A 57,671-nucleotide genomic window follows, 5' to 3' on the forward strand; every position below is an offset into this window, starting at 1 on the left:
TGTGGTGAAGGAGGAGGAACATTCCTTCTTAAAGACTTTGGACCAAGGACTATTATTGTTGGATAATATTGTTGCCGAAAACAAGGATAAAAAAATAGACGGTAGAAAAGCCTTTGAGCTATACGATACGTTCGGATTCCCCATTGATTTAACAGCCCTTATTTTAAGTGAAAGAGGGTATGAGCTGGATGAAAAAGGGTTCGAAACCGCCATGAAGGAGCAAAAAGATCGTTCCAGATCGGCCTCCGAAGTGTCCAAAGAAGATTGGATTGTTCTTGCCGATGATCCACAGCAGGAATTTGTGGGTTATGATAATTTGGAAACCTCGGTAAAAATTGTAAAATATAGAAAGGTAACTTCCAAAAAAGAAGGAGAGCAATATCAGATCGTATTCAACCTTACCCCGTTTTATCCCGAAGGAGGAGGACAGGTTGGGGACAAGGGATATTTGGAAGCTCCCAATGGCGATGTGGTATATATCCTGGATACCAAAAAGGAAAATAACGAGATTGTCCATTTTGCAAAAAATTTACCCAAGGATACTGCAGATAAGTTTAAGGCAGTGGTAGATGCAAAGCAACGCAAGAGAACAGAATGTAACCATACGGCTACGCATTTATTGCACCAGGCCCTACGTGAAATTCTGGGGAAACATGTGGAACAAAAAGGTTCTGCAGTGCATTCCAAATACCTGCGTTTCGATTTCTCCCATTTTGCCAAACTTAGTACGGATGAATTGGTAGCCATAGAAAGTTTTGTAAATGCGCGTATAAGCAATGGTCTTCCTTTGGAGGAACAGCGAAATGTACCCATGGAAAAGGCCTTGGAGCAAGGGGCAATGGCCCTGTTCGGGGAAAAGTATGGCGATGCGGTCAGAACCATTCGCTTTGGACAATCCATAGAACTATGCGGGGGTACCCATGTACGGAATACGGCCGATATCTGGCATTTTAGAATTAAGTCGGAAGGGGCCGTGGCCGCGGGAATACGCAGAATAGAAGCCATAACCTCCGATGCTGTCAAGGACTTTTATGCCGAAAGTAATAATACCCTGTTGGAATTAAAGGAACTTTTAAATAATCCCCAGGAACCAGTTAAAGCGTTAACGGCTTTGCAAGAGGAGAACTTGAGGTTGAAAAAAGAGCTGGAAAACCTCTTGAAGGACAAAGCCAAAAACTTGAAGGGCGAGTTGCTCAATGAACTTACTGAAGTAAACGGAATTCAATTCTTGGCGAAGAAGGTGGATTTGGATGCGGCAGGAATAAAGGACATCTCCTTTGAGATGGGACAGAATAGAAAGGACCTATTTTTACTTTTCGCTTCGGAGAACGAAGGGAAAGCACTTTTGTCCTGTTATATCTCCAAAGAACTGGTAGAAGAGAGGAAATTGAATGCCGGAACCATAGTGCGGGAGCTTGGAAAATACATTCAAGGTGGCGGGGGCGGACAGCCGTTTTTTGCTACTGCCGGAGGTAAAAATCCAGCCGGGATTGGCGAGGTGCTCGAGAAAGCTAAAGCTTATATAGTATAGGACGATAGTAATAATCCGAATAGTGGTATAACTTAAGGAGGCTCTAGAGTTGCCTTAGGAAGTCAATGCTTAAAATTGAATCATGAAACTTCAAACACAGGTACCTCTAAAAAAAGCTGAAAATCAGATTGATTATAGAAGTCAGCTAATGGTGTTGGGGTCTTGTTTTGCCAACAATATAGGAGACAAACTGGCTTACTATAAATTTCAAACCCTACAAAATCCGTTTGGAATTTTATTTCATCCTTTGGCCATGGAAAATTTAATTTCTAGGGCTATTCAACAGAAGGAATACACAGGCGAAGAGGTGTTTTTTTTGAACGAGCGCTGGCAGTGTTATGATGCACATTCCGATTTGTCCTCTGTTACAAAGGAAGAATTGCTTGGTAGCCTAAACTCAGGCTTATTGCAAACGAAACTATATATAACCAAGGCTACGCATATCTTTATTACTTTAGGGACAGCTTGGACCTATCAATTGAAGGAGAGTGGAAAGGAAGTGGCCAATTGCCATAAGGTTCCTCAGATAGCCTTTCAGAAACAACTACTCTCAATAGAAAAAATCAGTCAAAGTCTTGAGGTAATTATACATCAAATTCGAGCTGTAAATGCAAAGGCCAAGATTGTCTTTACGGTTTCCCCAGTGCGTCACTTAAAGGATGGTTTTGTGGAAAATCAACAAAGTAAGGCACATTTGATCAGTGCGGTTCACCATATAATAAAAGCAGGGAATGCCTCGTATTTTCCGAGTTATGAACTAATGATGGACGAACTTCGGGATTATCGCTTTTACGCGAATGATCTGGTGCATCCCAATGATCTGGGGATTAACTATATCTGGAAAAAATTTAAAGCGGTATGGATTTCCGAAACTTCCTATAGGACTATGGATGAAGTGGCCGCTATTCAAAAAGGATTGGATCACCGCCCTTTTAATTTAGAATCGGAAAAGCATCAAAAATTTCTACGACATCTTAAAGAAAGGATAATTTTGCTTCAAAAGGAGTATCCATTTATGAAATTTTGACTAAAATAAGGCAATTGCCCTATGGTTTTGTATTCTGTTTTATTGGAGTTTTGAGGCAAATAATTTAAACCTTAAACTTCATGAAATCAAAATTTAACTTTTTACACCTTACGATTTTTCTTTTTGTTATAACCGCTGTGCAAGCACAACAATTGGGTGAATTTAAACCAAAAGATGATGGTTTTAAATCCAATAAAATTGGTGATGGACCAAAGAAAATCTATATCTCGAGCTTTACTATAAATTTTGAAATTTATAAGGAGGCGGTCGATGAAAAAAAAGCCGGTGGATTTGGGCGAAGTATTAAAAACGCTTCCAAAGCAAAAGCGGCCGTTGGATTGGCGTCTTTGGACAAAGAGGCCATTCAGGCAAAAGCGGATCAATTATATACCGAGTTTATAGCGGATTTTAAAAATAAGGGATATGAGCTAATAACAAGCGAAGAAGCCGGTAAAACCGACACCTATAAGGGCTGGGAAAAGGCTGTTGGTCCAATGCTTTTTGAAACCGATATGACAGGGATTATTGCGGTTGTACCTACAGATTACTCTTATTACTATAAAGATAGAAATGCATTTTCTTCCAAATTGGGAGGATTTGATAAAACAGCTCAAAATTTGTCCAGTGAATTGGATGATGCCTTAATAGCCGATGTTTCATTGGTTTATGTTTTTTCTTCCTTGGGGACAGATTGGAATATTGGCAATCAGGCCAAAGTAAAGCTTTTTGTGAATTATAGATTAGCCGATACCTATACCGTAACGGATGAAAAAACTTCAGCAGGATTAACAAGCATGTTCGACAAATCCAAACAAGCGGTCGGACTTTCCAGTTATGTGAATTTTACACGTGGAAAATTGAAAATTGGTGGGAGTCCAGAATCTCAATACTTAGGAAGTATGAAATCTGATTTGGAAATTGATGGCGTTATGCAGAAAGAAAAGATTGCCGCCTATTCCACTCAAACCCAGGCAACGGCTACATTACTGAATCCGATAGTTTCTATTCGAGGGGATAATTATAGCGAAACCACCAAATGGCTCCAGCCTGATGGAGGCAAATATGCAGAAGGAATATATTTGGCAGGTAAAAAACTACTTGATTACCATGCCAGCGAAATACTTGGCAAGTAATCATAATTATTGATTGGGGGCTATCTCAGGAAAAGGACCCAATTGTAGCCCTATTTAATGCTTAAGATAATTTGTCTGTCTTGGCCTTCATACCTTAATTAATAGTTTGAAAAGTTTGCACCCGTCCTGACATTTTTTCTTCATTCAAAATAGTCAGGATGGGTTCTGTATTTAAAGCCGAAAGTATGCCTATTTCAATTTTTATTGTTCTTGCTACCTTGGCCATCGCTTTTGGTGTAATGTTATATTTTAAAAATAAAAACAATGCACTGGACAATGCCCATAGAGATCTTGTAGGATATTATCTGGAATGTATAGAGCACCATCGTGTTGCTTGTGCTGCTAGGGAAAATGGACTAAATAGCTATAGTTTTATATCGTATAATTTAAAAGAATCATTGCTAGATCAAAGTATAGTATAAATTAGAAATTTTCACGATAATTGTACTAATGAAAAGGCAAGGTCTAATTTTTTTGTTAGCAGTTCTAACGATATTAAAATGTTATGCTCAGCAAAAAAAGCTGGACAGCCTTTTAGGGGTTTCAAAAACTCAAAATGGAGAACTCCTAGTTGGCACTTTAAACGAGATTTCCTGGCAATATAGAAACATACAATTGGATAGTGCTTTGGTTTATGCAAAGGCGGCGCTATCGGAAGCAAAAAAAACGAAACAAGAAAAACTTTATGCATCTGTGTATAATTCTATGGCCAGTGCTTATCAGGCCAAAGCAGATTACGATAGTGCCATTTATTTCCACTCCAAAAGTCTTTCTGTCAATTATTTAAAGGCAGATAGTATTGGCTTGGCCGATACCTATAATAATTTAGGGATTATAGAGGATGAGCGGGGAAATTTTGAAACTTCACTTGGGCATTATTTTAAGGCGTTGAGAATTTATGGAAATAATGCTACTGATCCGGACCTACTGCCCATGGTATTGAGCAATATTGGCATCGTTTATAAAAAGCAGGGAGAATATGCTATGGTGTTGGACTATTACCAACAAGCACTTGAATTATATAAGAAAAGTAAGAATACATTTGGGATTACGGTTGCTACCGGGAATATAGGCTCGGTAATGCTACGTTTAAAAAAATTTGACAACGCTATAAGTTATGCACTTGATGCTGCCGAAGGATATAAAAAATTAGGGTACCATAGATATGTGCCTTATATGTTGAACAATGTTGCCGTAGCGGAAGATAGTTTGGGCCAACATGGGAAAGCCGAAAAAACCTATTTGGAGGCTATGGATATGTTTGCTTCAGATAATAATGAATATGAACTAACCAATACTAGGATAGGTTTTGCCAAAAACCAATTGGGTTTTAAAAGATATGATGTTGCAATAGTTCAATTGGATAAGGCTTTGGAAGTAGCCCGGCAGAAGGATTTTAAAGAATTTGAGGTCAATGCGCTACAATTACTATCGGAAGCCTATTATAATAAAGGGGATAGTGATCTGGCCTATACCACTGGTCAAGCGTTTATTAATAAAAAAGATAGTTTGTTTCAGATTGCCAAAACCAAGGCAATGTTTGAGTTGGAGGCAAAATATCAGGCAGAAAAGAAAGAGAAGGAATTGTCTGAACAACAATTGCAATTGACACAAAACAAAATGGAGATCGACAAAAAGAACAATCTAATTTATGGTCTACTTTCCTTGGCTTTTTTATTGGGATTGATCGGTTATCTTTTTTACGGGCAACAGCGATTGAAGAACAGGCAATTATTAAAGGAAAACGAATTAAAAACAGCTTTGGTTCATATAGAGACCCAAAATAGATTACAGGATCAAAGGTTAAGAATATCAAGGGACTTGCATGATAATATTGGCAGTCAATTAACCTTTATTATCTCATCAATAGATACCTTAAAGTATGGTTTAACCGCTGGAGAGGATAAAATAAAAAATAAATTAAGTGAAATTGGGATGTTCACCAAAACCACGATTAATGAATTGCGCGATACGATCTGGGCAATGAACAAAGAGAACATCACTTTTGATGACTTACAATATCGGTTGAACATCTTTATGGCAACCGTAACCAGAGCATCAGAACATATAAAATTAAATTTTACGGTAGATTCGGATATAGACCCAACCTATTCCTTTACTGCCGAAGAAGGGGTAAATCTATATCGAATAATTCAAGAGGCTGTTAATAACGCCCTAAAATACGCTTTTGCAAATAGTGAAGAATTAGAACATACTATGGAGGTCAGCATTCATAAAACAATGGATTATTTTCATGTAGAAGTAACCGATAATGGCGTAGGTTTTGAACTTTCCGAAGTTACGTTGGGCAATGGCCTGTCCAATATGCAAAAAAGAGCTAAGGATCTAAATAGTGAATTAAAACTGACTTCAATGTTGGGCCAAGGAACTTCAATTGTTTTTAATATCCCTGTTAGAGATTAGAAAATGAAAATTAAAATAGCCATTGTAGATGATAGTTCTTTTCTCTTAAAAGCAGTAGAGGATAAGCTTGCTTTTTTTGAGGCTATAGTGGTGAAATGGAAAGCGGGCAACGGATTGCAATGCTTGGAAAAACTGGAAGAAAATCCCCATTTGGATCTGATCTTGATGGATATAGAAATGCCTATTTTAGGTGGTATTGAGGCTACCGAAAGAATAAAGACAAGATACCCCCAGATTAAAATTGTTATGCTGACGGTTTTTGATAATGATGAGAATATTTTTAATGCTATAAAAGTAGGGGCTGATGGGTATTTGCTAAAAGATGTTGACCCAGATACCTTGTACAAAGGAATTTTGGACACATTAAATGGAGGAGCGGCCATGACTCCTTCAGTGGCACTAAGAACCCTTAAATTACTTAGAAACCCAATAGCTTTGAATAATATTACGGCCCAGGAAGAAGTCTTCCTGACAAACCGTGAGGTGGAAGTTTTGGAGCAATTGGGCAAAGGCCTTAGTTATACTAAAATTGCCGAAAATCTTTTTTTATCACCCAGTACCGTTCGAAAGCACATAGAAAACATATATGTAAAACTTCAAGTGCATAGTAAATTGGAAGCGGTAGAAAAGGCAAAACGCAATAATCTTATTTAAAAATTAGCATTATAATTCTTGATTATATCATATATTTAATGATATGAAAAGGTTTTTTGTTGGTGTTATATTTACGTTGGCTATTGTTTTAATTTTTCGTTCCTGTTCGGAGGAAAAAGAAAAGAAATCCATTTTAAAGGAGAATTCAATGCTTATTCAGGAACAGATCAATAACGTTTCCAAATTGATCGTTACCGAAGGGCACTTTGCCGAAGTGTACAATTATAAGGATTCCCAACAATTATTTGGTCCGTTGATTACTGCCGATAAAAAAGCATTGGTGGTGGTGAATGCTGAGGTGACCGTAGCCTATGACCTAAGTCTAATAAAATTTGACATCGACGAGGCTACCAAGACACTGCGCATTATTAGTATCCCAGAACCGGAAATTAAGATAAACCCCGATTTTGAATATTACGATGTTACTTCGGATTATTTAAACCAGTTCAATGCAGAGGATTACAACAAAATTAAACGGAATGTTAATGCGTCCCTACTGAAAAAAATTGAGGCCTCAACTTTAAAGTCCAATGCGCAGAACCGACTTCTAAGTGAGCTGTCCAAATTTTTGGTACTTACCAATTCCATGGGTTGGACACTGACCTATGGGGATAGGAACATCCAAAATTTTGAAGAATTAAAGTTGCTGGATTAAAAATTACCTATAAGAACGACTTTCCTATTATTTTACAAAGGTATTTGCCCACTTAATATAGTTTTCCCAATCGTAGTCGGTAACATCATGCTTGCCGGTACGGATGTGGTAGGAAACGGTGTTATGTATAGGTTCATTTACCTTGGGCATTTCCATGGTTTCTATTCCTTTTTTGCCGTATAGGTTGTAAACTTGTGTTGCATAATGTGCGGAAAGGAACTCTCCCCTGGGATCGGCCCATTGGTCTTCCTCCGCACTGGCTACATAGAGTGGCCTTGGTGCAATCAACGCCAACAACTGGTGTTGGTCTACGGGCAATGCTTCTTCATGGTCACCGTACTGGTTGAAATTGTCACAAAACCAGTGTGGAAACCTTTCGTTTATCACCGATATGGTCTCTCCAAATTTACGTTTGGACAGAGCGGCGCCCCCGCAGCCCGAGTTGTTGGAAATTACCCCGGCAAATCTTTTGTCCGTAGCTCCGGCCCAAAGGGATGTTTTTCCCAGTCGCGAATGGCCGAAGGCAATTACCTTGGAAGCGTCTATGTCAGGATCTTTTTCAAAATAATCCAAAGCCCTTACCATGCCCCAACTCCAAGCCGCAATACTGCCCCATTCAGCAGGTTTAGGCTGATTCTGGCCTTGTTGATACAAGAGGCTATGAATGCCATCCGAGAAATCATTTTTATCCGGGTCTACTTCACCATAATATATGGTAGCTAGGCCATAACCGGCATCCAATATTTTTTCAACTGCCCAGCGATTCGTTCTTTTTCCCCTGGACTCCTCGGTCAAAGTGTTGTTTTTGATCCCGAATGATTCATTGTTATTGGCCCAGGCCGATGAAATTATTACAGCTTTATCCTCTGTGATGGTGTGGTTGCCATAAAAATTATAGCCCAAAAAAACGGGTGCCTTTACTTTGTTTTTCGGGAGATAGAGCAAAATGGTATAACTCAAAGTTTTGCCATTGTTCTTAAAAGTAAGTTCTACTTGCTTGCGCTTGGCTTTTCCGTTAAGGACATTGTTGTCCTGTTCTAAAATGGTATAGGAGTCTATCTTAAGGCTTTTTGGAATCTTACCGTATATATCGTTCTCAAAAAAACGAAGTAGTTCCGGCCGTCTTACTTTTTCCCAGTTTTTTGCCGAATTAATTTTATAACCGCTAAAAGTCAGTAATGGATCGGGCACCTCAAAGGAAGGAACCTTGCTTTCTTCATAATTGGTTTGGGATAATATAGGGGACATGGATAAAATAAAAAAGGAACACACAAAACAAGTTAAAAGCTTCATTTCAGATCTATTAAAGGTAGCAGCATAAATATAGGGAATCCAAATGAAACTAATGAGCAGGATTATGATACCAAACTTTTGTCCACTAATTCCAGGCCGTCATCTATTAGGTGGCCAAGTTGTGGTTTTTGGTGTTTAAGGGCCTCCAAGTACGATTTCAGCTCTTTGGCAAAACTTACATCGTCATTATTTTTTGCTAATTCGTACAATTCAACCGCAAGCAACCAATCTTCTGGATGGTTGGCTTTTATTTCCTGGAAAACCTTGTTTCTAGAGATAGTTACGTTTTTGCCTTCCCTGAATTCCCTAATTTGCTTGTATAACTGCTCTAATTGCTTCCTTTTTTCAGTTTTGGCCGATTTAATGGTGGTGTCGGTGACTTTGTGCGTAACCAGATCAAAACTATTTAAATCTGCCGGGCCATTGAACACAGAAACAATATTTTCTCCCACGGCCATATGGTATAAGCCGTGGTCCGGATGAAATAGGATTTCATCATTATGGGTAACCGTGCAATTTGCCATGGTAATCAGTATAATTTCTCCCTTAAGGTTTCTGGTGCCCGTAATAATTTCCCCTGAAACTTTTATGTCTCCGATGAATTCAAGGTCCACCACTTTACCTTCATAGATATTGTAGGCCTTTAAATCGCGGGGACTCATATCCTCTATCGCAAGATTTATGCCTTTCAATTTCCCTATGGGCGAACCAAATCCGTTTGTATGTTGCTTAATGCCGTGCCCAATCAATTCCTTTTCGCGGTAGGCAAGGGCTGTATTTCCTTTGGTCTGTAAATAGACCGGTTTTCCGTCATGGGCAATGGCACTTTCAAAATGCCCAGATACTTGCAGGCCCGTACTTAGCTCCACTGTACCCATTTCCTTGGAGTTGATAAGTTTTTCCAAGCCACTTAGGCCACCTTGTCTCAAGGACATGGTGTTGGCAAATTCCTCCAGAACTTGGTTTAGATAAGCAAAATCCGGAGTAACAAAAAGTTGGGGCTGAGGTTGGGTTATGTCGAAGGAAGTATGTGCTGCTTCTATGGAATATGGAATTTTCTTAACCTTATCGGTCATACACCAAGCACTTTCCCCAATAGAGGAAAGTAAACCTGCACCATATATTTTTGGTCTATCCACGGTACCGATCAGTCCGTATTCTACAGTCCACCAATGAAGATTTCGAATCAGGGCCATTTCACTTGGCTCGCCCATATTCAATTGTAGGTCTTCAATTTTCTTTTGGGCCTTATCAATTTCTTCTTGAGGGGTGCCTTCGGCCTCCTTTATAATGGACAGATGTCTAACGGCTTCGTATAATTCGTAATCCTTGGCACTGGAAATGGCCTTGGATCCTATCTCTCCAAACCTACGCAGGTATTCCGCATATTCGGGATTGGCTATAATAGGGGCGTGTCCGGCGCCTTCATGTATAATATCGGGCGCGGGGGTATATTCAATATGCTCCAATTGCCGAATATCCGAGGCTATGACCAAGACATTGTAAGCCTGGAATTCCATAAAGGCAGAAGGGGGAATAAAGCCATCCACGGCCACGGCCGCCCACCCTATTTCTTTCAAAATACGGTTCATACCGTACATATTGGGAATATAATCTATGGAAATCCCCGTTTTGTTTAGGCCCTCCAAATAACTTTTATGGGCCACTTTACTTAAATAATCTACATTTTTTCGCATTACATAGCGCCATACCGCCTGATCTATAGGGGAGTAATCCTCATAATTCTGCGGTTTTATATACTGCTTCAAATGCTCGGGAAGCTTATCCAAAATGAAATTGCTTTCAAAAGACATAGATGGTGTTTTATTCTATTAAAGATACAAAATGCCCCCTTGTTCTCAAAGGATGACCTTTCGTAATTATATAACTAAATAAAGTGAAAGGACAATTAAGGGGATGGTTTAATGGCAGTTGGCATTTTTAAGGCAACCTATTTATTGGGATGGGAACAAAAAAAATTCCCTTCCTTAATGGGAAGGGAATTTGGGAGAATTTAATCTAAAAAATTACCTAAACATGCTCCTGGTAATCGGTATTTTTTATGGTCAAAAGTTTAATTCATAGCTGATCCGGGAGGATAAGCTTCCAATATTTCAGAAACGAACTCTTTTATCCTTTTCTCTTTCTTTTCCATATTTCTAATGTTGTTCAAGGTGCCAACGCCCCTTCCTTGCCAAACCAGTTCCTTGTTCTTGGCATCTATGATGTCTATATATAAAGAGCCTTCGGTTCTTGTGCTAACATTGTTTCCTCCGTAATATGGAGATCCCCAGTAAAATGGAGACCAGCCCCAGCCATAAAAGCCTGCGCCCCAATAGTTGCTGTACACATCTACCTGTTGTCTTTCCTTGGTAAATATGCTTAATAACATATCGGGATTTTCGGATTTTACGTAACCTCTAGAGCTCATTTCAGCATCAATGGCCTTTAGTATTCTCTTCTTGTCCAAATCTGAAATCTGGGCCTTGTCTATCCCAGTTTTATAAAAGGCATAGGTTTTGAACGAATTAAAATTTGCTTCTTTATCATAATCGGATAATACACGTACCGATGTGCAGGAACTGGCGAAGAGCAGAACCAAGATCGGAACGATTAAAAATTTAATTTTTTTCATAGCTATTATATTTGAATTAGTACTTGTGATACAATGTAATCAAGCTCAAAAATCATGCCGAATACCTTAGTTTTGGCGCTGTGTGTTCGTTTTTTGGTTATAACCGTACGGACAATGTCTGCAGCCACTTTCGCAACAATATCCCCTTTTTAGATGATATTGTTTTGTAAAAACTTTGTAGCCTTCCTCTGAAAGGTAAAAATCCCCTTCCTCCAATGGTATAAATTTCTTCATTGATGTAAATTTATGGGATTTATGCCAAATAATTTATGCTGGTCAGTTAAGTGGGGGGTAATTTAACAGAGTTTAGCATACTTTTTGTATTTGAACCTATTTTGTTCGTAGTAAGTCGATTATGAAAAGATTTTATGAAGCTCCCTGTTATCTTTGATAGGCGTGATATTTATCCGATAGAATGATTTTAGTTTTTAAACATGTATTTTACAAAAACTATGTGGGACTCTCCTTTTGGCCCTTCATTATTTTGAAGAACTCTTCTTTAAAAAAGGATGCCACGCTACTTAACCACGAAAAAATACATCTAAGGCAACAACGGGAACTATTGATAGTACCCTTTTATTTTTTGTATTTGTTGGAAGGTATTATTAGGTACCTTATGTATTTTGATGCTTACAAGGCCTACCAAAATATCAGCTTTGAAAGGGAGGCCTACGATAATGAAACTAATTTATATTATCTACAAGAGAGAAGGACTTTTAGTTTTATTAAATATCTTTGGGGCCAAAAGCCTTAGGCGTGCAGGGAATAAATCAGGAAGTAGACCTTTCTATTTTAAGTAAAAAACAGGTTGCCCTGGTGGTAAAAAGGGAAGACCTGATACACCCGTTTATTTCTGGCAATAAATACCGAAAACTTAAGTATAATATTTTGGAGGCCAAGCAAAGGGGCTTGGATACCATTTTAACTTTTGGTGGGGCCTATTCCAACCATATTGCCGCCACCGCCTACGCTGGAAAATTATACGGAATAAGGACCATAGGGGTAATCAGGGGCGAAGAGCTAGGCCAAAATTGGATGCACAACCCCACCTTGGCCAAGGCCCATGAGCATGGGATGAGTTTTAAATTTGTTTCTAGAACTGCTTATAAGGAAAAGGCGGATATATCATTTTTAGATATGTTGGACAAGGATTTTGGTCCATATTATTTGATTCCCGAGGGAGGTGCAAATTTGTTGGCCGTGAAAGGTTGCGAGGAAATATTGACCCCGGATGATAAGGGTTTTAACGTCATTTGTTGCAGTGTGGGAACAGGTGGTACCTTGGCCGGAATTGTCAATTCTTCCCTTCATTATCAGAGAATTATAGGCTTTCCCTCGCTAAAAGGTGATTTTTTAAAAAAAGATATTCGTAATTTTACAGCCAAAGAAAACTGGGAAATCAACACAGATTATCATTTTGGGGGTTATGCCAAAGTTTCTGAAATGCTTATAGAGTTTATTAACTATTTTAAGGAAAAGACCAATATTCCTACAGATCCCATTTATACGGGCAAGCTTTTGTATGGAATTTTGGATTTGGTAAAAAATGATTATTTTAAACCTGGAACCAAAATTTTGGCAATACACAGTGGTGGTCTACAGGGGATAGCAGGAATGAATTTAGTATTAAAAAAGAAGAATCTACCATTAATAAAAGTATGATAAAAAGAATAGCGATAATAACAATATTGGGTTTGTTCTTGGTGAGTTGCGGTGTTAAAAAGAGAACTACCTATGCTAAAAAGCCAGACCCAAGGACTACTACAACTGCTACCAAGTCGGCCTCCAAACCGCTGAGCGAATCCAAAAGTGAGGGCGCCTATGCCTTGCCGGAGGACAATGGCAAATTTGTAAAATTCACGGTTAATTCTACCGAGGAATATATAGAGACCTTTGCCGAAATAGCGCAATTCGAAATGAAGGCTTATGGCATACCCGCCAGCATTACCTTGGCACAGGGTATCCTGGAAAGTGGTGCGGGCAGAGGTGTTCTTGGCGCCAAGACCAATAATCATTTTGGAATAAAATGTCATACGGGTTGGGAAGGAGATTATGATTTTCATGATGACGATGCAAAAGGGGAATGCTTTAGAAAGTATAACCATCCCATGTACTCCTTTAGGGACCACAGTGAATTCTTATCTTCACGGGCCAGATATGCGTTTTTGTTCGACCTGGATCATGATGACTATAAGGGGTGGGCCTATGGTTTAAAAGAGGCAGGTTATGCAACGGACCGTAAATATCCCCATAAGTTGATTGCACTTATAGAGCGCTATGAACTGGATAAGTATGACAGGACGGTTGTAAAGTCTGGGGGCATTGTAAAAAAGCAACCTAAACAGTACGAACATAAAATTCATGTGGTGCAGAAGGGAGATACTTTATATTCTATTTCCAAACGCTACTTTGTCTCCATCCCAGAATTGATGAAGTTGAACAATATGAACAATAGCAATTTGGCCGAGGGCCAAAAATTGACTGTAAAATCTGAAAAAATTAGATAATCTATGATTTATAGAAGAAGCAGTGCTTTATTTGCTGAAGCACAGCGTTATATTCCTGGAGGGGTAAATTCCCCTGTTAGGGCATTTAAGGCCGTTGGGGGTAACCCTGTTTTTGTAAAGGAAGCCAAAGGGGCATATTTATACGATGAGGACGGTAACCGATTAATAGATTACATTGCATCCTGGGGGCCGCTGATCCTAGGTCATGCCTATGCTCCCGTAATAGACGCGGTAATTGAGAAGGCAAAAAAGGGAACGTCGTTCGGAATGCCAACGGAAATAGAAACCCAATTGGCAAAGCTTGCGGTTTCCATGGTTCCCAATATTGATAAGATACGTTTTGTAAACAGTGGTACGGAAGCCTGTATGAGTGCCGTGCGTTTGGCCAGGGGATTTACCGGAAAGGATAAAATAATAAAATTCGCAGGGTGCTATCACGGTCATTCGGATTCCTTTTTAATTCAAGCGGGAAGTGGTGCGGTTACCTTTGGGAGTCCCAATAGCCCCGGGGTTACCCAAGGTACTGCAAAGGATACCCTTTTGGCGGCTTATAATAATCTGGAAAGTGTAAAAGCCTTGGCTACGGCCAATAAAGGAGAAATTGCTGCCATTATTATTGAGCCCGTAGCCGGTAATATGGGGTGCATTATTCCAGAAGAAAACTTTATAAAGGGATTGCGCAATCTTTGTGACCAAGAGGATATTTTGCTGATTTTTGATGAGGTTATGACCGGATTCAGATTGGCAAAAGGGGGTGCCCAGGAAGTATTGGGTGTAGATGCCGATATCGTGACTTTTGGAAAGGTTATTGGAGGAGGATTACCTGTTGGTGCTTTTGCAGCTAGAGAGGAGATCATGGGACATTTAGCCCCTGATGGACCTGTGTACCAGGCGGGAACGTTGAGCGGGAACCCTTTGGCAATGAGTGCCGGACTGGCAATGTTGACCGAATTGAACAATAATCCGGAAGTCTTTAGGAGTTTGGCCGATAAGACCAAATACCTAGGGAAAGGACTGGCGCAGGTATTGACCGATAACAATATTCCTTTTCAGATGAATAGGTTCGGATCCATGATCTCTATTCATTTTACAGAAGAACCAGTGGTGGATTTTGAATCTTCGGCCAAAGGGAACAATGCAACATTCAAGAAATATTTCCACGGCATGTTGGATCAGGGTATCTACCTGCCTCCCAGCGCATTTGAAAGTTACTTCTTAAACGATGCCCTTAGTTATGAAGATTTGGATGAGACTATCGCTGCGCTCTCCAATATTGCCAAAGATCTACATTGATCCGTAAAATACAGAAGGCTAAATAGACACTACTTTGCCTATTTAGCCTTCCTTATTCTAGAGGGGAAAAAGATTTATTTCTTTCCGGACCTTTTCTCGTTGTCCTTCATTCCTCTGCCTTTTCTATGACCTTCCCTGTTTTCTTTCATCTTTTCCCATTTCATATATTGCTCCTTGTTCAATATTTTCTTCATCTTTTCTTTTTGGGCAATCTGATGATCCAGCATGGCTGTTTTCATGGCATAACGCTCTTCTGAAGTTAATTTTTTGGCCTCACCGCTTTCTTTTCTCGCCTTCATTTCATTCATTTTCTCTGAACGCTTCACAGCATTTTGCAGGTTTAGACTTTGAATTTCCTTTTGTTGGGCATCAGTAAGGTCCAAGGCCAGGGTCATCTGCTTCGTTTGCAGGGTGGCAATTTGTTCAGGACTCATATCTTTCATATCGCCTCTGTGGCCTCTTTCCCTTTCTGGTTTTTGTGCTATGGCAGTTATTCCGGCCATTAATACAACTAATACAACTAATTTTTTCATGTTATTTATTATTTACTGTTTGTATATAGGACAATATGGTAACAGATTGGTTTAATAGGAAAGCTAGTTTTGGGGCAATTTTAACAGAATGGCCTATATGGATAAGGGCGAGTATAGTTACTGTAGCGGCATAAATTATTAATCCCAAAGGAATGGTAATAGGTGTATTAACTAACAAAAAATAAGGGCATAAACCTAGGTTTATGCCCTTATTCAAAACAAATTATTGGATTGTTGTTATTGTATGTTTATGAATTGATTTTCTGAGTTATCTGCCAAAGCTTCAATAGTAACTTTTGATTTTTCCGTTGAGATCAGGTCTTTATTTGCTGTAGTGTTGTCGGATAGATTATTGTAAACCAAAGCGGACACCAAAAAACAAATAAAATATAAAAGACTTTTTATTTTGTAGGACATAGATTTGGGGTTTTTTATTATACCTCTAAGATATATAATCTATTGTCTCCAAATTGGCCAATGTTGTGAAACACATTTAAAGTTGTTGTAAAAAGACCAAAAAATGTGGTCGTAAATTTGAAAGGAAGGTAGAAGTAGACTTATTCCTGTATTTTCTCCAATTTTGCCAACTTATTGTCAATATCTAAATTATCGGATTGTAGTTGTATGATTTCGGCCGAATCACGATTATTTTTATTGTTATATTCGGGCTCCAGTGCATAGTATAAAACAGCCGAGGCTACAAAACAAACAAAATACAATAAACTTTTTATTTTATAAGACATAGATTGGGGGGTATTAATAAAGGTCTGAAAGTAGGAAAAATATTAAATGTCAGAAAATAAATATTGTTAAATTTTACATTTAATCGTCAAAAGGTATCCGTTCAACGGAAAAATATGGGATTTAGACCTAAAAAATGGGCTATCGGTTACGACAGCCCTATCCCTTTAAACATAATGTTACTTTTATAAAATCAGAGGTAGTCCTTAAATTATGATGAATCTAACTGTTGGGGTTTAAAATGAGTTCTATTTGTTCCACTGCATCCTGCAAATGATACTTGCTCATGGGATCCACTGTTCTATTGATCGCATTTTTTAGGTCTTTTCTAAGAATATTCAATTCCGCTCTGGCAATCGACCTTATATCTGACTGTCCAGTGTTAATTGGGGTGGATTTTTGATATCCTCCGGAATTTCCTTTTTTGGCATCATCTTCAGTGGTCAACAGGTAGCCCAATCTTTCAATATGCGCTTTTTGAAGATTTCTTCTATAGGTGTCAATTTTTCTCCCATTTCGTGTTTCGGACCATAACCCTTTTCTTAGATCGGTCATCATTTCCAAAAGGGAATAGGCGTCCTTGCCATTAGCAGTTTCGTTCTCGATCAATCTGGCCAATTTGCCCAAACTCAAAATATTATCCAGCGTTCTAACTTGTAGGCTTCTAATACGCTCTACGGAACCTGAATATTCTATTTTATTAAATATATTTGGAACAATCAGCCATTCCGGGGTTTGGAATAATTGTTCCTGCACAAATAGCAAGCAATTTTTTTGATGCTCCCTATCTACAGGAGTGTATACTGCCCCTTCCTGATCATAGGTCTTATATTGCTCATAGACGCCACCAATATTATTGCTGACATGGCCCATGTATCTATTAAATTGTGAAATTACCTGACCGTACATGGTGTTTAGATCGTCGTATTCCTTGCCTTTTTCAGCCGTCCATTCAATCAGTTTTGGAGTTATTCTTTTCAAATTTTCAATACCATAGGCACTAGCCTTTATGGCATCGTCACCCAAATCTTCGGTCTGCGAACTTGGGTCAACTACATCACCTACTTGTTGGTGGCCAAATCGGTATAATGGATCCCCTGAATGTTTTAGGATCCAGCTATCCAAGGTTTCCTTTTCCTCCTTGTCGGATTTGTCCAATATGGGACGGTATCCCCAAGCAATGGCATATTTGTCATACACCCCAATCTCCGGCATAAGGGCTACACCCTCGTCCCCTGGTTGGGCTATATAGTTGAATCTGGCATAGTCCATTATGGAGGGCGCCGTGCCATATTTTTTGGTAAAGGAAGCAGAGCGGAGCGAATCAACAGGATAGGCTATACTACTACCCATATTGTGGGGCAACCCTAGGGTATGGCCCACTTCGTGCGAAGACACAAACCGAATTAGGCGGCCCATAACCTCTTCTTTAAAGGCAACACTCCTAGCATCAGGGTTAATGGCGGCCGTTTGTACAAAAAACCAATTTCTTAACAAGGTCATTACATTGTGGTACCAGTTGATATCGGATTCCAATATTTCACCAGTTCTCGGGTCGCTTACATGTGGTCCGTTGGCATTGGGAATAGGAGAGGCCAGATAGCGAACTACGGAATAACGTACATCCTCTGGTGACCATTCTGGATCTTCCTCAGGAGTTGGGGGATCTTTGGCCAAAATGGCATTTTTAAAGCCAGCAGCTTCAAAAGCGACCTGCCAATCCTCAATTCCCTGTTTTATAAAGGGTACCCAACTTTTTGGGGTGGCCCTGTCAACATAATATACAATGGGCTTTTTTGGCTCTACAAGTTCACCATTTTTAAATTTTTCAATATCTTCATCCTTCACTTCCAGTCGCCAACGGTCAAGAAAACGCACCGTCTTACTTTCCTGTGCATCCAAGCCATAATCTACCTGGCCACGGGCAAACCAACCCACACGCTTGTCAAAATATCTGCGTTTCATGGGTTCTTCCGGCAGTAATATCATGGAGTTGTTTATTTCAATCGAAATAGAACCTAGGCTTCCATTGGAAGGAGGATTACTGGCCACATAGGTCTTTACATGTCTAGCCTCTATATTTAGGGGATAACTTTTTAAGGTACTGATATAACTTCTGGATTCATCCAATCGCGAAACCTTATATTCCTTCCTATAATGATCTGGCATGCCCAGGGCATTTACATCCTTTTCAAAAAGATCGTTCACTTGGATTACAGTAGCGGGATTCAAGCTATCTTTTTTAAATGCCTTTATATCGAATGAATACAGCACGGGTTCAAAATTGGAATTTACCACGGCTTCACTTACCGGTAGTGAATCGGCAGCAACAATATCATAGCTTACAACCCTAAGCAAGACTTTTTTTGGCAACTTTTCCCATCTAAGGACCTTGGTATTTATTTTTCCTCCTCCGAAGCCTATACCTGTAGCCGTTTTGGAAATTCTACTGACCATTAGCATTTCCTTGTTAAACAGGGAATCCGGTATTTCGTAGTAATGATTGTCATCTACTATATGTACATCAAAAAGACCTTTATCCGTTTTTGCATCTTTGGTGATTACCTTTTCATAGGATTCTATTTCTCCTTTTTTTGATTTTTCCTTGGTGTCGGAGGATTCGGCTTTTTTGTCCTTCTTTTTAAAGATTTGTGCTTCTGTTGTCTGGAAGCACCCTATAAGCAAAAATGTAAATAACGCTTTCGCGAGTAAATTTTTAATCATATTTCGGGCAATTTTTATAAATTCTTGTAATCTTTCAAAGAACTAAAAATAATTTAAATTCTGGAAGTGGATTTGGATTATTGCCCAATTACAAAATAATTAACGGAATTATAGGTCTTTCTGAATCTTAGGTCCCCTTATTCTTGCATTCTATCAGTAAAAAGAAAAAAAATTACAATTAGAGTGTAACATTTTTACCTATTACAAGTCTATTTGAATAGAGAATTTCTTTTAATAGTTTATTTGAATTTAGCATGTGTAAAGTCTTTGTGGGAACAAAGGCTTTACTTTTGTTAGGACTTTTCCGGTACTCATCGTCTAAATTGATCCTATAAACTAGAAGAGTAGGGGAATCACGAATTGGAACAATAGGATCAACAATACCACTGAGATAAGGTTAAGGACTATTCCCACCCTTGCCATTTGGTATACCTTAATATAACCACTGGCAAAAACTATGGCATTGGGGGGCGTGGCCATGGGCAACATAAAGGCGCAGCTACTGGCAATGGTAACCGGAATCAATAAATAGAGTAAAGGAACTCCAAGACCTATCGCTATACCTGCAACTACCGGAGCAAGCACTGCAACCAAGGCTACATTGCTCATTAATTCTGTCATAAAGAGCATTAATAGAATTAACAAGGATGCCGTAAATAGTATACTTATTTCGCTAGTGGAAATGGCGCTTGCCACCATATCAACAATACCACTTGTAGACATGCCTTCGGCCAAGGCCAGTCCGCCACCAAATAATATTAGAATTCCCCAGGCCAATTTTTCGGTATCGCTCCAGCCAATTATAAACTCACCCTTTTTAAGGTTAAAAGGAATCGCAAAAAGGGAAACTGCGGCTATCATACTTATGATAGTGTCCGATAATCCCAGGGATGGAAAAATACTGTTGATCAATGTTCTGAAAATCCATAGGAAAACCGTTATTCCAAAGATGGTGAGCACCATTTTTTCTTTGCGGCTCATAGGGCCCAATTTTTTTAATTCTTCTTGAATAATCTGTCTGGAGCCAGTAAATTTTAATTGCTTATTGGGAAAAAACCATTTTACTAGGACCAGATAACAAATGGTTACCATAATGATTGAAAATGGTAATCCAATAACCATCCATTTAAGAAAGGAGATTTCAATATTGTACTCGTTTTCCAGTAAACCAATTAAAATTGAATTTGGAGGGGTACCAATAACGGTTGCAATACCACCTGCGTTTGCCGAGAATGCGATTCCCAGCATTACATTGAGGGCAAAATTGCGATCATCCTTGGTGAAGCCATCCGCATCGTTTACCAACAGCCCAATAACGGACATGGCAATAGGGAGCATAACAACCGTACTGGCCGTATTGCTGATCCACATACTTAAAGCAGCAGTTGCGATCATAAATCCCAGTACTACCTTGTTCGGTGTTGTTCCCGTAATTCGTATGATGTTGAGGGCAATGCGTTTATGTAAATTCACTTTTTCCAGGGCCAAGGCCATCACAAATCCCCCAAAAAACAGAAAAATGATGGGACTTCCATAATTGGCGCCTACCTCGTTGATGGGCATGATCTTAAGTAGGGGAAACAAAATAAGTGGCAAAAGGGCCGCCACCGAAATAGAAACGGCTTCGGTAATCCACCAAACTACCATCCAAACCGCCACGGCGATTACGGCATCGCCTTTTTCGGAGACCAGGGTGTTGGGTAAATTTAGAAGAATAAAAAAGAAGATGGGGCCTAATAATAATCCTAATTTTTTGCTCAAATCCATATGGGAGGTTTATGGTGTTCTAAACTAGGTTATTTCTGGCAGTTATAAAAATGTAAACGGATAAGTAGCCTTAGTTTTTGAGGCTTTGATTCCAATTAGTTGAAAATCGTCTCCAAGCTTATCAAATTTAGGTCTTTATCCACCGCACCGTAAAATGTTTTTATGACGGAAAGTTCACCTATGTTGGGGGTCGTATCCTCAGTACGGTATCCGGCAACAAAGAATAATTTATTGTTTATTTCCAATATTTCAGGAATAAAGCTCCCCTTGTACCTTAGTTTCTTTATTTCCGCACCGGTAGGGTCGAATTTGCGCAAATAGCCATCGCCCGTTGAGATTACAAAGGAATCTCCTAAAGAGATCATTGCTTGGATATTATTATCCACATTAAAATAGTGGGTATTGATAATGCTTCCGTCCGAAGATGTAATGCTGAGCTCGCCATTACCGTAAGCGGCCAAGTTGCCGTTGGACAATTGTATTAAGTGATAGGCGCCATTTAAATGGTTGGCTTCGGTAATATGCCCCCCAAGTACGGAATTACTTAGGTCTACCGTTTTAGTAACGGCCAAATTAGTATCGAAAAACACAAGAAATGGGCTATAGTTGCTAATGAAGGGAAGGATAATGTTCTTGTTGAATGTGGCTCCAAAAGCTACATAGCCATTGTTTGTCTTGATCATATCTGCCAGCATGGCATTGTTAGATCCAATAGCTTTAAATTGGACATCAAAGGCATCGCCATTAGCATTTCTTTTTTCAATGACAGCTTTATATACACCATTGTCCTTTTGAGTTCCATAGAATATATAATTTACATCTTCTTTCAAATAACCATAAAGGTATTTGGTAGCAGAACTTAAAGTAGATGTTAAGCCCCAGCTGCTATTCATGGTTATTTCCCGGGATCCGTACAATTCGGGCAGGGTACGGGAAAAATGGATGTTCTTGTTGCCGTTGCCCAGGAAGTTGACATAAGCATTTTCCGTGTTGAATTGTTGGTCGGCAATATAATTGGAAGTAGGTATAAGGTTGATGCCTAATTCTTTGTAATAGAATTTTGGCACGGTCAGGTTTACCAGATCCTCGGTTTTTTCCAGATAGAAAATATTGCCATTATGCGGATTAAGACCCATCTCTATTGGTAACCCATTGTTTCCAAGGGGAATTTCGGGGAATAGGTAATAGGATTCCACCGGGGTTTCTACAAAAATTGTTTTGCTAAAGGTTTTACTGTGTTTTTGGTCATCGTAAACAACAAGGGTAATGGTGAAACTGCCACCCTCCTGATAGGATATAACGGGACTTTCCTGATTGCTGGTTTCATTGTTTCCGAAATCATAGGAATAGAGTACGGCATCTTTGGAACAATTGGTTATTTGTAAAGATTCCCCAATAGCTAAGGTATCTGTACTTAATGTAAAACAGGAGGTTAAATCTATTTCAGCTTCAGGAATGCCGCCTTCTCCATTGTTTTCCGTGGTACAGGAAAGCGTAAAAAAACACATAAAAATAATTGCGTAGAATTTTTTCATACTAAACAGATTTGGGATCCATTAGTATTAACGTGAAAATGAAGCTCTTATTTCAGCATTTCGATGTAAACCAGTGATTTAACGCTGACTGCACCAAGTTAGTGTCCAAACTAGTAAACTATGGAATCTGTGGCTATTTTAGGTAGGTCGTAACCTCCGTAATCCATAAACAATTCCCCTTCTTTGGGTTTGTCTATTTGATCCGGTTTTTTAATAGGTGTGTTGAACAGATATACAATCTGTAATTCTTTAAACTTTTTTAATTTTGGGAGATGTGCTTCTTCAAAATTTGTCCCCATAAGGTTCAAGTTTTTAAGATATTCCAGTTTTTCCAATGCCTCTATATTCTTTCCTGTTACCCCGGTATTGTCCAATTTTAATACGGTAAGGTGGGGCAAGGTGCTTATTTTTTCAAAAATGGCATCGGTAATCTGGGTTTCACCTAGATCAAGATAAACAACTTGACTCTTTACTGAAGATAGCAAATCAAAATCCTTATCGGAAAAGGAAGGTTTATTGATACAGGAGATTTTTATAAAATTACTTTCCTCACTTAAGCGTTCTACGTGAAAGCCCTTTTTCTTGAGAACTGCAATGGTATCCGTTGAAATTTCGGCAACCGCTACGTTGGGATAAGTATCGTCCTTGGCTTTTGGGAAGAATGCTTGAATTGATTCTTTTTTTAAACCTATTTCCCCAATGCTCTTGTTGAATGAATTGCCATTGGCTATCCAGATTTTTATAATATCCAATTCTTCCTTGGAGGGCTGATCCTTATCTTTTGGTGGCATATGGTCTTCATGGTCCAAAGGCAATATCAATCTGGCATAGAGGGAGCTTTCTTCCGGGTCGTTCGGCTCTATTATTAATCCGTCTTCCCCGCCTTTAAGGATGCCATTTTCTTCTTCCAATTGCAATTCGCCTTTTTCTTTTTTGGCATTATGACAGCTTACACATCTAGTGTTGAGGATAGGTTGTACCAAATCCGTATATAGAATTGCCTCTTCCCAATTCTCTTCTTCCAAAGTAGGCATTTCATAAACTTCCGGGCCAACACCCAAAAGGGATTTTATGCTGTTGGGCAGTGGTTCAATAAGGTAATCCGATCCATGGGTAATATTTCCCCCAAGATGTCCGGTGAACGATATTAGAAATAATAGTGAGAACGAAAAAAGGACTACCGGTACTCGCTTTATAAAGTCGATTTTTGAGGGTGCTGTCAATCGAAGGTACATCAACAAAGAAAATAGGGCAGTAACAATGCCCAGCCATAAATGATATTTTACCGTATCAAAGGAATATCCTTCACCCTTATAAAGTAGATAACCACTAATACAAGCTATGGTTGCGAAAATAAATGCCCATTGAAACAGGATCCCAATTATTTTGGTCCATTCCTTATTCCTTCTATCATACCATTGCAATAGTAAGGCGGCAATAATGAATCCTATCGGTAAATGCACTACAAGAGGGTGTAAGCGCCCAATTAATTGTTGGATAACTTCCATGGATAAATTATTTGTTCAATTTTAGGCGTTCTTTTAGGGTCTCCATCATAAAAACATTGGCCTCCCATTGATCGGAAACTGGTACACGGGTATAGGGCAGGGTTGGCATATAATCTGCTGGACCAAATTCTGTGGTCACTGTTACAACACCGTTGTTTTCCTTCCAACCTTTCCTAATTACCTTTTCCCAAATTGCCATATGTCTTTTCAGGGCATTTTTCCATTCTGGGGCCTGGGGATCATTTACCTGCGGACCTTCGGCATAACCGATACGGGCGTGTATGTGGTTGGATTTTTTTATTACTTCCTTTAATAATTCGTCCTTGCCCTGTAGTAATGACTCGTGGACTACCATCCAATGGCTAATGTCCAGGGTAAGCTTAAGATCAGGAATTAGGGCCAGATATTTGTTGGTATCCGGCAGGTTGTAACTAAAACGGCCCCTATGTGTTTCGTGATATACGGGAATATTGTGTTTGGCGCTTATGGTATTGGCCGCATCAATAAAGGCCTTGTTTTCTTCGGCCGTAAAAAAATCACTGCCGGTCTGACTATTGATCAGTACCGGTTTCCATAGCATTAAGGTCTCCAAAACACCTTTGTACTGTTCCAAACTCTCCTTAAAAGGCAGACCCTTATTGGTGCCATGCAGTAGGTTTAATAGTAGATCATGTTTTTCCAAGGCGGCCTTCAAGGCTTCCTGTTTTTCGGATCCCGAAGGCAACCATAATTCTACTCCATCATAGCCGGAGGTCTTGGCCCGTTCGCAAAAGCCATCCAAGGACAATTGGTTGCCCCAATCGGTTTGAAAAAAAAGCACCTTTTCTTGACCATAGGAAAATAGTAGGGAGCCAAAAAGTATTATGAATAATCGCATTTTATTGGTTTGGTCGGTTTGTGTTTTAGGCAAGAATTTCGTGTATTACATGTCCTTCTACATCGGTAAGACGGAAGGGTCTTCCTTGAAAATCAAAAGTAAATTGTTCGTGGTCAAAACCTAGAAGGTGCATCATAGTGGCGTGAACATCGTGTACCGAGACCTGGCCTTCCAAAGCGGAAAATCCAATTTCATCGGTGAGGCCCCAACTGGCCCCTTTTTTTATGCCCCCTCCGGCCATCCACATGGTAAAGGCATCTCCGTGATGATCCCGGCCTTTATAGGCCATTTCCTGACCTTCCCGGTTTTCCTGCATTGGGGTCCGGCCAAATTCGCCTCCCCAGACCACCAAGGTCTCGTCCAGTAATCCCCTTTGTTTAAGATCCAGGAGTAGCGCGGACATGGGTCTGTCTATTTCTGTACATTTATTTCTGAGCCCTAGGTCTACTGCAGTATCGTGACCAGTTCCGTGACTGTCCCAGCCCCAATCGAACAATTGAACAAATCGTACCCCGTCCTCAACGAGTTTTCTGGCTAAAAGGCAATTGTTGGCAAAGGATTCCTTTCCGGGTTGTACCCCGTACATTTCCCTTATATGCTCTGGTTCATTGTTGATGTTCATTACCTCTGGTACTGCAGTCTGCATACGGTAGGCCATCTCATACTGATTGATTCTAGCCAAGATCTCTGGATCGGAATATTCGTTGAATTCTTTTTTGTTGATATTGTTTATAGCATCGATAGTGCTTTTTTTAAGATTTCGGGTAATACCTTTAGGGTCATCTATATAAAGCACTGGATCTCCTTTGGACCTACATTGGACCCCTTGGTAAACTGATGGTAAGAAACCGCTTCCCCACACACTTTTTCCGGCATCCGGTGTTTTACCTCCGGAGGTAAGTACTACAAAGCCTGGTAAATTCTGATTTTCGGAACCTAGGCCATAGGTAACCCAGGACCCTATACTTGGTCTGCCCAATCTGGGGCTTCCCGTATGCATAAACAATTGGGCGGGCCCGTGATTGAATTGATCTGTATTTACCGCTTTAAGGAAAGCCACTTCATCCACTACTTTGGAAAAGTGGGGCAAGAAATTGGAGACCCAATTACCGGATTCTCCATGTTGTTTAAATTCCGCCTGGGGACCCAAAAGTTTAGGTGTTCCCCTAATAAAGGCAAATTTTTTGCCTTCCAACATGGATTGCGGGGTAACCTGTCCGTCCAGTTTTTGCAGTGTAGGTTTGTAATCGAACATTTCCAACTGGGAAGGAGCTCCTGCCATATGTAGGTAAATTACCGATTTTACCTTGGCGGGGAAAGGAGGGGCCATGGAAGCCAAAGGGTTGATGTCTCTTTCCGTTAGGGCAATCTTAGCGGTATCTTTGTTGCCAAGAAAGGAATTACAGGACATAAAGAAGGAGCCTAGGGCCAAACCGCCCATCCCGGCAACGCAATCTTTAATGAAATGTCGACGGGTCTTCGCTTGAATTTCCCGTTGTAACTTTTCTTTTATTAATCGGTCCAAACTGTTCATAGCTACGATTTTGTTAAAAACTCATCCAAGTTCATGATGGCATTGGCCACTACGGTCAATGCTGCTAAATTGGCATCTGTATCGGTTTCAAAAGGAATAAATTCCTTGATATTCTTTGGTTTTTCCTGGAAATCGGAAAGGGAACTGTTGTATAGTTCCTTTAGGACATTTAGTTTTTCCTCTGTAATATCCGCCAAAACTGCTTTCCTGTAGCCATCTCGTATACTTTTGTCTACACCATTGCTCTGGCCCATAAATTTGGCCAAATGATAGGCAGTTTCCAGATATACGGGATCGTTTAGGGTAACCAAGGCCTGTAATGGGGTGTTGGTCACGGTTCTACGTACCGTGGATACTTCCCTACTTCCTGCGTCAAAAGTGAGGAAGGAGGGGTAAGGGCTTGTTCGTTTTAAATAGGTGTATACGGCCTTCCTATATTTGTCCTCCCCTTGGCTTTCCACCCAATTGCCGCCATTATATACCGTTTGCCAAATGCCATCCGGTTGTGGTGGCATAACACTTGGGCCGTACATTTTGGTGCTTAAAAGTCCGGATACTGCCAGGGCCTGATCGCGAATTTGTTCTGCTCCCAAGCGAATTCTAGGGCCACGGGCATAGAGTCTGTTTTCCGGATCCAAATTGTATAATTTGGCATTGTTCTTAGAACTTTGCCGGTAGGTGCCACTCATTACAATATCTTTTACCAGAGCCTTTATGCTCCAATTATGCTCGTTCATGAATCTTAAGGCCAACCAGTCCAATAATTCGGGGTGTGTAGGCGGATCGGATTGTGATCCCATATCTTCCAAGGAGGCTACTATTCCCCGACCATAAATTTGTTGCCATACCCTGTTTACAAGGGTACGTGCCGTTAGCGGGTTCTCTTTGCTGACCATCCATTTGGACAATCCTAGCCTATTTTTTGGCCAGGCATCGTTCCAAGCATTGAGGCTTTGGGGAGTAGCAGGTTCTACGGTATCGGTTTTCATTAGCCAATTGCCCCGTTCAAAAACCTGGGTGGTCCTCTTTAGGTAATCAGGATTTTCTATGATGATGGGTAGTGTAGGGGTGTCGGCGTTCAACAGTTTCATAAAACTGTCATCAATTTGGGAGTATCCAGAATTGTTCTCAGCCTTTATTTCCGGAAGAAATGCAAACCATGAAATATAACTGGTAGGGCTTTTGGGAGAGATCTTGTCATTATTGGCTTCAATATATAAGTTTAATTTGTCGTTTGTTTTTTTGAAAGGGAACTTTTGAATTTCCCTGCCCTTGGTTTTGTTCGTTGTAAATTGTGCTAATATCTCTCCATCCGCATTGTCTTTTCTGACGGTTACTTTGGTGCCATCTATTCCTGAAGAATACTTCAGGTACATATAATCGGCACCTTGGGTATAAACATCAGGGAGGTAGCAGGAGCCATTGTCCCTTAAGGCCAGCCATTTCGTGTCCGCCAAATTGCCATTGGTATAATTCTTGGCCAAATGGGCGTGGTAAATAGGTTCGGAATATTGTAAGAAATTGTTATAGGTTTTGGCAACTTCCTTATTCTCGTTTTTAGAGATCCATTGGTAAATCTTATCTACTTCCCCTTGTTGTTCCTCGGAGAAAAACCTTAAATTGGGTTCATCCTCCGATGTGTCTTCGTCCCTGGTATTGTTAAAAAATGCCATGAGGTTGTAATACTCTTTGTTTTTAAAGGGGTCGTAGGTGTGACTATGGCATTGTACACACCCAATGGTGGTGCTCTGCCATACTTCAAAGGTGGTGTTTACCCTATCGATTACGGAAGCTACCCTGAATTCTTCATCCTCGGTACCTCCTTCGTCATTGTTCATCGTATTTCTGTGGAAGGCAGTGGCGATCAGCTGATCGGCCGAGGGGTTGGGCAAAAGATCTCCGGCCAACTGCTCAATCGTGAACTGGTCGAAGGGCATATCCTGGTTCAAGGATTTTATGACCCAGTCCCTATATTGCCACATAGTCCTACCCATATCTTTTTCATAGCCTTTGGTGTCCGCATAACGCGCATGATCCAACCACCAACTGGCCCATTTTTCACCATAGGCATCACGGGACAATAATTCGTCCACCATATTTTCGTAAGTAATTTTCCCGGAGGTAAAATCATTAAATAAGGAATCGTCCGGTGGAAGTCCGGTAAGGTCCATGGACACTCTCCGTGCCAAAACGTTTTGCTCGGCAGGTGGACTAGGTTCCAAGTCGTTGTTTTCCAAGGTCCTTAAAATAAAGTGGTCTATGTCATTTTGAATAAATCCTTGAGAATCACCGGAAGAAATACCGGCCGATTGTGTTGCTTCCGGAATTTCCACTTTTTCAGGTAAGGTATAGGCCCAATGTTTGCCCCATTTGGCTCCCTGGTCTACCCACTTGGTCAACAGCTCTATTTCCTCCTCTGAAAGTTTCGATTTCTTATAGGGCATTCGCAATTCTGGGTCATCTTCCTTTAGCCTTTGAATAAAGGGGCTTTTGGCGGCATTGCCGGGGATAATTGCGGGCTCTCCGGATTCGGTATTGGCAAAGGCTTCCTCTTCGAATAATAGACTGAAACCACCACTTTTTTTAACCCCACCATGGCAGGTAATACAGTTCTTGTTCAAGATAGGTTTTATATCCGCACTAAAATCTACGGTATCCGCAGGTTTAAGAAGGCTCCAAACGTAAATAACAAGCACAAGTGCCCCCACTATCAATAGGAATAAATATGCTTTATTTTTCATGCTATTATTTTTAAATGTTTGTTCAATATCAATGTTTTTAAATCCGCACCACTTATTTGAGGTATGCTAATATTAGGCAGTTGATCCAATAGTTCTCATGAATAATAATACTGCTTCATAAAATTAGGGGCAACCATCATCATGTTGATTAGTAATACTTTATTCTTCCACCTTGGTGGAAATGTATTCTTTAGTCCCCCAATACTCACTGTGCTTTAAGCACCAATCTCTTCGACATGCAATATGCCATTATTTAGGGTGATAAAACGGAGATATTTTAAGCAATTATATGGGAAATAATCTGCACTGGCTATCAAATGCTTATTATTTTTAGATATTTACTGTCAATACCTCAATTTATTCAGTCTAAACTTAATTTATATCGGAACAATACCCTTATAAAAGTAAGAAATTGAAAAGCTATTGTCAATACAATATTATGCCTTGGGCAGATGATGGTTATGGGGTACAAGAATTTAAGCGATTCTATTCCTCGAAGATAGAATCGCTTAAAAATATTGGAAGTTGTTGTTAATTTCCTTGGAAATTATTTCTTTAAAAGCACCACTTTAATGTCGCCCTCGGTGGCAACCTTGATCAACTCGTGCTTGGAAAGGGCCTTCATGGATTTATCCCATTTTTTGCCGCTTAGTCCCGCTTTTGTCTTAAGTTCGTCCAACGCTAGTTTGCCTTCTGGTTTTAATAAGGCAAGTATCTCTTTTTCTTCCTCGCTAAGCTCTAACTGTTTCTTTTCCGGTCTCATTTGTGGAAAGAAAAGTACCTCCTGTATGGAAGCATTGTTGGTCATCAACATGACCAAACGATCAATTCCGATACCGATACCACTGGTAGGGGGCATTCCGTATTCCAAGGCTCTTAGGAAATCTTGATCAATGAACATGGCCTCGTCGTCGCCTTTTTCTGAAAGTTGAAGTTGTTCCTCAAACCTTTCCCGTTGGTCAATAGGATCGTTCAACTCGGAATAGGCATTGGCCAATTCCTTTCCATTCGCCATTAACTCAAAACGTTCGGTTAATGCGGGATTGTCCCTGTGCTCCTTGCATAACGGACTCATTTCTTTGGGATAGTCCGTGATAAAGGTGGGCTGTATATAGTGATGTTCGCATTTTTCACCGAAAATTTCATCAATGAGCTTCCCAACTCCCATGCTATCATCAACCTCAATATTTAACTTTTTGGCAACTTCCCTAAGTTCTACTTCATTCATTCCGGCAACATCAAAACCGGTATGGATTTTTATAGCTTCCAAAATGGGTACTCTAGGGTAAGGTGCCTTAAATTCTATCTCATTTTTGCCAACGGTTACTTTGGAAGTGCCGTTGGAATCGATGGCTACTTTTTCTAAAAGTTTTTCGGTCATGTCCATCATCCAATTGTAATCCTTGTAGGCCACATAAAGTTCCATGACCGTAAATTCAGGATTATGGGTGCGATCCATACCTTCGTTTCTAAAATCCTTTGCGAATTCGTAAACGCCATCAAAGCCACCAACAATCAATCTTTTTAAGTATAGCTCATTGGCTACCCTTAAATATAAGGGAATGTTCAATGCGTTGTGGTGCGTCATAAACGGACGTGCCGCAGCTCCTCCAGGAATGGGTTGTAGTATTGGGGTCTCCACCTCCAAATAGCCTGCATCGTTAAAAAACTGACGCATACTATTGGTGATTTTGGTACGCTTTATAAAATTTTTCTTAACGCTCGGGTTAACTACCAAATCTACATATCGCTGGCGATAGCGCAATTCTGGGTCGTTAAATTCATCAAAAACCTTACCTTCTGCGTCTACCTTTGGCAATGGCAATGGGCGCAAGGATTTACTTAGTAAGGTAAAATTCCTTACCATTACAGTTTTCTCCCCAACCTGAGTGGTGAAAAGCTCCCCTTCAATGCCAATGATATCACCAATGTCCAACAATTTCTTATACACATCATTGTACAAGGTTTTGTCTTCTCCTGTACAAATTTCGTCCCTGTTAAAATAGACCTGTATACGGCCTTCGCTATCCTGTAGTTCGGCAAAAGAAGCCTTACCTTGGATTCTTCTGGACATAAGTCTTCCGGAAAGAACAACCTTTTTTCCTTCTTCATAATTCTCCTTGGCCTTTTTAGAAGTGCTGTCTACTGGGTATAGGGCGGCGGGGTAGGGGTCGATGCCCATTTCCCTTAACTTGCCAAGTTTTTCCCTTCTTATTACTTCTTGTTCCGAAAGCTGCATATACTTATAAATTAAGGCTGCAAATATAGGTACTCTGCGTTAATCTATCAATCCAAAAATCAGAATTGATAGTTTTGAAAACAGGGCACTCTAATTTTTTCCATTTTCCTGTAACAAACAGACTGTTTTTTAGTCTTAATAGTACACCTGTCCCGCAATGTGGCAGAATCAATTAAAATTCAAAAAAAATGGGCTGTTTTAGGGTCATATTGGCCATTGTTTTTCCGCCCTTGGCCGTAATAGGCAAGGGGTGCGGTTCCTTTATAATAGTTTTTCTGCTTACTCTTTGTGGATGGGTACCCGGTGTAATTGCCGCGCTGATTATCCTTAACAATCCAAACTAGGGTTTTGGGGTTTGGTTTATGAGTGGAGTTTGTATCTTTGCAGCATGAACAAAAGTATTCTCTTAGAAGATTTGGGACTTAAAGATTACAAGGATACTTGGGATTACCAAGAGCAATTGTTCAAATCTATTATCGACTTAAAAATAAAGAATAGGAGGGAGGGTTCCCAATTGGAAACACCCAATCATTTTTTGTTTGTAGAGCACCCGCATGTATATACTTTAGGAAAAAGTGGTGATATGGGTAATCTGTTGGTGGATGAAAACGTTCTTACCGAGAAAGGCGCAAAATTCTACAAGATAAACCGTGGCGGAGATATCACCTATCATGGCCCGGGACAGATTGTTGGTTATCCTATTTTGGACCTCGATAATTTCTTTACCGATATTCATAAATACTTGAGGTTTTTAGAGGAGATGGTTATTTTGACCCTGGCGGACTACGGTCTTAAAGCGGAGCGATCCGAAGGGGAAACAGGAGTTTGGTTGGATGTAGGTACACCCTTTGCCCGAAAAATATGTGCCATGGGGGTACGGGCCAGCCGATGGGTAACTATGCACGGCTTTGCGCTAAACGTGAATGCTGATCTCGGCTATTTTGATCTGATGATCCCCTGTGGTATCAAAGGTAAGGCCGTTACTTCCTTAAATGTGGAACTTGGCCAAAAGGAAGTGGATATGGCCGAGGTGAAGCAGAGACTATTGAAGCATTTTGAGGTACTTTTCGAAGCACAACTTATTTCGGCAAAAAGCCAAGTGTAGGAGTGGTTTCGATATTTACAATAATTGCCCTGGCTTCACCAAAAATTCCATTATTCTTGTTTTTTGTGATTATTTATGGATAAGGTTATCTAAAGATTATCCGTTAGGAGGATATATTTTATGGGGTAAGGTTGGTCTTAATGATCTTATAACTGTTTTCCATTACATCAAATCCACTTACCCAGAAGTTGAAGCCGTCGAAAGCAATACCTTGTATCCCAAAATCTGACACTTCATAAGTCGCAACAGTTTTAAACGTTGGTGTAGTTTGGCATTTATGCAAATATTTACCATCTGCAATGTATAAGAAGCCATTTTGATAGTCCAACCCATTTACATTATAATAACCCAATGGTATGGTCTGGTCTATGGTATTGTCCGCAACATTTATTAGATTTAAGCTTCCTTCATCCTCATTGGAAGCTGCCCATAGATACTGGGGATCTACAGAAGCCATTCCACTTATTTTATTGTTTACTTCTAGGCTAAATTGGTATGTGCCATCATCCATTTTATAAACGCTAATTTCGTTGGAGTTGGCATTGTTCTGAAAAAGGAACCTGTCCGCATCTTCAAACTTTTCAATCTCAACGGCCGTTGCAATATTTGTGGTCGCTATTTGGCCAATTTCTGTAAATGTTACCGGGTCAATTAAAGGGATATAAGTTGCTTCATCATTCATTCCATATATTATTTTTGTTTTGTCATAGCTAAATGCGAAATCTATCTCCCCGCTCACTGGGGCATTTCCCTTACTTAGAATTGAAAGTTCCTCCACCCAATTTTCAGAAGAGGGCGCATTATTATTTTTTATCAACTGCAAAACATTAGCACCATCTATAATCTGAAGTTTATTCTGTTCCAATATGAATTCAAAAGGGAAAAATCCTTGCACATTTATTTTGATCTCGGACCCTGAAACCGTATAGGCAACTGTTTCATTTGCTTTAAATCCTAGCCCCGTCTCATGTAAAAAACTTATAGTATTGTCTGTATTGAAAATGAGGTATTTAGGTTGTGATTCTATAAAAACACCACTGGTGACTTCCCATTTTCCCAATAAAGGATCTTGTTCTAAATTAGTATTGTCATCATCACTACTACAACTGAATAAGGTTGCTGATAATAGTAGGATCATAAGGTATTTAAGTGCATATAGGTAAACTAAATAACTATTGGCACTTTGGTGTTTCCCTAATTGATAGGATAGGCTGTGATATTTCTTTGAAGTTTTCATCGCTGTGTTTTTTAAGTTATTTATCTATTAAGTTTCATTTTACCAATTGAAGTCAACGGTTTACCTTTTAATGGTTTAGTAATTTTAAGGTTAACATCAGAGCAAAAAAAACCGCGGTGTGTGCCTCGGTTTTCAATCAATTGATATTTAAACTATTAGTATTCCAATCCGAAATAGTCCATTACCGCGTAGTAATCATTGAAGTCTATCCCCTCGGATTTAAGTTTGGAAAGGATCCCCAATGTGGCGATTTTGCCTGCTGTGTTACTCGAAGATTTTATGATTACTATCTTAAGTGATGATAAGGTTCCGCGAGTTAAAGGCCTATTATTTGTGGTTTCAGAGTCATGAAATTCAATGGTATATAAATTAGGGGTCACCTCAACATTGATGTCCACCTCTTGTCCACCAAGCCTTATAGTGGTAGTCGGTATAGGATAATATACTATGCTGGTTTTTAAATAACCTAGGATTACATCATTGTCCAACACCTCTTGGGTAAGTTCTGGGATTCGTTGATCATGAGAATCACCGGAAAAATTTGTAAGATCATAGGTCAAAGTTCGTACGTTGGCATTCCCGTCCTGCCCATCGGTTCCATTTATTCCATCCTGCCCAGCAGGACCCATAGGTCCTATTTCGCCATCTTTTGAACAAGATGTAAAGGTAAGAGCTATTAATACTATTACTAAGCCTAAATATTTCATTGTAGTTTTCATAATTTCTTGCTTTTTATATTGTTTGCCTTTTAATGGTTTGGATATTTATTAGGTTAACATTGGCACATAAAAAAACCGAGTGAGATACTCGGTTTTTAATATGTTGTCCAATAATGGTTGTTAATAATCCAAACCGAAATGATCCATTACCTCTTCATAGGACATTTTCTTATAGTCGATTGTAGCCTTTTTACCGGATGCAGCGTTGGAGGGAACGATTACATATCTAAATCGAACTCCCTTGCCATAAGCCGGACCGCTTGGATCCCAGAGATATTCACGTGGAGTTAGATCGGAATCGGAACGTTGGATGTTAACATATATATTGCGGGAGGCACGATTAATTTTTGAATCTACCGATTTTAATATGGTGCCGTCCGGCGCGAAAACATGATTGGGTAGGAGATAAATATCTACGTCATTATCATAGTACACAAGAATAACCCCATCCTCCAATAAACCCGAATTCAAATTTGTTGCAAGTGGTAAGGCCTTATATCTAGGATTGTTAACGCTAAAGGAACTCTCAGTTGGCTCAAACCAATCAGAAGCAGTTACATTGGCGTTGCCATCTTCTCCATCTTGCCCATCCTGTCCATCGACCCCGTCAATGCCATTGATGCCGTTTGCGCCCGCTGGCCCCATAGGCCCTATTTCGCCATCTTTTGAACAAGATGTAAAAGTAAGGGTCATTATTGCTATAACTAAGCCTAAATATTTCATTGTAGTTTTCATGATTTTTTGTGTTTTTATGTTATTTACTTTTTAATGATTTGGATATTTAATAGGTTAACATTGGTACATAAAATAAATCCCGATTTGAGCCGAGATTCTATAATTACATTAGGGACTTACATTATTAGTAATCCAAACCCAAGTAATCCATAACAGCGTAGTAATCATTAATGTCGATACCTGCATTCTTAAGTATTGAATGTATGTTTGTCCCACTAGTTTTTCCAGTTATAGTGGTGGGTATAATTACATATCTGAATGCGCTTAAAATATCAAAGGTCTCATTCGTGCCATCTAAACTTTTTGCAAAAAAACCGATTTGTAGAAATTGAGGATATAAGACATAAGAATATGACTCGTTGTTTGAGGAAACAGGTAAGGGCGCTACAGCTCCAGTAGTATCCAATCCGTAGGCAAGTATAGCGGCTTCTGCAACCAGTTCGTTGGTAATCCTGTCGTCATCTACCAAGAAATACGTAAAAGCTGTCCCCTCTGGGAATTGGGACGAAATCCATTCTGAGGCAATTATATTGGCATTGCCATCCTGCCCGTCAACTCCGTCAATACCATCTTGGCCATCTTCTCCAACTTCTCCGTTGGCACCCGTGGCACCTTGAATACCTTGTTCCCCTTGAGGTCCGGTAGGCCCTATAGGCCCTATTTCTCCATCTTTTGAACAAGATGTAAAAGTAAGGGCCATTACTGCTATAACTAAGCCTAAAAATTTCTTTGAAGTTTTCATAATTTCTTGTTTTATTATGTTATTTACCTTTTAATGGTTTGGATATTTAATAGGTTAACATTAGGGCATAAAAAAACCGAAGATTTTTACTTCGGCTTTTTTAATGACGCTATCTTATTGCTGTTCTGCCATGCCTTTGTCCATGGCCTCTTTTAGTTTTTTATTGAACAAAACTTTAAACTCTTCCTTTTTCTTGGGGTCTGTTCCCAGGTCATACAATTTGTACTGTTCCCGTAAATACTGTTTATCTGCTTCGGGACCTTCCATTTTTTCAATCAGTTCCAAATAGTTGGTAATATCTTCAAACGGATTTTCTTCTCCCGTTTCAAGATTTCCAAAAATAGAACCTAAGACCTTAGCTTGTTCATCCAAAAGATTCATCTGTTTGGTAGTATCCGTCTTAGAAACATTCTGCGCTTCCTTTTTGCTCGGGTTTTCTTGTTTTGCCTGTCCTTGACAAGCTATGCACGTTGATATTAGGCTCAATGTCATTATAGTTTTGATAGTTTTCATAATTGTGTTTTTAGTATTTGTAATCTTAATGGCCCCACTCCTTAAAGGTTAACATTTCGGCAAAAAAATATTGATTACGTTTACAACCGGACTTTCAAAATTATATCCATGCCACGAAGATGCGTCCTAAATAGTATGGATTTGGCGTTACCGGATCCTAAGTTGGGCCATCCCTGCCATCTTCAGGATTATGGGATGAAAATATTAAAAACGGGATCGACTATAAAAATTATGCTTGTCAAGGCTTCTTTTTCAACACTAGCATTCTTCCGGTTGTTTCGTTGTTCAGGATAAGAAGGTTATTGGATATCATAATGATGGAAAACCTTGCCTCTCTAGAGTCTATCATAACATTAAGATCTTGGTCACCTGCCCAGGAATACCCATGAGTAGTTTCATCGGGCAGCTCACAAATTTTGGTCAGCGGAATGCCCGTGTCTAAATTTGTTGTCTGTTCATGGATCAAGCCCAATGCCCCCACATTTCTAACTTCGTCGGACTTGAAATCCAAATAGTACTGTTCAAGACAATGACCTGGAATATCGCTTTGGGCCAGTTCTACAAACCATTTGCCCAATACCAGTTCTTGTGAACTGTCTATCAGAAGGGAGGCTTCAATTTCAGGATCGTCCTCTTTGTTGCAACTTAAAAAGGTTGTTGCAAGAAGGAGTAGCAGTCCTAATGTCCAAATATTTTTAAATTTGATTCTAATGATGGATATTGTTTTCATAACTTGGGTTTTAGAGTTTTCTTTTTATGTTTTAGGTATTCGTTAGGTTAGCATTGACCTTTATTCTTCTTCTTTAATACTTCTAATTTCCCCTGTTATAGGAGCCGTGCCTGAAGCATTTGGCTGATACCCGCCAAAGAGCCATAATTCCTCATTATAGGAAAGCGACGCATGATGAATAAGACCTTCTGTAGCAGGTAATGGGCCATCATATTCTGTCCAATCCTCCATGTTCTCCGAATACCAAAAATCGATATGTGTTTCCGAATAAGGTCCGGTTACACCGCCAACTACCCATACTTTATTGTTATGTGCCGTTGCCGTATGTGCATACCTGGGACTAAATATGTCGGTATTGGGAGTAACCAAATTCCATTCAATGCCGTCGGTGCTTTTCCATATTTCATTAAAAGAGGTGTCCAAATGTTTGCCGCCAATTACATAAATGGCATTTTCAAATACCACGGCTTCAAAATCTTCCCTGTTGGAAAAAGCATGGTCAGTTTCAAGATTCCAATTAATGCCATCACTGGAGGATAATACAATTACATGGTCATCAAAGCCATCCCTGATTACGTAAAGTTTATCGTTGAATACTACTGTGCTGTGAAAGGCAGGGGCGAGTAGTGTGGGGCTAAGGGCCGTTACCATGGTCCAGTTAACACCGTCGGTAGAGAAATATATTTCTCCTAAATGGGTGCGCGAATCATCTACACCTCCAATAAGCCACATTTTATTGTCATATACGGTCAGCGTATGGCCCTCACGTTCACTAAACTTATCGTTTGTCACAGAAATCCAGTTTTTCCCGTTTTCACTGCTCCAGACATCACTTGATGAATTAGGGGTTGAATAGGCGTTGATACCTCCAACAGACCATACTTTTCCATTGTATTCAACCATGGTGCTTTTCGCAAATGGGCCCATCTGATCTTCAGTTGTCCGTACTGTAAAAGTCAGTGATTCATCTTCCGTTGCCGGGTCATCACCTTTTGGAATGCTGGTGTCTTTTGTAAGATCTGTATCCATTGAAATGGACTCGTCTTTATCGCATGATGCAACAAATAATATAATTGTTATGAGTAATAAAGTTCTAATAGTTTTCATGATTTTGGTTTTAAGAATTTAACCTTTCATAGTATTGGAAAGGAAAGGTTAACATCATGAAGAAAATTTCTTTGGTGGTTTGTTAGTGCCACAGGGATTTTGTTGTAAAGAAGTGGCACACATTGTAGCAGTAATACTACAAACAGGGCAATACATACTATTTTGGAGATTTCATGGAAATCTTTTTCTTAAAAATGTTAAATTAGCATAGCGGTGTTAACCTTATTTATCCCCCATCTATAAAGTGAAAGAAGCAAAGACCGAAATAACGCTGGAAGACTTAAGAAATGGTTCTGACAAAGCGTTGAAACAGGTTTACGAAGAGAACCGTGAAAAATTTTTGAATTTTGCTCGGAGGTACCACTTGTCGGATGAGGAAAATATTGATGTTTACCAAGATGCCTATATTATATTCTATGATAACGTGATGAGCGGTAAAGTGGAAAGCTTTACCAGTAGTATTGCTACCTATCTTTTTGGTGTTGGCAAATACTTGATTTTTGATCGTATGAAAAAAAATAAAAAAAAGGTGAGCTCCAAATTTGACCTAACAATTGTTGGTAGGGAAGATGAACTGTTGAGTGGTTTTGAAATGGAAGAACAGGAGTTGACGACCGAGCAGACATTATTACAAAAACACTTTGGCACCTTGGGTAAACAATGTCAGGAGTTATTGACCCTTTTTTACTATCGCGGTTATACCATAAAGGAGATTATGCAAGCTGAAAATTACAATAGCGAGAACGTTGTAAAAGCGGCAAAATCCCGTTGTATGAAAACCTTGCGGGAACGAATCCAAGCTAATAACGTCCAGTAATTATGGATAAGGAACTTTTATTATATAACTATTTTGCGAACCAGCTCACTGAAGATGAGCAACTTCTCTTTGATGAATTATTGAAAAATGACATGGATTTCAAGGCGCAATTCGAGTTTGAAAAAGATTTAAAACGTGTCATCAAGGAATATGTAAATGAAGACCTCAAAGAAAAACTGGTCGGTTATGAAAAGGAGATTAGTGCGAAGGATAAAAGTAACCCCTCCAAATGGCGCTTTAAGAATTGGTCCATTGCAGCTTCCATAACCTTATTGATCGGTTTGGGTTGGATTGGTTTCAAATCCTTGTCAGGGCCTGATTATGATAACCTGTACCAAGATAATTTTGAAGGCTATCCCAATACTGTTTACACCATAAGTAGAGGTGATGGCGATACATCAAAGGAAAGGGATGCGTTTGCTGCCTATGAGGCTGGTGAATATGAAAAGGCGATAACTGCCTTCCAAGAACTTAGGAGCACGGGAGGTATATCCCATGGCGATTTTTACCAAGCACTGTCCTATTTACAATTGGGAAAGAATGCACAGGCCATTGATTTGTTAAAGAATGTAATATTGAACGATGAAGCATTTAAAGCTGAAGCCAATTGGTATATGGCACTTGCCTATCTTAAGGATTCTGATAAGGTAAACGCGGTTGCCACGCTTAAAAAACATGTTGCGGACTTCAACTACAACAAGAATAAAGCAGAAGCTTTGCTCAGGGAATTGGACTAAGGGTTTCTTTTTCGAGTTCGCAAGTATAAAATTATTGCCACAAGCACAACGATGACGCCAATTAATGCCCAGGTCCAATTATTGAAAAATGACAGCGGAACGGTATTTCCGGAAATCACAAAACCCGACCAATAATAAGGATGTGAAAAGCCGTTTTGACGGTTGGTGTTCAAAAATTCTACCTGCGCTTTTTGCAAGGCTACATCCTTGGAATCTCCTTTGGAAAGATTTATATAGAAACCGTGCATTAAAGCAGTTGTACTGGCATCGTTGATCTTCCACAAGGTACTGGCAATACTCGCCGCCCCGCTGTAAAAGAAACCTCTCGCCAAGCTCATAAAGCCTTCGCCCCGTTTTAGATCTCCCAAACCACTTTCACAGGCACTTAAGGTAACCAGGTCAGCATCTATTTTCAGGTTGTATAGATCGGCTACATAAAGAAGGTTTTCCGTTGCGTTTTGGTTCTGTGAAAAGGCCAAATAAGAATATTCCGGAGCAGCGTCGTCAAAAATGGCGTGTGTAGCCAAATGAACCACCCCGAAAGAGGATAGTTGGGATTTAAAGTTTAGGAGAGTCGCCTCATTATCAATAAAAGAACGGCCGTTGAAAGAGGTTAATATCTGCTCCACTTCTTTTTTATTGTTTGGCAAAGGCAGTAATTTTCCTCGGTCTGCATTGCTTACACTTACGGTGCCATCAAAACTTGGGGCAAAGGCCAAAACGCTATGTTCTTTTGGATGCCGTTGCCGCAATTCCGAAAGCAGCGTGGCGGAATTAACATAACTAATGGCATGCTTTTCGGCCAAATAGCTAATGTCTTCGGGAGCCGTGTTCAAAGCCGCGAAAGGGATATAGTTCAATAGACCATCGGTAATGATGATAAGTTTCTTTTGGTCTTCAGATTTTAAGATGGGTTCTAGCAAGCGTACATATATTTTATGGGTTGCCTTACTCAGAGCCGTTACATCCGTTTTGGGATCGGCAAGCAACCTGTAGGCCTTTTTGATGCTCGCCTCAAAGTCTGCATCAATGGGTATTTTTAGCATATCCTTTGTATTGCTGCCCAAGGAAATAACATAAATAGCGTTATTGCCATAGAAATAGGAAATTAAAAGTTCGGTTTTGGCCAAGTCCTGTTGAGTCTCTAAGATTGAAATAGTGGCTGTATTGTATTTTAGATCGTAATAGCTTTTATAATCGGTCTCCAATTTCCGTACTAGTTGGCGGTATTCTTCTTTTAGATTGAAAAGAGCATCCTGTTTTTCAGTTTTTTCTCCTATGGAATTTTTGATTTGTTTCTCCAAATGGGTGATTTCAGATTTTAACTCGCTCTCCCGCTCCAAAACGTCAGCTGGTATATCGGCAAATTCCGTGGCTTTGGCTCCCAATAAGGCCTCTAGCAATAGGACAGATTTACTTTTCTCGGAATATTGGAAAGCCAGATTTAAAAGGGAGTCGTCATTTGACGTAAGATAAAGTTGGTAAGCAGCTTCCAGACCTGCTTCAAATAAGGGAAAGGCATCCTCAATTAGAAACAATTGGTCAGCCTGACTTCTAAAAGTGGGTTTTAGGGAGTCCAATGTTTTAATGCCTAGATTAACGGTTTCTAAGGTGGTCTTGTAATTATCCCTAGAGTTTAGGGTGTTCATTGCCAGGGATTTATTTTTGAGAAGTTTTAATGCGATGGTTCCATCTTCGCTAAAATCCACAATTTGATCCAAGCCCAAATTATAATTGGAAACCGCACTCCTATGTTGTCCGAATGAGGCGTGTAAATCTCCAATTTCATTATAAATCTGGGCCATGCTCTCATTTTTGGCATTTTTCCATTTATTTCTTTCCAATTGAAGTGCTAAATTTAGTTCCTTGACTGCCAGTTCAAAACGGTTCATCTTCTGTTCCAATTTTGCTTGTACCCTATGATGAAAAGACGCAAAATGATGGGTGTCGTTCAAATAGCCTTTGGCCAATTTTAGATAATGTTGGGCACTATCGGTCTTGGATAGGGAAAGATAATTTTTCGAGAGATTATGGGCCGTTGCAATAATGCCGTTAATGCCGGATTGGTCTTTAAGGTAGAACTCCAAGGCCTTGTTAAAATAAGTATTGGAAGTTTCATATTGCCCTTTTTTAGCGTACAGTTCTGCCAGTAAGCTATAATTGGTGTTCAAGGAAGCTAGGTCATCGGGTTTTTTTTGTAGGATATACCTAATGTTCTTTTCGTAATATTGCTGGGCAAGTGCATATTTGCCCTCTTCGGTGTACATCTTGGCGATAAAACTATAGGAAACCGATAATAGGTCTATTAGGTCTTCATCCATTTCCGAATCTGGTAAGGCCTCCAATGATTCAATAATTTGCCCAAAGGTTTGTCGGGAAGACCTGTAATTATTAAGTTGAAAAAAGTAATTGCCCTTATCGTACAATAAGGAATTTATGAAGAGACGTTTTTCCGGTAGGGTATCCAGATATGTCTTGTGTGTTAAAAAAAGGGAATCCAAGATGTTCAGATTATCGCTTAGTTTGTCAAGGTCGTAAAAAGCACCGGCATTTCTATTGGAACTAATCAGGGCTTCAAAAACCGTGGCCCAGTCGTTGTTTTCAACGGCCAAATCCTCTATTTCCTTGAAATAATGGTAAGCGGAATCCTTATTTACATACAGATGCTCGTAAGCCTTTGCAAAGAGTTCATCTATTTGGGTTTCATAGGAAACCTTTTGGGCAAAAGCCGTAATGGATAAAAGAACCGAAAAAAGTGAAGCATACCATTTCATACAAAAAAGGCCAATCTAAAAGTCCATTCTACGGTCAATTCGGGAAGAATGGAGAGCGTTAAACCAATGAGGTTTCCGCCAGCTCGACTCCGCGAGAATGACCGAGGAATTAAAAATACACTTTTTAGATTAGCCTTTGTATATGTAAAGTCCTTTAAATAGGATTACAGTTATTCCACAATATAGTTTATGTCTTTCCCATTTACACCGAAAACCTTCACCGATATTGTAATTGGTTCTTTATAGGAATCAAACTTTAATTTGCTAAATTGGATCATACCTCCAGTGCCGGACAGGGGACTTAAGTCATCAATAACGCCTCCGCCTATGGTCTTGCCATTTGCATTCAAAATTAGGATTTCCATTTTCTCTACGGTATTTGGTGCCAAGAGGTATTCAAAAAGACTATAATCGCAGCTAACTGGTTGTGGACAAGGCGGTCTTGGTCTCGGAATCCTTAGGCCCACTTGCTCCAAAGATATAAGTGTAGCTATCTCCGAAACTAAGTTTTCCTTGGCCTGTTCCGCTGTCTTGAGATCTTCCAAGGTTGTCTGGTCGGCCTGATTATTGTCAATGATGTCGTTCAAGGCCGCAATGGTCACGTCCAGTTTAGCTATCTCCTGATCCAGGTAAATGCGGTAAAGATCTCCCTCGTATAAATAATTATCTTGGGTAAGCTCTATTTTATCGCCTCCATGGCCAGTATAATCTTTTAAGCAGGAAGCTATTAAAAGCGCTGCAAATGCAATGATGATGATCGGTTTTTTTTTCATAATTCAAGTTTTAGATATTTACAATGTATTGCTATTTATTAAGTGGTTATGTTTTATATTATTTGCACGAGCTTCACAATAATCAATTTCCTTTCTTTTTCATGTCAATGGACGGTTAATTCTATGGTGTCTCTAAAGGACTATTTCTTGAACAACTTTTTTAAATCGTCCGTATCGGAATAGGGCACGCCTGAAAAATTAAGGTCGGAAACGGTGATTAACAGATCGTCCGGGTTGCCAAGTTTATCTTTTTCAAAGTCGTTCTTTACAGTGAACAGGGCATTTCCGGCAGCAACGCGTTGGTCTTCATAAAGGTTAATGGTACCCCTCATGCTGGCTTCGGGATTCCGGTCCAAACGGTCTGCGGATTGGTTGTAAAAGTTGGTGAATAAATTACCCTCCTTATCAGGGCATTTTAGCTCTGCCAAAACACGGGTCAGGGTATTGGCCTCCACATCATATTCCAATTGCACCGATTCACTGCCCTTTGCAAGTTTATTTATAAAGGTAATAGTAGCCGTACGTATGTTGGTAGAGCTGTTGCGAGATACCAGACCGTCGGCTGAGGTATAGCCCCAATCTTCTCCATTGATCTTACACAAATAGGTAGTGTTATCGTTGCTTTTTGATGCTGTTTTTGCTTTGTTTTCTAGGTTGGTCCCAGTTGCGCTCTCTGCCCTGTTCCCTACTTTTTTAACGGTATCCCCACAGGAAATAAGGAGAGATAGTATAATGATGGTGTTATATAAGTTTTTCATGGGAACATTTTTTTATTTCAAGTTTCTTATTTTTTTATTGTTACCCTTTGATGATATTTCCTTAATTAGGTTAACATTTTTTATTATTTTTTTGATGTCTGTTCATAGCTTGTTTCAAGACACCATCGGCCACTATCGTCTTTAGCCTATTTGAAGGCCTTTCATTTATATTTTTTGTTATACTTGGCGATGTTCTTTAGTTTAAATATCAGTATGGATATACCAAAGGTAAATTTTAGGCCATGTGCAAAAAGATTGGACCCCGCCAAGTTTTATTTACCATTAAGGTACGACCAATGTTTTTTTGATATTGGTAAAAACCCGTCCTAAAATGCGCCGGTCGATTATATTCCAATTGATAAATTGTTATACTCTTTATTATTATAAAAAATACATAAAGAATACTAACATCTTGATGAGTTAGGGGCGCTATTCAAAAAGATAGGATTTTTTACAAAGGCTTCCTTAACAAATTCAAATTTGTCCAAATGAAATTGTTTCGGGACTTCGCCACAGTATTTTTTAAAATCTTTCCTAAAGTGCGAGGAATCGTAATAATGGAATAGGGCGCTTAGGATACGGTAATCATTTTCATTGTGCTCGTCCAGTTCTGAAAACAAATTATTGAATCGTATAATTCTGTTGTAAGCAGAGGGTGCAATTCCTACCATTAATTTGAATTTTTTTTGGAAATAACGCTCACTGACATTCAATTTTTTGACAACGGAGGAAATGGAGCTACAACCTAGGGAAGCATGCATTAAATCTATGGAAACATCAATAAAATTAGCTTTGAATTCTTTGTTCCCAAGCTGACCCAAAAGTAAATTCTCAATAAGGTTTACCCTTTTATCGGATTCATTCTCTGCTTCAAATAAGGCTTCAAAAGAATGTATGTCTTTACCTAAGAACGAGCTGGTGTCCGTTGGTATATTTGTGAAAATGGATGCATCTATATTGAACAAATTATGTAAACCTGTTGGCTTAAAAGCAGCACCAATTAGCCCCATGGTTTTATGGTCCGAGAATACGGTATAATTGGAACTTTGCTGCCCTATAGTAAAATATTTGGGAACATAACGTTCCTGATTATAAATGGTTCCCCTGAACCTTCCTTCATACTGAAAAACCATAAATGCCTTGCCGCTGGGTAGAATTACTTCACGAATTCCATTGTCATAATCCTTGCTTTCCCATTTCATTTCATAAAAAAAAGAAATATAGGGCTGTAATTTTTTGGTAACTGGAAATAATGTAAACATGTCAAGGGGTTATAAGCTAAGATAAAAACATCATTTATGTTAAACCAATAGCATTACTTGTGTCATTTTTCAAAACTGGTGAGCAGGCTTTTGCTCATAAGGTCACCTTTTTTATTGTAGGTTTCCTGTTTTACCATGCCATAACCTTCGGCTAGCCATAACTTATTGCTATTCGTCATCTTAACGCCCATTTTAGCCTCGGTATCAAAGGTAATTACATAGCAATCGAAAGTTCCGGCCGGAGTAGTTACGGATTCGTTGCCTTCTACTTTTCTGTTGAAAAAATTCATATTCATTTTCATGTTGAGGGGAGGCATCTTAACCGTCATCAATACATCGGCATCGGGTAGCGACTGTCCTGTACTGAGATTATTGGGGTATAAAAGATCGGTACCGGTCATTTCCACCTCCATATCCTTGTATTGTCCAATTAGCTCTGGCGACATCATGGAGCTGAAATCCACTTTAATTCCATCATCCGTGCAAGTGACTCCATATTCCGAACTCAAAATCATTTTGCCTTTTTCGTCGTGCATTTCGTAGAATAAGGTAGCAGTATTGCCACTAAACTCCTTTACTACATAAACCATAACTCCAGACACTTTATCCTTTTTATCATAATTGGTAATTTGGAATTTGGTGCCTTCGTCCATAGGAAAGTATTTGCTACAATCCTGTGAAAAAGTTGTTGAGGTTGCAAGGAAAAAGCTATAAATTAAGATAAGTGTTCTCATGTTTTAGATTTAAGATGGATATGTATTAAGGTTATATTTTTTTGAAAACGACGCGCCTGTTCTGGGCTTTGCCGTCTGGAGTACTGTTGTCCCCTATGGGTTCACTTTCTCCCTTGCCTTGGGTTTGCAAACGGTTGTCTGCAATACCATAAACATTTACCAGGGCATTTTTCACCGCGGCAGCTCGTTTTTGGGACAAGCTTAAATTGGCGTCACCCGATCCATCGGCGTCGGTATGGCCAACTATCATTAGATTCATTGCATTTTCTTCCTGCAAAACTTGCGAAATTTGTCGAATGATCCCCATGGATTGGGGTTGGATGTTGGCCGAACCGGAATCGAATAGAATCCCATTAGTAGAGACCTCCCCCTCAGAAATCAGTTTGCGACGTAAGTCCAAGCCACCTTCGGCAACTTTAATGTTGCTAATGAAAACGCGTTCCTTCCCATCCTTAAAATTGTTCATATGAAATTTTAAAGTTTTCAATACGGCTCCTTGGGGTACCATCCTGGGGATATCAATATGTTTTTCTTCGTTGACCCATAATCGAAAACGCTGTTTATTCACTGCAATGGAAATATGGGGTCTATCTAAAATCTCTTCCCTAAGATCTGCCTTTACAACACTGTAAATCTCCCTTTTGTTATTAATGTGATTGGCCATGGTGATGCCTATTGGGGAGTATTGGCAAAAAGGGATATGGGCATGTACAAAATTGGCACCGTCTTTAAATTTGTCGTCATCACTTAAAGCTACTCTAAGAAATGCGGTTGAAGACGTCTTATTGTCCAATCCTAGTGCCATTACATCAAATTCAATGGTGTATTCATCAGGCAAGTCTGGTGTGTCCGGAATAAAATGAATGTTGTATCCCGAAATCAATTCCAGCCATTTTTCGCCAGAATCATTTACGGACACAACTTCCCCGCCGCCATTGGTATTCCATCTGGATGGGAAATCGCCAATGAAATCGTTGGAGAAATCATCAAAAAATAAAGGCTTGTCTCCAGGCACATAGTCAAATTTACTATATACCTCAATGGTCTTTTTGGTAGTCTGCCCAGATGTGCTGCCACTGTCGCTGTTTCCGCCCACATTTCCTGGATTGTCCTGGCCCTTAGGAGGTAATGGGTTTTCTATTTGTGGGTCTGTAGGGGATTTTTTAGAGCCTGGTTCCAAAATACTGTCCAATACTTCATCTGTCTTTTTTGAGGCTTCCCTATCTACCCTGTTTTCAACTGTGCGTTCCACGGCCCTTTCTGCCCGCTTTCCCAATTTTTTCAATATTTGGCCTTGAAGGTCTCCGGAAAAAAAGAAAAGCAATAGAATAGCTGGAATTGTTTTGGGGAATGCTTTTAAGGGATTCATAATCTTTATTTTTAATGTTCTCGTAAGGTTATTGTCACAATCAACTTTGCATCAATAGGTTAACTAAATTTAGCAAAATTTCAGGCTTGCGCCTAATTAGGTGTGTATGTTGCATGTTTTTATGTATTAATGGTGTGTTAAAACCAATGGTTAACATTTGCATTAAAAAAATTTGTAATAAAAGAACTGTGGCAGGGCGTTGAGAAGTCCTGTAGTGTAGGATTAATGAGGGGTTCAACGATTATTTTTCCTATATAAATAATAGAAAAAACTTACTTGACTATGGATTGGTTCTGATATCTACCTCCTTTGTCTTTACTAATTTATTTTATAAACAATGATGGAGTTGTCCTGATCCTTTGCAACAAGCTCCAGTTTATGGTCGTTGTCCATATCAATTAAGTCTATGCTGGAATTGCCTGGAACTGGAAAGTTGGAAATGGCTTCGGCCTGACTGTCGAAAAGATATATTTTTTGGTTCTGTATATCCGTAACGCTGATATATATTTTGTCGTTTAAATAGAAAATCTTCGGTTTTGAATATACCCCAAGATCCAATTCCACCTTTTTGCTCCTTATGGTCAGTACATTGTCGTTCATAATGGCCAGAGTATTGCTTGTGGCATCTATTCCGTGATCCGGGAGTAGGTTAAGGTTGGCTGTGGATGTTTTGCCTTTTTCGTCTATTTGGAAAAGATGGCCTTTGGTGTCGGTAACCGTAAACTTGTTTTTATGCAGAAGTATTTCATTATCGGAAAAACTAATTTTGTTGGACACATTCACCCGTGTATCACCGGTTCTGGACAATATTTTTAATTCGCCACCTTCCTGTTTCATGACCAAATAATCCTTTTTGCCTACCCTAAAATGCTTGGGTGTGCCCAGAATGGGATTTGCTGCCTTGGTGTACTTAAAGCCTTTTACAATCTGGCCCGAACTATTGTACATAAATATTTTTGTTCCCTGGGTGACCAAAAACCGGTAATCCTTTTTGCGGTCGTAATCAAATACGGCCAAAGGGTTTAAATTGCCTCCTTCGTAGGTAAAGGTAAAGGGGGGCACATCCTTACCATTTCTATCCACTATCATAAATTGGTTATCTGTAGTGAATGCCAGTTGCAATCTACCATTTTTGTACAGGTCTACCTGCTCTACACGTCCCTGTATTCTACCACTTAGTTGTTTTTTCCATATTACCTTGCCGTCTGTAGAGATTAGATAGAGGTTGTTGTCCTGGTCCTGAACTATAATTTCGTCCTTATTGGTCCTATGGTTCTTTACAAATTGAGGTGGTGTCACTATTTCTGTATCCAGCTGTAGAGTGAAATAGGGAATGGTTTTGTTGAGTGTGGTTTCGTGGGCAATTTTTTGGAAAAGTATATTGGTGTGATGAAAATTGTCATCCACGACCATTTGAGCTGCAAAGGAATACTCAGATAGTTCCTTGGTCTTAACGTTTTTAACGATGTCCTTGTCCATGTATTGGTCCAAGAAATATTCAACACCATCAGCATTGGAAACAAAGAGCATGGAAGATTCGTCTGCCAATTGTTCTTTTGCTGTTTTGTAAACCGATGTTTTTTCAAAAGTGGAAACATTTTTAAAATTTCCAATGAAGGTCTTTAAGGTCTCTGGAGTAGGGGAGAACACAAAAGCATTTTCTATGATAGTATAATAATTCGCTTCAAAATCTTGTATCAGTGGATTGAAATAATGATTAAGGAAGTCGGACTTGGAGAGCCCGACAATTTCATTGCCTTGGTATTCTTCCGAAGCTTTCTCCAATTTATCCAGATAGTTAAGGATATTCTCGGAACCGTAAGTGTGGAGTATTACCGCTTTTTCATTGTTCAGATACACAAATCCAATTTCTTCCACCGCTTTAAAAGTGGTGTCTATCACCACGGAACGATCCAAGTATTTTTTTTGGTTCAAGGCAAAATTTTCGTAATTGTCAAAAGTAAATGCCAAAATAGCATCGGAGGCCAATGGGGCCAGAGTGGGCGTCTTAGGGGTTAGGGCATGGCTGTTTTTAAAAAGATTACTATAGTTTATTATAGAATCGTTAGCCATGCTAATACCATTTAGTTTTAGGTGGTCCTTATTGGTGTTAAAATCCAGGGATACCCAGTCCGTAAATTTGGAAACATCAACTTTATGTCCATCGGACAAAATGTGGTTGAGCAATGGATTACTTTTGTTAGTGTTTATAAAAATATTGGCACTACTCTGATTATTGGCAATTTGATACAATTTATTTAAGGATTCGTCTGCCGTTAAATCCCTTTCATTGCGAAGTATATTTTCGATCAGCATTTGCGCGGAGCTTACAATAATTTTGTCATCCAAAACCGTGGAGAAGAAATTGGCCCCGTCAACACTGTAGCTGTCAAAGTTTTTCCCCTCGTAACTTATGTTTTCGACCACTTTATCACTGGCATCCTCAATTTGAAAAAGATCATCACTGTTTTGGGCAATTAATAGCAATTCAAAATTAGACTTTCCCAATTCCACAAAGGCCAGAATACTCTCTCCATTGGGCTGGATATATTTTAAGGATTTTAGTTTTTCCAGTACGGAGGCATAGGTGTTTGTAGCAGATAAGGTCTTAATGAGGTCGCTGTTCTCCAGTTCACTGGAAAAAGAGGGCTTGTCGTTTATTTTTATGATAATGGCACTGTTCTGTGGAACGTAGTATAGTATGGGTGAAGTCTTATAGCTTTTTTCTGTGCATCCGATTAATAGTAAAAAGAGTACCGCAAGTAATTTGAATTTCATAAATAAAGCTTTGAACAAATTTAGGATTTTTAAACGTCTAGTTTTAATTGATCTGGTAATTGTCTAAAAGTTTTTCGATGATATTTGGTGATGCCGTACTTCCGTATAGCTTCTCTGTGTTCCTTGGTGGGATAACCTTTGTTTTTTATCCAATTGTACATGGGGAATTCCAAATGAATTTTCTCCATATAGGCGTCCCTGTAGGTTTTGGCCAAGATGGAAGCGGCAGCAATGCTTAGGTATTTGCCGTCTCCTTTGACAATGCAGGCATGGGGGATGTTTTGGTAGGGGTTGAACCGGTTGCCGTCCACAATGATAAATTCGGGGTTTGTATTTAATTGATCCAAGGCTTTGTGCATTGCCAGGAAAGACGCGTTCAAAATGTTGATTTTGTCAATTTCATCCGGAAAAATCTGGGCAATTCCAAAGCTTGTAGCACTTGTTTCAATTATTGGCCTAAGTAAATCCCTTTTTGTGGAGGACAAAACCTTGGAGTCGTTAAGGGTGTCGTTTGAAAAATCTTTTGGTAAAATAACGGCCGCAGCGGTTACAGGTCCTGCCAAACAACCCCTACCGGCTTCATCCGTTCCGGCTTCCAGATCATATTTGTAAAAGGCTTTTAACATGTATGTATTGTTCTAATGTCGATTGGCATTGGAAATACTATATCAATTCGGATTGTTGTTTGGAAGACATGCCTGCGCACAGCTAATGTTTTTCTCCAACTGTCGTCAAATATAAAAATTTATAAAAGGGATGAATGCCCATTGGAAACAAATTCTTACGTCTGTACTAGTAATGTCCTTGAATAGGTTTATAACCCTTAAGGTAACAAAGAAGTTGGCAGTTCTATATAAAAAAAGAATGTCAACGAATTGTCTAAAGCAAATATGTCCTTTGTGTGAATGATTGCTTCATTCAAATCTGTTAAAATATGTTCAAAATATACAGTAGGAAGATTCTTAGGTTAAGAATCTTTAGGATTTTGGCATAATTCTTTAATTTAAATATTGAAAAACAGCCTAAATCTTAACATTTTAATAATAATGGGGGGTAAGTTTAACAAATTGCAATGCTTCTGTTAAATTTTTTAGGTTTTTTAACGAATTTTTTACAAGTTTGTGCCGACTAATTCTTAAAAAAAAGTAAATGAAATCAAAACTAACTTGGATTTTAGCTCCGATCATGGGGCTATTAATGAGTTTTTCCTACGCACAGGAGAAAACAATCTCCGGTACGGTGACCGATCAATTGGGTCTGGCCCTGCCTGGAGTAAACATTTTGGTCGAGGGGACCACTAATGGAACACAAACTGATTTTGATGGTAATTACACCATTCAAGGTAGTGAAGGGCAAACTTTATTGTTCAGCTATATTGGACAAATGAGTGTTACAAAGGTAATTGGCGCATCGTCTACAATCGACGTTGTTATGCAGGAGGATGCCCAGGCCCTAGAGGAAGTGGTAGTAACTGCTTTGGGTATTTCAAGGGACAAAAAATCCTTGGGATATGCTACACAGGAAGTTCAAGGAGAGGACTTGAGCACTGTGAAAAGCGGAAACTTCGTAAATGCCCTTTCTGGAAAGGCTTCTGGTATTCAGATCAGAAAGAACAACAACTTAGGAGGTTCTACCAACGTTGTTATTAGGGGTAATGCTTCGTTGACAGGGAGCAACCAGGCCCTTTTTGTTATTGATGGTGTTCCAGTAAACAATACCAATACCAATTCCAAGTATCAAGGTGAGGCAAGTGGTAACTATTACGATTATGGAAACACCGCTTCCGATATTAATCCTGATGATATAGAGTCGGTAAACGTTTTAAAGGGAGCGGCCGCTTCTGCCTTATATGGTTCAAGGGCTGCCAACGGGGTTATAATGATAACCACCAAAAAAGGAAAGGATGCCCAAGGAATTGGGGTTACTGTTAATTCTGGAATTACAATAGGTTCCATAGATAAAAGTACTTTTGCCAAGTACCAGAACCAATACGGTGCTGGATACGGACCATATTACGGGCCGGACGAAGATGACTTTTATAATATGGAAGACGTTACCGGTGACGGGATTGCTGACTTGACCGTACCATTTACAGAGGATGCTTCCTATGGTGGAAGGTTCGATCCAAATCTGATGATCTATCAGTGGGATGCCTTGGATCCAGATTCTCCAAACTATAGAACGGCTACCCCATGGGTAAATGCCAAGAACGGGCCTATAACATTTTTTGAGACTCCGGTTACAACAACCAATTCGGTTTCTTTTGCTAGGTCTTATGAGGATGATGGTTCTTTTCGATTGAACTATACCCAGTTCGATCAGAGCGGTTTAATGCCGAACAGTACTATTAAAAAGCATAATTTCTCCATGAGCGGGTCCTTTAAATTAACGGATCGCTTAACGGTTACTGGATATGCCAATTATATCAACACCAAGGCATTGGGTCGTAACTCAACTGGTTATAATGATAACATCATTAGTAATTTTAAACAATGGTGGCAGACCAACGTAGATCTAAAAGATCTAAGGGATATCTATTTTGATACCAAAAGGAATGTTACTTGGAACCCAGCAAGCACAGATGCCGGTTCGGCGCCGATTTACTGGGATAACCCATATTGGACACGTTACGAGAATTACCAGAACGATTCTAGAAATCGTTTTATAGGTAATGTATCCTTGAATTACGAATTTACAGATTGGTTGAACTTTACTGCCAGAGCGGCGACAGACACCTATTCTGAGTTACAAGAGGAGAGAAGGGCCAACGGTAGTGTACCAACAAGTTTTGGTATTCCGGACAGTGCCGGAAACAGAGGAAATGTTGATTCTGGCTATGGGAGAAGAAATCTGGAAGTTACGGAGACCAATTATGATTTCATGTTTAATTTTCAAAAGGACCTTTCCGATCAATTTAATTTGAAAGGGATATTGGGTACCAACATTAGAAGGAGCGAATTTCAATCTATTTACTCCGCTACAAGCGGTGGGTTGAGTGTACCAAAACTATATTCTTTGCAGAATAGTACAGGGCCACTTGCCCTTCCTGTGGAAAATGATGAAAGAGTTGGTATAGACGGTATTTATGCCAGCGCATCTTTGGGATACAACAGTATACTTTTCTTGGATGCCACTATAAGAAGGGACCACTCTTCTACATTGCCGGAGGATAATAGTACTTTTTACTATCCTTCTATAGCCACAAGTTTTGTTTTCACAAATCTTCTGAATGCTGATTTCATCACTTTTGGTAAATTAAGGGCCAACTACGCAGAGGTAGGTAACAGTGCACCTTTCGATTTCCTTTACGATACTTATAACGTGAACATTCCACCAGGGGCACCAAGTACTTCTGTTGATAATGAGAAAAAGAACCCTAATTTGAAGCCCGAAAAAACAGAAAGTTTCGAGCTTGGTTTGGAAATGAAGTTTTTACGCAATAGGTTAAGTTTTGATTTGGCTTATTACCAAACCAATTCCGTGGATCAAATTTTTGGAGTTCCTGTATCTAGAGCTACAGGTTATGAGAAAAAGATATTGAATGCGGGTGAAATTGAAAACAAGGGTGTGGAGCTTTCCATATCTGGAAATCCGGTTAGAACGGATAACTTCAGTTGGACTGCCATGGTTAACTGGACCAAGAATAAAAACGAGGTGGTATCATTGGAAGATGGAATCCAGACTTTGCAATTGGGAGATTTCCAAGGAGGGGTAACCCTTAATGCGGAAGTAGGACAGCCCTATGGAGTAATTTATGGCACGGACTACACTTATTTAAATGGTGAAAGGGTAGTTGATCCAGCGGATGGACAGTATATTAAAACGTCTACATCGGATCAAAATATTGGGGATACCAATCCAGATTGGTTAATGGGGATTTCCAATAAATTTAACTACAAAGAATTTTCATTAAGCTTTTTGATCGATATTCAACAAGGGGGTAGTATATTCTCCTTGGACCAATATTATGGACTTGCAACTGGTTTGTATGCAGAAACAGCGTTTATCAACGATTTGGGTAACCCTGTAAGGAATACCTTGGCCGATGGCGGAGGATTTATCAATGAGGGTGTAAACCCAGATGGGGCAACAAACACTTCCAGAATTAGAGCCGATAGATTTGGTGCCTTTGGTTACAGAAGAGGTTTGCCGGACAAAGCATTTGTCTATGATGCCAGCTATGTGAAGTTACGTGAAGTGGCACTTACCTATAATTTGCCTAGCAAATTGTTGGCCAATACGTTCTTGACCAATGCTAGTTTAAGCGTTATTGGATCAAACCTTTGGATTATAGACAAAGACCTACCCCATGCAGATCCAGAAAGTGGTTTGTCTGCTGGTAACCTTCAAGGGTATTCCGTTGGATCATTGCCAACCACTAGGGATTTTGGTGTCAATCTTAAATTACAATTCTAAAAAAAAATAAAAATGAAAAAACTAGCAATATTAATTACTGCCGTGATTTTTGCTTCTTGTTCCAGTGATTTGGAAAGTCTGAACGAGAACATCAAGGATCCATTGGCTGTACCTGGTGAAAGTTTGTTTACCGGGGCGCAGAAGAACTTGGTGGACCAAGTGGTAGATTTGAATGTGAACAATAACAATACTAAGCTTTGGGCACAGTATTTACAGGAAACCACTTATACGGACGAAAGTAACTATGATCAGGTTACAAGAACCATTCCCGCAAAACACTGGAGTGTAATGTACAAAGATGTTTTAAAGGATTTGGATGAGGCCAAAATAGTTATTGAGGCAACAACCTATTCCACTGCTGAGCTGGAGGCATTGAAGCCTAACAAGCTGACCATTATCGAGATTCTCAATGTATATACTTATGCCAATTTGGTGGAAACTTTTGGGGATGTTCCTTATTCAGAAGCTTTGGATGCGGACAACCTTCTTCCTAAGTATGACGATGGCGAAACGGTCTACAAGGATTTGGTAGCTAGACTTACTGCTGCAATAAATGCTTTGGATGAAACTACTGGAAGTTTTGGAAGTGCTGATAGGATATACGGAGGTGACGTGGCATTGTGGAAAAAGTTTGCTGCTTCCCTAAAATTGAGAATGGGGATACTTTTATCCGATGTAGATGAGGCCTTCGCCAAAACTACTGTTGAAAGTGCTGTTGCAACCGGGGTGTTTACAAGTAATGCAGATAATGCTGCTTACGAATATTTAGGTTCCGACCCAAATACAAATCCGGTCTATGATAATTTGGTTTTAAGTGGTAGGAATGATTTTGTTGCGGCCGCTACGATCATAGACGCCATGAATACTTTGGATGATCCAAGATTGCCACTGTATTTCATGCCAACTTCAGATGGTATCTACGAGGGAGGTGGCATTGGAGAGCCTTCTAGTTATTCGTCCTATTCCCATGTTTCGGCTCAGTTGGAAGAGGCAACTTTCCCGGGTATTATTTTAGATTATTCCGAGGTGAGCTTTTTATTGGCAGAAGCAAGGGCGCGGTCATTTGAAGTTGGTGGTACTGCAAAGGAACACTATGATGCGGGCATAACGGCCTCAATCCTCTATTGGGGTGGTACCGCTGAAGAAGCTACCGATTATTTGGCGCAACCTAATGTAGATTACGACTTGTCTATTTTGGCAAGTACGGCTACCACACCTTGGAAGGAGGTTATTGGAACCCAAAAGTGGATTTCACTTTACAATAGGGGAATGGAGGCGTGGACTTCTATAAGATTGTTGGATTATCCGCTTATGGCCACTCCAGCAGATGCAGTTTCCGGTTTTCCTAATAGGTATACCTATCCAATTATAGAGCAATCTTTAAATGGGGCCAATTATAGTTCGGCTGCCTCCGCTATTGGTGGAGATGAGCCAGAGACCCAATTGTTCTGGGATTTGAACTAGAATCGTCTTTAATTATAAGTATTAAAACCTGCAGGTGTCCCCTGCAGGTTTTTTTTGTTTCTAAAGTTGGGAATGGTGGACTTTGGGATGAGCAAATTGAATATTCAAGATTTATAAGACACCGTTATGATTAATATTTGAACGGCAGATAATTTGTTGTTTTTCTGTTTTTTAAACTTTCACATTTCATTAAGGACAAAAAAATTAACTTTGTCGACGTAAGTTTGTAGCATGAGATATTTGTTGACACTTTTAATAGTGTTTTTTAGTCAGGCCATTAGTGCACAGGAAGATTCAATTCCCCCTTCAAGGGGCGAGGGTGAGGCTGGTATGGGGCGTAGGGTTAAAAACCTTCCGCCTAAAAAAAATGGTGAAGAACAGGGTCAGGAAGTAACCATTAGGGATTACAAGATTATAAGTTACGAAAGGGATACTACTTTTTTAGATACTACTATCTCCATCCAGAAGGAATATAAATACAATTTTCTACGAAGGGACGATTTTGAGTTGATGCCTTTTGCCAATGTAGGGCAGCCGTATAATAAATTGGGAGTTAATTTTGATGTAAAGGATACCTATCCCAAATTGGGTGCTAGTGCGAAGCATTATAACTATATGGAAGTTAGGGATATTGATTATTACAATGTGGCAACTCCCATGAGCGACTTAATGTTCAAGACCACTTTTGAGCAAGGACAGCTTCTGGATGCGTTGTTGGCTTTTAATACCTCTCCAAGATTAAATTTTTCTATCGGCTTCAAAGGTTTTAGGTCCTTGGGAAAATATCAATATAGTGAAGCCGAGTCGGGGAATTTTAAGATGACGGCCAACTATGAAACCAAGGATAAGCGTTATAATTTAAGAGCGCATGGGGCGGCCCAAAATTCCTTGTTTGAGGAAAATGGTGGGTTGTCCAATAAGGAATTGCAATTTGAATCCGGTGATTCCGATTTTAGCGATCGTTCCAGATTGGATGTGCTTTTTTCCGATGCCACCAACCGATTATTGGGGAAACGATATTATTTGGATCATCAGTACATTTTATTTGGTAGTAAAATGGATTCGGATAAGACCAGGACAACTTCTTTGGCGCTCGGGCATGAGTTTAGCTATGAGACCAAGTACTATCAATATAAACAAACCGCCCAAAACGATTATTTTGGGGGTGGCTATGATTCCGGTATTTCAGATAAGGCTAGCTTAAAAACAACCTATAATCAGGTCTATGCCCAATTCTCCAATAAGACATTAGGGGTATTGACAGGGCTTATTAATTATTACCGTTACAACTATTTTTTTAATTCGGTATTGCAAACGCCTACCCAGCTTATCCAAAGTCAGCTGAGCGGCGACGAAATCTCTGCCGGGGCCAAATATGTAAAGAAGATTGGTGGTTTTCAGTTGAATGGGTTGGCACAGGCCAATATCTCAGGGGATCTGTCCGGAAATTTATTGGATGCCTTTGCCAGTTATGATATTGACAAGAACAACAAGCTTAAATTTTCCATACACTCATCTTCACGTATGCCCAATTTTAATTTCCTTTTATA

The 57,671-nt window shown here is 39.6% G+C and carries 48 protein-coding genes (2 of these 48 running past the window's edge); 18 read left to right on the forward strand and 30 right to left on the reverse strand.

What is annotated here, in order from left to right:
• The 7 genes from alaS to KO529_RS17730 all read left to right on the forward strand — a co-directional run.
• On the forward strand, positions 1 to 1,531 hold the 3' portion of the coding sequence (alaS, locus tag KO529_RS17700) for an alanine--tRNA ligase (RefSeq protein WP_215949198.1). 1,085 nt of this gene lie to the left of the window's left edge; the window shows 1,531 of its 2,616 coding nt (coding positions 1,086-2,616); its start codon lies off the left edge, out of view; the stop codon is at positions 1,529 to 1,531.
• An 82-nt stretch (positions 1,532 to 1,613) separates the two neighbouring features.
• Positions 1,614 to 2,558 carry a GSCFA domain-containing protein gene (locus KO529_RS17705; RefSeq protein WP_215949199.1) on the forward strand — a complete coding sequence of 315 codons (945 nt, stop codon included), beginning with the start codon at positions 1,614 to 1,616 and terminating at the stop codon, positions 2,556 to 2,558.
• A gap of 80 nt (positions 2,559 to 2,638) precedes the next feature.
• A complete protein-coding gene (locus tag KO529_RS17710; RefSeq protein WP_215949200.1) occupies positions 2,639 to 3,691 on the forward strand; it encodes a hypothetical protein in 1,053 nt (350 codons plus the stop codon).
• Between the two features lie 158 nt (positions 3,692 to 3,849).
• Positions 3,850 to 4,113 carry a hypothetical protein gene (locus KO529_RS17715; RefSeq protein ID WP_215949201.1) on the forward strand — a complete coding sequence of 88 codons (264 nt, stop codon included), beginning with the start codon at positions 3,850 to 3,852 and terminating at the stop codon, positions 4,111 to 4,113.
• A gap of 52 nt (positions 4,114 to 4,165) precedes the next feature.
• Positions 4,166 to 6,115 (forward strand): tetratricopeptide repeat-containing sensor histidine kinase, encoded by a 1,950-nt coding sequence (locus tag KO529_RS17720; protein ID WP_215949202.1) that lies wholly within the window; start codon positions 4,166 to 4,168, stop codon positions 6,113 to 6,115.
• 3 nt (positions 6,116 to 6,118) lie between these two features.
• Complete coding sequence (locus KO529_RS17725; protein WP_215949203.1) at positions 6,119 to 6,769, forward strand: response regulator; 651 nt, start codon at positions 6,119 to 6,121, stop codon at positions 6,767 to 6,769.
• Between the two features lie 43 nt (positions 6,770 to 6,812).
• Complete coding sequence (locus KO529_RS17730) at positions 6,813 to 7,424, forward strand: DUF4230 domain-containing protein (RefSeq protein ID WP_215949204.1); 612 nt, start codon at positions 6,813 to 6,815, stop codon at positions 7,422 to 7,424.
• A 27-nt stretch (positions 7,425 to 7,451) separates the two neighbouring features.
• Here the strand turns inward: KO529_RS17730 and KO529_RS17735 are convergent, their stop codons facing one another.
• The 4 genes from KO529_RS17735 to KO529_RS17750 all read right to left on the reverse strand — a co-directional run bounded on the left by KO529_RS17735 (position 7,452) and on the right by KO529_RS17750 (position 11,586).
• Positions 7,452 to 8,717, reverse strand: a complete 1,266-nt coding sequence (locus tag KO529_RS17735; RefSeq protein WP_247097633.1) for an alpha/beta hydrolase family protein — start codon at positions 8,715 to 8,717, stop codon at positions 7,452 to 7,454.
• A gap of 62 nt (positions 8,718 to 8,779) precedes the next feature.
• Positions 8,780 to 10,531: an aromatic amino acid hydroxylase gene (locus tag KO529_RS17740; RefSeq protein ID WP_215949205.1), complete on the reverse strand. Its 1,752-nt coding sequence runs from the start codon at positions 10,529 to 10,531 to the stop codon at positions 8,780 to 8,782.
• Between the two features lie 260 nt (positions 10,532 to 10,791).
• Positions 10,792 to 11,352 (reverse strand): DUF4136 domain-containing protein, encoded by a 561-nt coding sequence (locus KO529_RS17745; RefSeq protein ID WP_215949206.1) that lies wholly within the window; start codon positions 11,350 to 11,352, stop codon positions 10,792 to 10,794.
• A 66-nt stretch (positions 11,353 to 11,418) separates the two neighbouring features.
• Positions 11,419 to 11,586 carry a DUF5522 domain-containing protein gene (locus KO529_RS17750; RefSeq protein ID WP_215949207.1) on the reverse strand — a complete coding sequence of 56 codons (168 nt, stop codon included), beginning with the start codon at positions 11,584 to 11,586 and terminating at the stop codon, positions 11,419 to 11,421.
• A gap of 181 nt (positions 11,587 to 11,767) precedes the next feature.
• Between KO529_RS17750 and KO529_RS17755 the strand changes: the two genes are divergently transcribed.
• The 4 genes from KO529_RS17755 to hemL are packed head-to-tail and all read left to right on the forward strand — an operon-like array spanning position 11,768 to position 15,152.
• Positions 11,768 to 12,106: a hypothetical protein gene (locus tag KO529_RS17755; RefSeq protein WP_215949208.1), complete on the forward strand. Its 339-nt coding sequence runs from the start codon at positions 11,768 to 11,770 to the stop codon at positions 12,104 to 12,106.
• Between the two features lie 2 nt (positions 12,107 to 12,108).
• A complete protein-coding gene (locus tag KO529_RS17760) occupies positions 12,109 to 13,014 on the forward strand; it encodes a 1-aminocyclopropane-1-carboxylate deaminase/D-cysteine desulfhydrase (protein ID WP_215949209.1) in 906 nt (301 codons plus the stop codon).
• Positions 13,011 to 13,859, forward strand: a complete 849-nt coding sequence (locus tag KO529_RS17765; RefSeq protein WP_215949210.1) for a glucosaminidase domain-containing protein — start codon at positions 13,011 to 13,013, stop codon at positions 13,857 to 13,859. The genes KO529_RS17760 and KO529_RS17765 overlap by 4 nt, the downstream gene beginning before the upstream one ends.
• Before the next feature lie 3 nt (positions 13,860 to 13,862).
• Complete coding sequence (hemL, locus tag KO529_RS17770) at positions 13,863 to 15,152, forward strand: glutamate-1-semialdehyde 2,1-aminomutase (RefSeq protein ID WP_215949211.1); 1,290 nt, start codon at positions 13,863 to 13,865, stop codon at positions 15,150 to 15,152.
• Positions 15,153 to 15,226: 74 nt separating this feature from the next.
• On the opposite strand, the gene KO529_RS17775 is transcribed toward hemL, so the two are convergent.
• The 11 genes from KO529_RS17775 to lysS all read right to left on the reverse strand — a co-directional run bounded on the left by KO529_RS17775 (position 15,227) and on the right by lysS (position 31,351).
• Positions 15,227 to 15,685, reverse strand: coding sequence for a hypothetical protein (locus KO529_RS17775; protein ID WP_215949212.1), 459 nt, complete (start codon positions 15,683 to 15,685; stop codon positions 15,227 to 15,229).
• Positions 15,686 to 15,922: 237 nt separating this feature from the next.
• A complete protein-coding gene (locus tag KO529_RS17780) occupies positions 15,923 to 16,102 on the reverse strand; it encodes a hypothetical protein (RefSeq protein ID WP_215949213.1) in 180 nt (59 codons plus the stop codon).
• Positions 16,103 to 16,242: 140 nt separating this feature from the next.
• Positions 16,243 to 16,428: a hypothetical protein gene (locus KO529_RS17785; protein WP_215949214.1), complete on the reverse strand. Its 186-nt coding sequence runs from the start codon at positions 16,426 to 16,428 to the stop codon at positions 16,243 to 16,245.
• A gap of 220 nt (positions 16,429 to 16,648) precedes the next feature.
• Complete coding sequence (locus tag KO529_RS17790) at positions 16,649 to 19,150, reverse strand: zinc-dependent metalloprotease (protein WP_215949215.1); 2,502 nt, start codon at positions 19,148 to 19,150, stop codon at positions 16,649 to 16,651.
• 336 nt (positions 19,151 to 19,486) lie between these two features.
• Positions 19,487 to 20,917, reverse strand: coding sequence for an SLC13 family permease (locus tag KO529_RS17795; RefSeq protein WP_215949216.1), 1,431 nt, complete (start codon positions 20,915 to 20,917; stop codon positions 19,487 to 19,489).
• 95 nt (positions 20,918 to 21,012) lie between these two features.
• Positions 21,013 to 22,452, reverse strand: a complete 1,440-nt coding sequence (locus KO529_RS17800) for a PKD domain-containing protein (protein WP_215949217.1) — start codon at positions 22,450 to 22,452, stop codon at positions 21,013 to 21,015.
• A gap of 110 nt (positions 22,453 to 22,562) precedes the next feature.
• The gene (locus KO529_RS17805; RefSeq protein ID WP_215949218.1) at positions 22,563 to 23,960 is read right to left on the reverse strand and encodes a c-type cytochrome domain-containing protein; all 1,398 of its coding nucleotides are present in this window, start codon (positions 23,958 to 23,960) and stop codon (positions 22,563 to 22,565) included.
• A 7-nt stretch (positions 23,961 to 23,967) separates the two neighbouring features.
• Positions 23,968 to 24,837, reverse strand: a complete 870-nt coding sequence (locus KO529_RS17810) for a sugar phosphate isomerase/epimerase family protein (protein ID WP_215949219.1) — start codon at positions 24,835 to 24,837, stop codon at positions 23,968 to 23,970.
• Positions 24,838 to 24,862: 25 nt separating this feature from the next.
• Positions 24,863 to 26,371: a DUF1501 domain-containing protein gene (locus KO529_RS17815; protein WP_247097645.1), complete on the reverse strand. Its 1,509-nt coding sequence runs from the start codon at positions 26,369 to 26,371 to the stop codon at positions 24,863 to 24,865.
• Between the two features lie 2 nt (positions 26,372 to 26,373).
• The gene (locus KO529_RS17820; protein ID WP_215949220.1) at positions 26,374 to 29,112 is read right to left on the reverse strand and encodes a DUF1553 domain-containing protein; all 2,739 of its coding nucleotides are present in this window, start codon (positions 29,110 to 29,112) and stop codon (positions 26,374 to 26,376) included.
• A 547-nt stretch (positions 29,113 to 29,659) separates the two neighbouring features.
• Positions 29,660 to 31,351, reverse strand: coding sequence for a lysine--tRNA ligase (gene lysS, locus KO529_RS17825; protein ID WP_215949221.1), 1,692 nt, complete (start codon positions 31,349 to 31,351; stop codon positions 29,660 to 29,662).
• 188 nt (positions 31,352 to 31,539) lie between these two features.
• On the opposite strand from lysS, the gene KO529_RS17830 reads away from it, so the two are divergent.
• Positions 31,540 to 31,695 carry a YqaE/Pmp3 family membrane protein gene (locus KO529_RS17830; RefSeq protein WP_187588110.1) on the forward strand — a complete coding sequence of 52 codons (156 nt, stop codon included), beginning with the start codon at positions 31,540 to 31,542 and terminating at the stop codon, positions 31,693 to 31,695.
• A gap of 44 nt (positions 31,696 to 31,739) precedes the next feature.
• On the forward strand, positions 31,740 to 32,456 hold the full coding sequence (gene lipB, locus KO529_RS17835) for a lipoyl(octanoyl) transferase LipB (protein ID WP_215949222.1): 717 nt from the start codon (positions 31,740 to 31,742) through the stop codon (positions 32,454 to 32,456).
• Positions 32,457 to 32,574: 118 nt separating this feature from the next.
• On the opposite strand, the gene KO529_RS17840 is transcribed toward lipB, so the two are convergent.
• The 7 genes from KO529_RS17840 to KO529_RS17870 form a co-directional block, all read right to left on the reverse strand.
• Positions 32,575 to 33,693 (reverse strand): YncE family protein, encoded by a 1,119-nt coding sequence (locus KO529_RS17840; protein WP_215949223.1) that lies wholly within the window; start codon positions 33,691 to 33,693, stop codon positions 32,575 to 32,577.
• 155 nt (positions 33,694 to 33,848) lie between these two features.
• Positions 33,849 to 34,412, reverse strand: a complete 564-nt coding sequence (locus KO529_RS17845) for a hypothetical protein (RefSeq protein ID WP_215949224.1) — start codon at positions 34,410 to 34,412, stop codon at positions 33,849 to 33,851.
• Positions 34,413 to 34,532: 120 nt separating this feature from the next.
• Positions 34,533 to 35,147, reverse strand: a complete 615-nt coding sequence (locus KO529_RS17850) for a collagen-like protein (protein WP_215949225.1) — start codon at positions 35,145 to 35,147, stop codon at positions 34,533 to 34,535.
• A gap of 124 nt (positions 35,148 to 35,271) precedes the next feature.
• Positions 35,272 to 35,889 carry a collagen-like protein gene (locus KO529_RS17855; RefSeq protein WP_215949226.1) on the reverse strand — a complete coding sequence of 206 codons (618 nt, stop codon included), beginning with the start codon at positions 35,887 to 35,889 and terminating at the stop codon, positions 35,272 to 35,274.
• A gap of 114 nt (positions 35,890 to 36,003) precedes the next feature.
• The gene (locus KO529_RS17860) at positions 36,004 to 36,402 is read right to left on the reverse strand and encodes a hypothetical protein (RefSeq protein ID WP_215949227.1); all 399 of its coding nucleotides are present in this window, start codon (positions 36,400 to 36,402) and stop codon (positions 36,004 to 36,006) included.
• Positions 36,403 to 36,640: 238 nt separating this feature from the next.
• On the reverse strand, positions 36,641 to 37,132 hold the full coding sequence (locus tag KO529_RS17865) for a hypothetical protein (RefSeq protein ID WP_215949228.1): 492 nt from the start codon (positions 37,130 to 37,132) through the stop codon (positions 36,641 to 36,643).
• A gap of 60 nt (positions 37,133 to 37,192) precedes the next feature.
• The gene (locus KO529_RS17870; RefSeq protein ID WP_215949229.1) at positions 37,193 to 38,239 is read right to left on the reverse strand and encodes a hypothetical protein; all 1,047 of its coding nucleotides are present in this window, start codon (positions 38,237 to 38,239) and stop codon (positions 37,193 to 37,195) included.
• A 244-nt stretch (positions 38,240 to 38,483) separates the two neighbouring features.
• Here KO529_RS17870 and KO529_RS17875 point away from each other — a divergent pair, with 244 nt between their 5' ends.
• The gene (locus KO529_RS17875) at positions 38,484 to 39,056 is read left to right on the forward strand and encodes an RNA polymerase sigma factor (protein ID WP_215949230.1); all 573 of its coding nucleotides are present in this window, start codon (positions 38,484 to 38,486) and stop codon (positions 39,054 to 39,056) included.
• Positions 39,057 to 39,058: 2 nt separating this feature from the next.
• Positions 39,059 to 39,793, forward strand: a complete 735-nt coding sequence (locus tag KO529_RS17880) for a tetratricopeptide repeat protein (protein WP_215949231.1) — start codon at positions 39,059 to 39,061, stop codon at positions 39,791 to 39,793.
• On the opposite strand, the gene KO529_RS17885 is transcribed toward KO529_RS17880, so the two are convergent.
• The 8 genes from KO529_RS17885 to KO529_RS17920 form a co-directional block, all read right to left on the reverse strand.
• On the reverse strand, positions 39,790 to 42,567 hold the full coding sequence (locus KO529_RS17885; protein ID WP_215949232.1) for a CHAT domain-containing protein: 2,778 nt from the start codon (positions 42,565 to 42,567) through the stop codon (positions 39,790 to 39,792). The genes KO529_RS17880 and KO529_RS17885 overlap by 4 nt on opposite strands.
• 170 nt (positions 42,568 to 42,737) lie before the next feature.
• Positions 42,738 to 43,340 carry a hypothetical protein gene (locus tag KO529_RS17890; RefSeq protein ID WP_215949233.1) on the reverse strand — a complete coding sequence of 201 codons (603 nt, stop codon included), beginning with the start codon at positions 43,338 to 43,340 and terminating at the stop codon, positions 42,738 to 42,740.
• A 140-nt stretch (positions 43,341 to 43,480) separates the two neighbouring features.
• The gene (locus KO529_RS17895) at positions 43,481 to 44,098 is read right to left on the reverse strand and encodes a hypothetical protein (protein WP_215949234.1); all 618 of its coding nucleotides are present in this window, start codon (positions 44,096 to 44,098) and stop codon (positions 43,481 to 43,483) included.
• Positions 44,099 to 44,502: 404 nt separating this feature from the next.
• The gene (locus KO529_RS17900; protein WP_215949235.1) at positions 44,503 to 45,360 is read right to left on the reverse strand and encodes a DUF6597 domain-containing transcriptional factor; all 858 of its coding nucleotides are present in this window, start codon (positions 45,358 to 45,360) and stop codon (positions 44,503 to 44,505) included.
• Positions 45,361 to 45,422: 62 nt separating this feature from the next.
• Entirely contained in the window at positions 45,423 to 46,094 is a 672-nt protein-coding gene (locus tag KO529_RS17905; RefSeq protein ID WP_215949236.1) for a DUF3108 domain-containing protein, read from the reverse strand.
• 31 nt (positions 46,095 to 46,125) lie between these two features.
• Positions 46,126 to 47,463 (reverse strand): OmpA family protein, encoded by a 1,338-nt coding sequence (locus KO529_RS17910; protein WP_215949237.1) that lies wholly within the window; start codon positions 47,461 to 47,463, stop codon positions 46,126 to 46,128.
• Positions 47,464 to 47,781: 318 nt separating this feature from the next.
• Positions 47,782 to 50,241, reverse strand: coding sequence for a ribonuclease HII (locus KO529_RS17915; protein ID WP_215949238.1), 2,460 nt, complete (start codon positions 50,239 to 50,241; stop codon positions 47,782 to 47,784).
• Between the two features lie 29 nt (positions 50,242 to 50,270).
• Entirely contained in the window at positions 50,271 to 50,867 is a 597-nt protein-coding gene (locus tag KO529_RS17920) for a ribonuclease HII (RefSeq protein ID WP_215949239.1), read from the reverse strand.
• A gap of 523 nt (positions 50,868 to 51,390) precedes the next feature.
• Between KO529_RS17920 and KO529_RS17925 the strand changes: the two genes are divergently transcribed.
• The 3 genes from KO529_RS17925 to KO529_RS17935 form a co-directional block, all read left to right on the forward strand.
• Positions 51,391 to 54,657 carry a SusC/RagA family TonB-linked outer membrane protein gene (locus KO529_RS17925; RefSeq protein WP_215949240.1) on the forward strand — a complete coding sequence of 1,089 codons (3,267 nt, stop codon included), beginning with the start codon at positions 51,391 to 51,393 and terminating at the stop codon, positions 54,655 to 54,657.
• 12 nt (positions 54,658 to 54,669) lie between these two features.
• Positions 54,670 to 56,121, forward strand: a complete 1,452-nt coding sequence (locus KO529_RS17930) for a SusD/RagB family nutrient-binding outer membrane lipoprotein (RefSeq protein WP_215949241.1) — start codon at positions 54,670 to 54,672, stop codon at positions 56,119 to 56,121.
• A 231-nt stretch (positions 56,122 to 56,352) separates the two neighbouring features.
• On the forward strand, positions 56,353 to 57,671 hold the 5' portion of the coding sequence (locus KO529_RS17935; protein ID WP_215949242.1) for a putative porin. The gene runs 670 nt beyond the window's last position; only the first 1,319 of its 1,989 coding nucleotides appear in the window; it begins with the start codon at positions 56,353 to 56,355; its stop codon lies off the right edge, out of view.

This window comes from Arenibacter algicola, from assembly GCF_018860365.1.
GTDB lineage: Bacteria > Bacteroidota > Bacteroidia > Flavobacteriales > Flavobacteriaceae > Arenibacter > Arenibacter algicola_B.

Excerpts from the sequence above, each read along its gene's own strand:
- KO529_RS17705 (WP_215949199.1), top strand. The coding sequence starts at position 1,614 with ATGAAACTTCAAACACAGGTACCTCTAAAAAAAGCTGAAAATCAGATT.
- KO529_RS17710 (WP_215949200.1), top strand. The coding sequence starts at position 2,639 with ATGAAATCAAAATTTAACTTTTTACACCTTACGATTTTTCTTTTTGTT.
- KO529_RS17715 (WP_215949201.1), top strand. The coding sequence starts at position 3,850 with ATGGGTTCTGTATTTAAAGCCGAAAGTATGCCTATTTCAATTTTTATT.
- KO529_RS17725 (WP_215949203.1), top strand. The coding sequence starts at position 6,119 with ATGAAAATTAAAATAGCCATTGTAGATGATAGTTCTTTTCTCTTAAAA.
- KO529_RS17730 (WP_215949204.1), top strand. The coding sequence starts at position 6,813 with ATGAAAAGGTTTTTTGTTGGTGTTATATTTACGTTGGCTATTGTTTTA.
- KO529_RS17735 (WP_247097633.1), bottom strand. The coding sequence starts at position 8,717 with ATGAAGCTTTTAACTTGTTTTGTGTGTTCCTTTTTTATTTTATCCATG.
- KO529_RS17740 (WP_215949205.1), bottom strand. The coding sequence starts at position 10,531 with ATGTCTTTTGAAAGCAATTTCATTTTGGATAAGCTTCCCGAGCATTTG.
- KO529_RS17745 (WP_215949206.1), bottom strand. The coding sequence starts at position 11,352 with ATGAAAAAAATTAAATTTTTAATCGTTCCGATCTTGGTTCTGCTCTTC.
- KO529_RS17750 (WP_215949207.1), bottom strand. The coding sequence starts at position 11,586 with ATGAAGAAATTTATACCATTGGAGGAAGGGGATTTTTACCTTTCAGAG.
- KO529_RS17755 (WP_215949208.1), top strand. The coding sequence starts at position 11,768 with ATGATTTTAGTTTTTAAACATGTATTTTACAAAAACTATGTGGGACTC.
- KO529_RS17765 (WP_215949210.1), top strand. The coding sequence starts at position 13,011 with ATGATAAAAAGAATAGCGATAATAACAATATTGGGTTTGTTCTTGGTG.
- hemL (WP_215949211.1), top strand. The coding sequence starts at position 13,863 with ATGATTTATAGAAGAAGCAGTGCTTTATTTGCTGAAGCACAGCGTTAT.
- KO529_RS17775 (WP_215949212.1), bottom strand. The coding sequence starts at position 15,685 with ATGAAAAAATTAGTTGTATTAGTTGTATTAATGGCCGGAATAACTGCC.
- KO529_RS17780 (WP_215949213.1), bottom strand. The coding sequence starts at position 16,102 with ATGTCCTACAAAATAAAAAGTCTTTTATATTTTATTTGTTTTTTGGTG.
- KO529_RS17785 (WP_215949214.1), bottom strand. The coding sequence starts at position 16,428 with ATGTCTTATAAAATAAAAAGTTTATTGTATTTTGTTTGTTTTGTAGCC.
- KO529_RS17790 (WP_215949215.1), bottom strand. The coding sequence starts at position 19,150 with ATGATTAAAAATTTACTCGCGAAAGCGTTATTTACATTTTTGCTTATA.
- KO529_RS17795 (WP_215949216.1), bottom strand. The coding sequence starts at position 20,917 with ATGGATTTGAGCAAAAAATTAGGATTATTATTAGGCCCCATCTTCTTT.
- KO529_RS17800 (WP_215949217.1), bottom strand. The coding sequence starts at position 22,452 with ATGAAAAAATTCTACGCAATTATTTTTATGTGTTTTTTTACGCTTTCC.
- KO529_RS17805 (WP_215949218.1), bottom strand. The coding sequence starts at position 23,960 with ATGGAAGTTATCCAACAATTAATTGGGCGCTTACACCCTCTTGTAGTG.
- KO529_RS17810 (WP_215949219.1), bottom strand. The coding sequence starts at position 24,837 with ATGCGATTATTCATAATACTTTTTGGCTCCCTACTATTTTCCTATGGT.
- KO529_RS17815 (WP_247097645.1), bottom strand. The coding sequence starts at position 26,371 with ATGAACAGTTTGGACCGATTAATAAAAGAAAAGTTACAACGGGAAATT.
- KO529_RS17820 (WP_215949220.1), bottom strand. The coding sequence starts at position 29,112 with ATGAAAAATAAAGCATATTTATTCCTATTGATAGTGGGGGCACTTGTG.
- lysS (WP_215949221.1), bottom strand. The coding sequence starts at position 31,351 with ATGCAGCTTTCGGAACAAGAAGTAATAAGAAGGGAAAAACTTGGCAAG.
- KO529_RS17830 (WP_187588110.1), top strand. The coding sequence starts at position 31,540 with ATGGGCTGTTTTAGGGTCATATTGGCCATTGTTTTTCCGCCCTTGGCC.
- lipB (WP_215949222.1), top strand. The coding sequence starts at position 31,740 with ATGAACAAAAGTATTCTCTTAGAAGATTTGGGACTTAAAGATTACAAG.
- KO529_RS17840 (WP_215949223.1), bottom strand. The coding sequence starts at position 33,693 with ATGAAAACTTCAAAGAAATATCACAGCCTATCCTATCAATTAGGGAAA.
- KO529_RS17845 (WP_215949224.1), bottom strand. The coding sequence starts at position 34,412 with ATGAAAACTACAATGAAATATTTAGGCTTAGTAATAGTATTAATAGCT.
- KO529_RS17850 (WP_215949225.1), bottom strand. The coding sequence starts at position 35,147 with ATGAAAACTACAATGAAATATTTAGGCTTAGTTATAGCAATAATGACC.
- KO529_RS17855 (WP_215949226.1), bottom strand. The coding sequence starts at position 35,889 with ATGAAAACTTCAAAGAAATTTTTAGGCTTAGTTATAGCAGTAATGGCC.
- KO529_RS17860 (WP_215949227.1), bottom strand. The coding sequence starts at position 36,402 with ATGAAAACTATCAAAACTATAATGACATTGAGCCTAATATCAACGTGC.
- KO529_RS17865 (WP_215949228.1), bottom strand. The coding sequence starts at position 37,132 with ATGAAAACAATATCCATCATTAGAATCAAATTTAAAAATATTTGGACA.
- KO529_RS17870 (WP_215949229.1), bottom strand. The coding sequence starts at position 38,239 with ATGAAAACTATTAGAACTTTATTACTCATAACAATTATATTATTTGTT.
- KO529_RS17880 (WP_215949231.1), top strand. The coding sequence starts at position 39,059 with ATGGATAAGGAACTTTTATTATATAACTATTTTGCGAACCAGCTCACT.
- KO529_RS17885 (WP_215949232.1), bottom strand. The coding sequence starts at position 42,567 with ATGAAATGGTATGCTTCACTTTTTTCGGTTCTTTTATCCATTACGGCT.
- KO529_RS17890 (WP_215949233.1), bottom strand. The coding sequence starts at position 43,340 with ATGAAAAAAAAACCGATCATCATCATTGCATTTGCAGCGCTTTTAATA.
- KO529_RS17895 (WP_215949234.1), bottom strand. The coding sequence starts at position 44,098 with ATGAAAAACTTATATAACACCATCATTATACTATCTCTCCTTATTTCC.
- KO529_RS17900 (WP_215949235.1), bottom strand. The coding sequence starts at position 45,360 with ATGTTTACATTATTTCCAGTTACCAAAAAATTACAGCCCTATATTTCT.
- KO529_RS17905 (WP_215949236.1), bottom strand. The coding sequence starts at position 46,094 with ATGAGAACACTTATCTTAATTTATAGCTTTTTCCTTGCAACCTCAACA.
- KO529_RS17910 (WP_215949237.1), bottom strand. The coding sequence starts at position 47,463 with ATGAATCCCTTAAAAGCATTCCCCAAAACAATTCCAGCTATTCTATTG.
- KO529_RS17915 (WP_215949238.1), bottom strand. The coding sequence starts at position 50,241 with ATGAAATTCAAATTACTTGCGGTACTCTTTTTACTATTAATCGGATGC.
- KO529_RS17920 (WP_215949239.1), bottom strand. The coding sequence starts at position 50,867 with ATGTTAAAAGCCTTTTACAAATATGATCTGGAAGCCGGAACGGATGAA.
- KO529_RS17925 (WP_215949240.1), top strand. The coding sequence starts at position 51,391 with ATGAAATCAAAACTAACTTGGATTTTAGCTCCGATCATGGGGCTATTA.
- KO529_RS17930 (WP_215949241.1), top strand. The coding sequence starts at position 54,670 with ATGAAAAAACTAGCAATATTAATTACTGCCGTGATTTTTGCTTCTTGT.